The organism is Acinetobacter nosocomialis NIPH 2119, assembly GCF_000368085.1.
In the GTDB taxonomy this organism is placed as follows: Bacteria; Pseudomonadota; Gammaproteobacteria; order Pseudomonadales; family Moraxellaceae; genus Acinetobacter; species Acinetobacter nosocomialis.
The window spans coordinates 942,927-983,697 of the sequence record NZ_KB849239.1 but is presented as its reverse complement, the minus strand read 5'-3'; the positions used below and the strand labels follow the sequence as shown (position 1 = coordinate 983,697).

39 protein-coding genes are annotated in these 40,771 nt (G+C 39.8%); 7 read left to right on the top strand and 32 right to left on the bottom strand.

Going from position 1 to position 40,771, the window contains the following annotated elements; all coding sequences use genetic code 11:
* A partial coding sequence (locus tag F984_RS08690; protein ID WP_004708596.1) for an acetyl-CoA C-acyltransferase occupies positions 1 to 801 on the top strand: 801 nt, incomplete at its 5' end.
* Between the two features lie 10 nt (positions 802 to 811).
* A complete protein-coding gene (gene pcaD / locus F984_RS08685) occupies positions 812 to 1,591 on the top strand; it encodes a 3-oxoadipate enol-lactonase (protein WP_004708593.1) in 780 nt (259 codons plus the stop codon).
* A gap of 55 nt (positions 1,592 to 1,646) precedes the next feature.
* Here the strand turns inward: pcaD (F984_RS08685) and F984_RS08680 are convergent, their stop codons facing one another.
* The 13 genes from F984_RS08680 to F984_RS08620 form a co-directional block, all read right to left on the bottom strand.
* Entirely contained in the window at positions 1,647 to 3,134 is a 1,488-nt protein-coding gene (locus F984_RS08680) for an NAD-dependent phenylacetaldehyde dehydrogenase (RefSeq protein ID WP_004708592.1), read from the bottom strand.
* A 33-nt stretch (positions 3,135 to 3,167) separates the two neighbouring features.
* On the bottom strand, positions 3,168 to 4,385 hold the full coding sequence (locus F984_RS08675; protein WP_080631618.1) for a hypothetical protein: 1,218 nt from the start codon (positions 4,383 to 4,385) through the stop codon (positions 3,168 to 3,170).
* A gap of 144 nt (positions 4,386 to 4,529) precedes the next feature.
* On the bottom strand, positions 4,530 to 6,845 hold the full coding sequence (gene tynA / locus F984_RS08670) for a primary-amine oxidase (RefSeq protein ID WP_080631540.1): 2,316 nt from the start codon (positions 6,843 to 6,845) through the stop codon (positions 4,530 to 4,532).
* A 209-nt stretch (positions 6,846 to 7,054) separates the two neighbouring features.
* Complete coding sequence (gene feaR, locus F984_RS08665) at positions 7,055 to 7,969, bottom strand: transcriptional regulator FeaR (RefSeq protein WP_004708584.1); 915 nt, start codon at positions 7,967 to 7,969, stop codon at positions 7,055 to 7,057.
* A gap of 198 nt (positions 7,970 to 8,167) precedes the next feature.
* On the bottom strand, positions 8,168 to 9,124 hold the full coding sequence (locus F984_RS08660) for a p-hydroxyphenylacetate 3-hydroxylase reductase component (RefSeq protein WP_080631539.1): 957 nt from the start codon (positions 9,122 to 9,124) through the stop codon (positions 8,168 to 8,170).
* A gap of 45 nt (positions 9,125 to 9,169) precedes the next feature.
* Positions 9,170 to 10,123, bottom strand: coding sequence for a PDR/VanB family oxidoreductase (locus F984_RS08655; protein WP_000210282.1), 954 nt, complete (start codon positions 10,121 to 10,123; stop codon positions 9,170 to 9,172).
* A 34-nt stretch (positions 10,124 to 10,157) separates the two neighbouring features.
* The gene (locus tag F984_RS08650; protein ID WP_004708581.1) at positions 10,158 to 10,895 is read right to left on the bottom strand and encodes an SDR family NAD(P)-dependent oxidoreductase; all 738 of its coding nucleotides are present in this window, start codon (positions 10,893 to 10,895) and stop codon (positions 10,158 to 10,160) included.
* Between the two features lie 10 nt (positions 10,896 to 10,905).
* A complete protein-coding gene (locus tag F984_RS08645) occupies positions 10,906 to 11,391 on the bottom strand; it encodes an aromatic-ring-hydroxylating dioxygenase subunit beta (protein ID WP_001056937.1) in 486 nt (161 codons plus the stop codon).
* A 10-nt stretch (positions 11,392 to 11,401) separates the two neighbouring features.
* Entirely contained in the window at positions 11,402 to 12,679 is a 1,278-nt protein-coding gene (locus F984_RS08640; protein WP_001084470.1) for an aromatic ring-hydroxylating oxygenase subunit alpha, read from the bottom strand.
* 29 nt (positions 12,680 to 12,708) lie between these two features.
* Positions 12,709 to 13,236 (bottom strand): nuclear transport factor 2 family protein, encoded by a 528-nt coding sequence (locus tag F984_RS08635; RefSeq protein ID WP_004708578.1) that lies wholly within the window; start codon positions 13,234 to 13,236, stop codon positions 12,709 to 12,711.
* A gap of 10 nt (positions 13,237 to 13,246) precedes the next feature.
* Positions 13,247 to 13,606 (bottom strand): hypothetical protein, encoded by a 360-nt coding sequence (locus tag F984_RS08630; RefSeq protein WP_000387550.1) that lies wholly within the window; start codon positions 13,604 to 13,606, stop codon positions 13,247 to 13,249.
* Positions 13,607 to 13,634: 28 nt separating this feature from the next.
* Complete coding sequence (locus F984_RS08625) at positions 13,635 to 14,783, bottom strand: acyl-CoA dehydrogenase family protein (protein ID WP_080631617.1); 1,149 nt, start codon at positions 14,781 to 14,783, stop codon at positions 13,635 to 13,637.
* A 10-nt stretch (positions 14,784 to 14,793) separates the two neighbouring features.
* Positions 14,794 to 15,924, bottom strand: coding sequence for an amidase (locus F984_RS08620; RefSeq protein WP_004708573.1), 1,131 nt, complete (start codon positions 15,922 to 15,924; stop codon positions 14,794 to 14,796).
* A 149-nt stretch (positions 15,925 to 16,073) separates the two neighbouring features.
* On the opposite strand from F984_RS08620, the gene F984_RS08615 reads away from it, so the two are divergent.
* The 3 genes from F984_RS08615 (at position 16,074) to F984_RS08605 (ending at position 19,672) form a co-directional block, all read left to right on the top strand.
* Positions 16,074 to 16,541, top strand: a complete 468-nt coding sequence (locus F984_RS08615) for a MarR family winged helix-turn-helix transcriptional regulator (protein ID WP_022574408.1) — start codon at positions 16,074 to 16,076, stop codon at positions 16,539 to 16,541.
* Positions 16,542 to 16,952: 411 nt separating this feature from the next.
* Positions 16,953 to 18,302, top strand: coding sequence for a spinster family MFS transporter (locus tag F984_RS08610; RefSeq protein WP_004708568.1), 1,350 nt, complete (start codon positions 16,953 to 16,955; stop codon positions 18,300 to 18,302).
* Between the two features lie 113 nt (positions 18,303 to 18,415).
* The gene (locus F984_RS08605) at positions 18,416 to 19,672 is read left to right on the top strand and encodes an OprD family outer membrane porin (RefSeq protein WP_004708566.1); all 1,257 of its coding nucleotides are present in this window, start codon (positions 18,416 to 18,418) and stop codon (positions 19,670 to 19,672) included.
* A gap of 34 nt (positions 19,673 to 19,706) precedes the next feature.
* Here the strand turns inward: F984_RS08605 and F984_RS08600 are convergent, their stop codons facing one another.
* From F984_RS08600 to F984_RS08585, 4 genes are read right to left on the bottom strand one after another with little or no spacing between them, the layout of a single operon-like run.
* On the bottom strand, positions 19,707 to 20,453 hold the full coding sequence (locus F984_RS08600) for an SDR family oxidoreductase (RefSeq protein WP_004708563.1): 747 nt from the start codon (positions 20,451 to 20,453) through the stop codon (positions 19,707 to 19,709).
* Positions 20,454 to 20,468: 15 nt separating this feature from the next.
* Positions 20,469 to 21,167, bottom strand: coding sequence for a histidine phosphatase family protein (locus F984_RS08595; protein WP_004708561.1), 699 nt, complete (start codon positions 21,165 to 21,167; stop codon positions 20,469 to 20,471).
* Positions 21,164 to 22,285: a phosphotransferase family protein gene (locus F984_RS08590; RefSeq protein ID WP_004708559.1), complete on the bottom strand. Its 1,122-nt coding sequence runs from the start codon at positions 22,283 to 22,285 to the stop codon at positions 21,164 to 21,166. Before F984_RS08590 ends, F984_RS08595 begins: the two co-directional genes overlap by 4 nt.
* Before the next feature lie 17 nt (positions 22,286 to 22,302).
* Positions 22,303 to 23,544: an acyl-CoA dehydrogenase family protein gene (locus tag F984_RS08585; protein WP_004708558.1), complete on the bottom strand. Its 1,242-nt coding sequence runs from the start codon at positions 23,542 to 23,544 to the stop codon at positions 22,303 to 22,305.
* A gap of 88 nt (positions 23,545 to 23,632) precedes the next feature.
* On the opposite strand from F984_RS08585, the gene F984_RS08580 reads away from it, so the two are divergent.
* Positions 23,633 to 24,553 (top strand): LysR family transcriptional regulator, encoded by a 921-nt coding sequence (locus F984_RS08580; RefSeq protein ID WP_004708556.1) that lies wholly within the window; start codon positions 23,633 to 23,635, stop codon positions 24,551 to 24,553.
* Positions 24,554 to 24,595: 42 nt separating this feature from the next.
* Entirely contained in the window at positions 24,596 to 25,408 is an 813-nt protein-coding gene (pcaU, locus tag F984_RS08575) for an IclR family transcriptional regulator PcaU (RefSeq protein WP_000030961.1), read from the top strand.
* A gap of 90 nt (positions 25,409 to 25,498) precedes the next feature.
* Here pcaU and F984_RS08570 read toward each other — a convergent pair whose 3' ends face one another.
* From F984_RS08570 to F984_RS08500, 15 genes are all read right to left on the bottom strand, one after another.
* The gene (locus F984_RS08570) at positions 25,499 to 26,365 is read right to left on the bottom strand and encodes an MBL fold metallo-hydrolase (protein WP_004708553.1); all 867 of its coding nucleotides are present in this window, start codon (positions 26,363 to 26,365) and stop codon (positions 25,499 to 25,501) included.
* A 4-nt stretch (positions 26,366 to 26,369) separates the two neighbouring features.
* A complete protein-coding gene (locus tag F984_RS08565) occupies positions 26,370 to 26,783 on the bottom strand; it encodes a DUF6691 family protein (RefSeq protein ID WP_002048828.1) in 414 nt (137 codons plus the stop codon).
* 4 nt (positions 26,784 to 26,787) lie between these two features.
* Positions 26,788 to 27,201, bottom strand: coding sequence for a YeeE/YedE family protein (locus F984_RS08560; RefSeq protein ID WP_004708549.1), 414 nt, complete (start codon positions 27,199 to 27,201; stop codon positions 26,788 to 26,790).
* A 135-nt stretch (positions 27,202 to 27,336) separates the two neighbouring features.
* Positions 27,337 to 27,804, bottom strand: coding sequence for a DUF6438 domain-containing protein (locus F984_RS08555; RefSeq protein WP_002048825.1), 468 nt, complete (start codon positions 27,802 to 27,804; stop codon positions 27,337 to 27,339).
* A gap of 631 nt (positions 27,805 to 28,435) precedes the next feature.
* Positions 28,436 to 30,865 (bottom strand): glucose/quinate/shikimate family membrane-bound PQQ-dependent dehydrogenase, encoded by a 2,430-nt coding sequence (locus F984_RS08550; RefSeq protein ID WP_002048874.1) that lies wholly within the window; start codon positions 30,863 to 30,865, stop codon positions 28,436 to 28,438.
* An 82-nt stretch (positions 30,866 to 30,947) separates the two neighbouring features.
* Complete coding sequence (locus F984_RS08545; RefSeq protein WP_004708545.1) at positions 30,948 to 32,267, bottom strand: carbohydrate porin; 1,320 nt, start codon at positions 32,265 to 32,267, stop codon at positions 30,948 to 30,950.
* Between the two features lie 60 nt (positions 32,268 to 32,327).
* Positions 32,328 to 33,779 carry a NosD domain-containing protein gene (locus F984_RS08540; protein ID WP_004708543.1) on the bottom strand — a complete coding sequence of 484 codons (1,452 nt, stop codon included), beginning with the start codon at positions 33,777 to 33,779 and terminating at the stop codon, positions 32,328 to 32,330.
* Positions 33,780 to 33,798: 19 nt separating this feature from the next.
* Entirely contained in the window at positions 33,799 to 34,626 is an 828-nt protein-coding gene (gene aroD / locus F984_RS08535; protein WP_080631616.1) for a type I 3-dehydroquinate dehydratase, read from the bottom strand.
* Between the two features lie 69 nt (positions 34,627 to 34,695).
* The gene (pcaG, locus tag F984_RS08530; protein ID WP_004708539.1) at positions 34,696 to 35,325 is read right to left on the bottom strand and encodes a protocatechuate 3,4-dioxygenase subunit alpha; all 630 of its coding nucleotides are present in this window, start codon (positions 35,323 to 35,325) and stop codon (positions 34,696 to 34,698) included.
* Between the two features lie 14 nt (positions 35,326 to 35,339).
* Positions 35,340 to 36,065: a protocatechuate 3,4-dioxygenase subunit beta gene (gene pcaH, locus F984_RS08525; RefSeq protein WP_000077913.1), complete on the bottom strand. Its 726-nt coding sequence runs from the start codon at positions 36,063 to 36,065 to the stop codon at positions 35,340 to 35,342.
* A 10-nt stretch (positions 36,066 to 36,075) separates the two neighbouring features.
* On the bottom strand, positions 36,076 to 36,489 hold the full coding sequence (gene pcaC / locus F984_RS08520) for a 4-carboxymuconolactone decarboxylase (protein WP_000997505.1): 414 nt from the start codon (positions 36,487 to 36,489) through the stop codon (positions 36,076 to 36,078).
* A gap of 15 nt (positions 36,490 to 36,504) precedes the next feature.
* A complete protein-coding gene (locus F984_RS08515; protein ID WP_004708536.1) occupies positions 36,505 to 37,860 on the bottom strand; it encodes a 4-hydroxybenzoate transporter PcaK in 1,356 nt (451 codons plus the stop codon).
* Positions 37,861 to 37,902: 42 nt separating this feature from the next.
* Positions 37,903 to 38,688: a 3-oxoadipate enol-lactonase gene (gene pcaD, locus F984_RS08510; protein WP_004708533.1), complete on the bottom strand. Its 786-nt coding sequence runs from the start codon at positions 38,686 to 38,688 to the stop codon at positions 37,903 to 37,905.
* The gene (locus F984_RS08505; protein WP_004708531.1) at positions 38,685 to 40,040 is read right to left on the bottom strand and encodes a 3-carboxy-cis,cis-muconate cycloisomerase; all 1,356 of its coding nucleotides are present in this window, start codon (positions 40,038 to 40,040) and stop codon (positions 38,685 to 38,687) included. The genes pcaD (F984_RS08510) and F984_RS08505 overlap by 4 nt, the downstream gene beginning before the upstream one ends.
* A 2-nt stretch (positions 40,041 to 40,042) precedes the next feature.
* The coding region (locus F984_RS08500; protein WP_004708529.1) for an acetyl-CoA C-acyltransferase at positions 40,043 to 40,771 on the bottom strand (729 nt) is incomplete at its 5' end.

Genomic DNA, 40,771 nt, shown 5'->3' with positions numbered 1-40,771 from the left:
AAGATTGAAGACACCACTATGGGTTGGCGCTTCATTAACCCGAAACTTAAAGAATTGTATGGTGTAGACACCATGCCCCAGACTGCCGAAAACGTGGCTGAACAGTTCAACGTTAATCGTGCAGATCAGGACCAGTTTGCCTTGGTGAGCCAACAACGCACCGCAAGCGCGCAAGCCAAAGGCTTTTTTTCTAAAGAAATCGTGCCAGTTGAAATCCCTCAGCGTAAGGGTGAGGCTGTTGTGATTGATACCGATGAACATCCACGTGCATCCACCACACTTGAAGGTTTAAGCAAACTTAAACCAGTTGTAAAAGCAGAGGGTACAGTTACTGCGGGCAATGCTTCAGGCATCAACGATGGCGCAGCAGCTCTACTGATTGCTTCTGATGAAGCAGTTCAGGCTTACAACCTCAAACCACGTGCCAAGATCATTGCTTCAACAGCGGTGGGTGTAGAACCACGCATTATGGGTTTTGCTCCGGCACCAGCGATTAAAAAATTACTTAAACAAGCCAACCTGACTTTAGAGCAGATGGATGTAATTGAGCTAAATGAAGCCTTTGCTGCACAAGCTTTGGCAGTAACCCGTGATTTAGGTTTGCCAGATGATTCTGACAAGGTAAATCCAAACGGTGGTGCCATTGCTTTAGGTCATCCACTTGGTGCTTCAGGTGCACGCTTAGTCACTACCGCCTTAAACCAGCTTGAACGAACAGGTGATCGTTATGCCTTGTGTTCGATGTGTATTGGTGTGGGACAAGGGATTGCACTCATTATTGAACGTGTTGAAGCACTTTAAGGAGAAACAAATGCCATCTTTTCAATCTGCCGATGCACAAATCAACTATCAAACCTTTGGCGAACCGTCTTCCCCTGCTCTGGTGTTTTCCAATTCTTTAGGCACCAATTATGGTATGTGGCAAAAACAGTTCAATGAGTTAAAAGATCAATTTTTTGTGATCTGTTATGACACACGTGGCCACGGTTCATCATCTACGCCTGACGGCCCATATACTGTAGAGCAATTAGGTGAAGATGTTGTCCATTTACTCGATCATCTGAATATTAGCAAAGCTGCTTTTTGTGGTATTTCTATGGGGGGGTTAACCGGTCAATGGCTTGCGATTCACTACCCTAACCGTTTTAGTCATGTCATTGTTGCAAATACTGCCGCTAAAATCGGACAAGAACAAGCATGGCTTGACCGTGCAAAATTAGTACGTGAGCAAGGTTTACAGCCAATCGCAGCTACAGCAGCTTCGCGATGGTTTACAGATCCCTTTATCCAAAGTCATGCTTCAATTGTCAACAACCTGTGTAACGACTTAAGTGCTGGCAGCGCAATGGGTTATGCTAATTGTTGTGAGGCTTTGGCTAAAGCGGATGTCCGTGAGCAGTTAAAAGACATTAAAATTCCTATATTGGTGATTGCTGGAACTCAAGACCCTGTAACGACTGTTGCAGATGGTGAGTTTATGCAGCAACGCATTCCACAATCACAACTTGCAGAGATAGACGCTTCTCATATTTCCAATGTAGAACAGCCCGAAGCTTTTAATAAAATTTTAAAAGATTTTTTATTAGGTTAATTTTAATGATTCAAAAAATGGCCTATAGAGGCCATTTTTTATATCTCGTAGAAACTTAGTACCGAATCATGACCGATTTTAATTCGGTGTAATCTTCAATAAATGCATCTGAAAACTCTCTGCCAATTCCTGAAGCTTTAACGCCACCAAATGGAACTGATGGATCTAAGAACGTATGCATATTGACCCATAAGGTGCCTGCTTCAATTTTAGGAATTAAACGCAAAGCTTTTGATAAGTCATTTGTCCAGATACTTGCAGTTAAACCAAAGCGCGACTGATTCATAAGTTGAATAAGTTCTTCATCAGTATCGAATGGCATTACCCCGACCACTGGACCAAATGTTTCCTCTGAAAATAAAGGATCATCGGTATTTTTAAAGGAAATTAAAGTCGGCTGTACAAAATATCCTGATCGATCTAGAGCCTCACCACCAGCAATAATCTGGTTGTTGGCTTTAGCCATATCTAAATAATGTTTTACTTTATTAAAATGTGGCTGATTAGAGAGTGGACCAAACATACTTCCTTCATCCATAGCCGATCCAATTTTTAAACTAGAAAGTGCTTTAGAGAGTTTCTCAACAAGTTCATCATATTTTGTACGGTGTACAAAAAAACGTTCTGGGGATGCACAAACTTGACCTTGATGTACAAAAGTTGCTTGCAACAAAGTTGGTAAAATCTCATCAATATTTGCATCGGCTAAAACAGCAATCGCATTTTTACCGCCCAGCTCCAGACTTACACGGGTTAAATCACTACTCATCGCAAGTTTACCGATGGCAATACCTGTTGGTACCGAACCTGTAAATGAAACTTTCTTAACGAGTGGCGACTCAATTAAATATTGCCCTGTATCGCCCTTACCTGTAACCACATTAATCACACCTGCCGGAATACCTGCCTCAATGGCAAGTTCAGCTAAACGTAATAAAGATAAGCTGGCAAACTCACTTGGTTTAAGCACAATGGTACAACCAGTTGTCAAAGCTGAACCTATTTTCCAAACTCCAATCATCAGTGAGAAATTCCAAGGCACAATACCTGCAACCACACCCACTGGTTGTCTTAAAGTAAAGGCCGTATATTTTTCACCTTGCATAGAAGGAATAGAAGGTTGCATGGTTTGACCATTAATTTTGGTTGCCCAACCAGCAAAATATCTTAAGAAAATAACAGATTGTGCGACTTCAAGATGACGGGAAATATTGATAAGCTTTCCGGTGGATAACGTCTCAAGCTGAGCAAGTTCTTCACCATGTTGCTCAATTAAATCTGCCAACTTATTTAATTTAACGCCACGTTCATACGGTGTAGTTTCGGCCCAAGCATTTTGAAAAGCATGTTCAGCACTTTTGACGGCGCTTGCGACATCTTGTTGACTACCAATACTAATTTGAGCAACCACTTGTTCAGTCGATGGATTTACAATATCCACTTTATCTAAATGCTCGGCAGCAACTAATTTTCCATCAATAAAATGTCCATGTTGACGTGCCATAAATTGCTGCACGCTTTGTAAAATCTGAACTTCACTCATTTTTATTTCTCTCAATTCATTTAAAAGGATTTATTAATAGATGTATTGCAAAATTAACTGCGCATAGACATTGGTTTTGTCATCGTAGTTTTGTGTACCACTACTATGAATATCGTGTTTCGGCTTATAGAGTCCCACTAAAGGAATAACGTTGAATTTTTTATTGACCGACCAAACCGAGAATACATCCAGCTCATGTCCATCCACATTGGTTAAAGACTTATTTACTGTTTTGAACTTATAAGCCAAAGCACCCAACATAAAATTTTCTTTCAAATTCATCATGTAAGAAACTTGATGAATATCTGCATTTTTATTGAATGGACCAGCATAGTTTCCGGCAACCTCCCCCTGAAACCACGTACCGAACCCGACCGTATTTCCATAAAACATAGGGTCATATTGGTCTGAAAAATGACTAAAACGGTAACCTAATGAAGGCGTATATTTTGAAGATAAAAAGTTATAGTTCAGTGCTAAATAGCCACCATTTTCTTGGCTATCTTTTTTGTCTTGAACCACAAACTCAGTTTTAACTTGTAGCTCTGGTAAAGGCTGATAATTCAAACGTAAAGCATAATTTTTAAGATCTTCGCGCCCTGAAACGTGTTCAGCATCTTTAAGGTCTAATACGTTTAAGTAAGTGAACCCAACGCCCTTATCTTTAAGTTGATACATCAAATCAGTTACAAACAGTTCTGGGGAAAATTGTGCTTTGTTGTTTGATTTTAAATAAGCCAACTTTAGCGTTGTATTCTCTTGCAGTTTGTATTGAAGCAAACTGGTAAAATCAAAGCTTCGACGAGCTGCTAGATAATATGCACCGCCCCGATCAAGGGTGCCATCCGCGGGTGCTTTACCGAGGTTTAACGCATCACCCGCAATAAAAAACCCATCACCAATCATGATATTTTGCCGACCGATACTTAAATCATAGGTCGTTAACTCATCTTTGTTGGTACCGTCTTTAAAACCAATGATCCATTCATTCACATCTGTTTTACGTTCTTTGCCATTACTATTTTGGCCTGCGTCGCCATCACCAAATGTTGCCGAGCTAATGCCACTTAAGCTTGCATAGAGCTGATTGTTTTTAAAGGTGTATTGTCCTTTAGCACCATATTTAAGATGACCTTCTTGCCAATTGATTCTTTCATCCTCTAGGTTTTCGCCGTTATAGCTTTTACCGCTACTAAAGGCCCCAAAAGTTGCTTCAAAAGTCGGTTTAATTTCAAGCTCACCAGCATGCACAGTTGAAAAAAATGAGACAAAGAGAGTCCCTCTCACAACCTGAGAAAATAAATTTTTCATTGAGAAATTCCTTTTTTGCGAACGGCCTAACCGTGCTCAGGTGTGGGTAACCGATTCGTTACCCACCCTAGATCATGCACCTGTTTAATGATGGTCGTGCTGCGTGCTTTGCTCGTCTTCACCCAAGTTTAAAGTCGGGGTGTTGTCAAAGAAGTTCCAAGGTTTGATTAGGGTATAAACCCATTCTGTCGGCATAATTGGCCATTCTTCAGCACGTGCCACATGGGTTGTGCCTGTTGTCATCCAGACCACAAGGTCTTTATTTTCGATATTTTCGTTGTTACCAATGAACTGTCCTAAGCCTGTATCATGAGTTGAACGGTTTGAATATTTCCCTTCAGGATAACGTTCATCCGGATTGTACTGAGTCACCCAAATTTGCTTATCCATAAAGTTCAAACGTTTAAATAACCATTCATCTTTAGAAAAATTGGCACCCTTCGCAACAGGATGTGTTCCACCTGCAAAAGGAATGAGTTGGTAAGAAACCGGATTGCCTAATTTATTTTCCTTGTTGAAATTCGTGAGTAAGCGAATAGTGGATGGATCAAATTTTTCAGCGGCATTTTGCTCATTGGTAATGACTTTACTGTCAATTTGCATTGAGCTTGTACGAACACCACCTTTGTTATTGGCTTTCACCACAGGGTCCATATGCATAAAGCTGTTATTTTCACCATCGACATCCATGTCTAAACGGAAGTTATAGATGTGCTGATGCGTTGTACCCACAATATTATGGTCAATTAAAGTTCCATATTTGGTATCTTCTTTGGCAGTACTGTCATGCATGGTGCGTGATTTAACGCCTTTAACCGCCTCAATACCCGTTGCACCCGCATTAATTCCAATTACACCATTTTGGGAAAATACCCAGTCAAACATGTAATCGTAGTTTCCAACCGTACTAATCCAGCGCACGACAAGTTCACGGCGTGCTTCACTGGCATCTTGATTGCCAAAAATTTCGTGATGTTTATATTCAGGTCCGGCATAACGTTCAAACACAGCAATGGCATTTGGAATTACTTGAGGCTGGCCTTTGTAGTCTGCAATCACGGCATCAAGTAAAACAGCGTTGTCGGGTGCATCTGTTCCAGGAAGAATAGATGATGTGAGTGTTCCCATACCATATTCGCCAGAGTCCAAATAAGATTTGAAGTACCAGCCAATATCAGGGTCACCATATGGAACCACCATTCCACCCAAGTTACCTTCATACATGACTTTACGCTTCACACCTTTATCTTTGTAGGTCACGGTTGAAAGCTGTAAGCCAACACGAGAATCTAACGCCACATGCAAACACCAGTTCCCCCAATGTATGGTTTGACCAGTAATGCTAAAGTTTTTACCCTCAGGTTCAGTAATATTGAGTGGTTTTAGCTTACTTGCTACGGGCTTATTCGACATATATGGTCGATTTGCCATTGGCACAGGAATGATCGCACCTTCTTCAATCTTAATAATTTTTTCTTTATCTAAATCGACTACAGCAACTAAATTTTCAATAGGATGTGCCCAGTAGTTACCATCTCCTACATCGAGGTAAGCGACGACTTTTAATATATTGAGTTGTTTATCCAGACCATCTTTACCGCCAAAATATCCAATAGTTAGCGGAGTAGCAATCACTTTCTTCACATCAGTAATGCCACGTTTGCGTAACGCATCTTGATATTCTTTACTTGTCTCAATTACACGCTGCACGGCTTCAAAATTATCTAGCAGCACCATACCATGAGTATCTTTAAGTACATTCCATTTTGTGACTTGTTGAGTATTAAGATTAACTTCACCTTCAATCGCTTGATTGCCCTTTAATAAAATAAATGAAGCAATACGATCTTCTTTAAATTCTTTGTGATTAATGAAGTAATCCCATACTTTGGCTTTTTCAGGTTCTTTAAGCTTTAACTCGGCAAAACGCATATTTTTATAGGCGTATTTCGAGCGGTTAATCACATCAAAGGTCTTTTTGATTTCGTCAGAATTTAAGCTATTGAGCGGGTGAAACGTATTTTCAATTTTGAAAGTTTGATCTAACCCCGACTGGAAGACTTCATTAAAAAAATCTTTTCCAATAACAGGTTTACCATCTTTAATTAATAAAGGCACACTGAGTTTGAAAGGTTTGCCATTCACCAAAACCTGATCCGAATTGGGTTTGGCCCGAACTACCATAGAACCTTTGGTGATTGTATAGGTATTGGTAAAGTCATCTTTAACAACTTTAGCGCCTTGCTCACTCATGTTTTGATAAAGTGAGACCATTTCGGCATGTCCACCATGAGCAAACGCTTGAGTATTGAGTCCCCAAAAGCTTGCAGCGATTGATAAGTTAAGTGCCAGTATTTTTTGTATGTCATTCAATAATCGTTGTTTACGCATTGGTTTCATCCTTTTCATCTATCCCTGAACTATCTGAATCAGACAGTTAAAATGCACTTTCCTGTGAGTGAAATTCATTAGACCAACTTAATAGTTTTATGGTTATTAAGCTTATCTAACCTGCTCTAATGAATTTAATTTCAACACAGTTACATAGGGCTAGCTTGTTCAAGAATGACGTCGGATTTGTCTAAAAATGACATTGAGAGATGAAAGAATTAAACCGACATACCCTCTCTAAATTCTTTAGGAGAGATACCATAAGTCTTTTTAAAGATTTTTGAAAAATGAGCACCGTCCCAAAAACCCCATTTCAAGGCAACTTGGGTAATTGAGCTTTGTTTATTTCTTTTATCAAGCAAATCTGCTTTGACTTTTTCTAAGCGTTTGAGCTGTATATATTTGTTAATCGATAAATTTTCTTGAAGGAATAAACGGTAAAGATGACGCAGCGATACCCCAATATGCTCTGCAATTAATTTAGGTGTTAAATCTGGTTTTGCTAAGTTTTCTATAATATAGCGTTCGGCTTTTTCCATCAGGTTATTGGAGCTATTAATATTTTTATAATTGATTGTGGGTTTGATTAAAGCAATTAACGCATCTTCAAAAGCATTACCGTCTTCGGTTGCGTACCAAAGTTTGATGTTTTCAGCAGACATATTTTTCAAAATATTTTTAAGTAAAAAACCACTCATATTTTGAGTAATCAGTTTTCCAAAATATTCGGTACTAATATTTTCTTTCAGTAATTTTTCACGCGACAGATGGACTGAAATCTGGCTGACTAAGCCTTGCGGATACATCGAAATAGTTTCGACTGGGTCGACCAAAACAATATCGCCTTCATTCAGACTTAGAGTCTCATTTTTATACTCGAGCAGCATTTTTCCCGAATACTGCAAAATCAAAAAACAAAAACGATTATTCACCCGATCGATTTCATCGGCTTTTCGGACAATTTTATTGGCATTGTTTTTAATAAAAGCAATTTCGGTATCGCCTAGTAAAAAGCATTGGACCTCACCGATGAATAAATTACGGGTTCCGTCAAAATCGGTTTCAAAATTGCCGCACACACTTTTAATATGGTGCGTCCATGTGAGTAATGCATCGCTTACATACTGGTTCATCCCTTACCTCTCTATACATGTGTCACCGGACAAGCTTTTGCTTCTGTGGTGGTGCACTGTCTTGGCTTATTTGCAATCTTGTTTTATTGATAAACAAATTGTGTGCCAAAAATTCCTTATCCTTGGAATTGTTTTGATGATAGTCAGCTAGATGTAAACAAGCTGATAAATCAATTCAATTTATCAGCTTAATGGGGCTTATGCTACTCCCGCAAAGTCTCGCAGCATGGTAATAAAAATATCCTTTTGCTCATCAGAATATTTTTTAAACACTTCATTTTGGTGGCTGTCGGCAATATCAAACAAATACTGCGCCGTTTGTTTACCTTTCTCGGTTAGTGCATACAAATTATCGTGATCGACCAGTAACCCTTCAAATTTTAAAATTTCAGCCGATCTTTCCACTTCTTGCATTGGCATAGCAATATCTCGTGGTAAATCTTCTTTACTAGAAGCAGTACCACTGGCCAAAACAAGCAAGAGACGTGATTCACTGGTACGGAACCCTGAAGCCATTTGCTTAGGTATATAGTCGGTTTGATAAGCTTTAAAAGCACGGCTCATTAAATAACATACATTATTATATAAATGCCCATAATGTGTTTGGTCTACACCGCTCTTTTCTGTTTGTTTAACTTGAAGGCTTGGATGCGGCATTACACAAGAATATGCACCTTGATGGTAAACCAGCGGGCTTCGGCCTTGATCATGGAAACGAACCACTTTACCAATAATAATCCAGTGGTCACCACCTTCAATCACTTGATAACGTTCGCACTCAAACACTGCAGAACAATTTTCTAAAATGGGTGCGCATCCTGCGCCAAGTTGAAAGTTTGTGTTGGCAAATTTATCAATATTGCGTCTCGAAAACTTATTAGACAGCTCAATTTGCGTGCCTGATAAAATATTGACTGCAAAATGTGTTGCTTCTTCAAATACTGAAAAACTTGACGATTTTTTATCAATACTCCACAAAATAAGTGGTGGATCGAGTGACACCGAGTTAAAACTATTTGCAGTTACACCAACTTTCTCACCTTGTGCATTTTGTGCAGTAACAATGGTAACGCCTGTCGCAAAATTTCCTAATGCCCGTCGGAACTGTAGTGGATCGACCGTAAACTCATCTATTTGTTGTAATACATTCATCATCTTTCTCCTAAACCTTCTCTTACATCCATATAAATCGCGAGAGCATTAGATATCTAAAACTAATCTCGGTGTTTTAGAGCGTGAACAGCAAACCAATATTTGTTCATTGCTGGCCTTTTCTTCGTCAGTAAAGTAAACATCTCGATGATCGGGTTCGCCTTCAATCACATCGCACATGCAGGTTCCACATACACCTTGCTCGCAAGACATTTCGATCTCGATGCCTTCTTTAGCCAAAGCTTGCAAAATGGTTTCGCCAGCTTCGACCATAATGATTTTTCCGCTACGTTCAGCCACCACCTCAAATGAATCTCCTGACGTGTCAGTTTCGACTTGGAAATACTCTTTGTGAATTTGCTGCTCAGGAAAATCGTGAGTTGTGGCGAGATTAATCACCCAGTCCATAAAACCGACTGGACCACAGGTATAAATATGACTTTCAGGGTCAATATCTTTAATGGCAGATTCAAAAAATGCTCTGTGGCTTGCCCCTTCAGATTTAAAATGGAACGTTGTGTATTTTGCTAACTCACCATTTTTAATTTCATCAACAAAAGCACATTTTTCAGGGCTAGCACCACAGTAGTGAAGCTCAAATGATGCACCTTCATGTGCAAGTTGATATGCCATCGTAATTAACGGCGTAATCCCGATTCCACCGCCAATTAACACACTGTGCTTGGCTTTTAAAAGTGGGAATAAATTTTTCGGCTCACTGACCTGAATTTGCATGCCATCTTTAATTTCATCAAATGCAGAAATCGAGCCGCCACGTGATTCAGGGTCACGTAAGATCCCAAGGCGGAACTTTCCTTCGTCATTTGGATTTTGGCAAAGCGAATATTGGCGCACCATACCATTCGGTAAGTGCACATCAATATGTGCACCGGGTTCAACCTTTGGTAATGCAGCAGAAGTTGCAGATTCAAACTCCATAACTGCAATATTTCCACCTTCCACATGGCGATTTTTAACGACAACATCATAAAGTGTAGTCATGATTCAACTCCCTTTTCATGCCTAAGCTTGTGGCTTAACGCATGAATAAACCACCGTTAATATCCCATGTTGCACCAGTCACAAAACTTGCATTTGGACTCGCAAGCAACCCACAAGTTTCAGCAATAAAGTGCATACTTCCTAAGGCTTTAACCGGAATATTCTGGATGAACTGTTCCATTTTTTCGTCTGGCACCACACTATGAACGATTGGTGACTCCATTGGTCCCGGTGCAATCGCATTGACCGTAACGCCTTTTGCCGCAAACTCTTTGGCAAAAATTTTGGTTAATGTCACAATGGCCCCTTTGGTTGCCGCGTAGTGTGCACCCGTTGCAGTACCACCGTTTTGTCCCGCTAAAGACGCCATATTAATGATGCGTCCATAAGCTTTTTTGGCCATATATTGGCCAATAATTTGACAAGCTTGAAAGGTGCCGCGTTGGTTAACTTGGGTCACCCAATCAAAATCGGCTGCGGTAATTTCTAATACGGGTGTTGCTTTAGTGACGGTAGCATTGTTAATTAACACATCAAGTTTAGAAAATTTCTCTTCAATCCATTGCACCGCTGCATGAAAATCTGCCTCGACCGAAATATCCAGCTTTAAAGGAAACATATTTTGGGCATATTGACTTTGTGCCTTGGCATTTTCGGCTTTTTCAAGCGTGCTTGCTGACAAAATCACTTGATGGCCTTGGCTCGCAAAATATTCAGCAATCACATTACCGAGTCCAGAAGCAGCACCTGTCACTAAAACAACCTGTTTCATGTTACCGCTCCTAAAGAATGTAGCTAATACCAGCTAAGGTATCGGTTGAGTTAACCAAGTTAATGATTTTACGGTTAATCTTAAAACCAGTATCGGCATCACGGGTTAGATGGTACGTAATATCGGCCGTGTAATGCTTGAGGTTTTCTTTACGGAATTCACGTAAATTTTGAGCACAGCGTAAAACGATTTCATCATCTTGATCTTGAATCACTCGTACTCGCGAAATGCTGCGTACCGTATTCGCTTTCGGTGCCGTAGAAATTGCCTCACCATTTTCGAGTCGTTCTACACGTAACTTACGCATATGATTATCGTCATAGGCATAATTTAAGTTGTTTTCGTAGTCTGTGAGGTTTGGGTCAATCGGAATGATATAAACACCCTTTTCATTCCATAAATTGAGCCATTCACGGTACTCGCTATGGTCTAACATATCTGCTTCGGCCCAGATGAAAGCAGTGACTTCATTTAATAATTGCAGATTCATATTCATTGCTCTCTCCTTAAGCTGTCATCATCTTTTTCCACTGCTGATATGCTGCACGCATACCTGTTTCAGCACTGACATCACTTTTTAAGCCATCTTCAGTTTTGACTTCGCCCGGTAAACCGCGGTTGAGCATGATCCATAAATCATTACCGGCGTTGGCACCATGTTGTACGCGTTCCCAAGCCTCAGAGTCATCTGGCGTACCAAAACCAAATGGGCCTTGGAAATGTTCATGCAAACGTAAGCGATATTGATTGGCAATTTGTGGACCGCCATCCATCGTAATCACCGAGTGATGAATCTCTGTTTCAGCGACTGAAATTGGCTGTAACACACGGAAGAACGCCATTGAGCATGCAATATTTGGGAATAAATTTAAGTTAAAGCCAGAACCACCAACTGCTCGAACAATACGGCGTACTTCTAACTCTTCATGGCCTTCGTCACGCAAAGCTTGAGCCAAGTCTTCGAAACGCTCTTGAATTGGTCGCTCCATTAAGTCTTCTTCTAAATCGACCAGTTCAGGAATCATCACCATGACACTGTGACCATTACCTAAGTCTTCAACAAAGCCCGGCTGGTTTTCGAAGTTAAAGAGTTCTTCGGTTTTTTCATCTACAGAACTTAAGAATGATTTGTGTACCAACGGGAAGTGATAAGCATCGGTGGTATTTTCAAGCTGGATTTTCCAGTTACCCGGAAAACGGAAGCGGTGTTCACCCAACACTTTAATTGGATAACCCGCACCTTGTTTCATAAACAGGTCAATCCATTTTTTCGCAGGCCCAAGGAACTCTTCAAGCGGTTGAATGTCTTCTTTAAATGAAGCGAAGATCATGCCGTTATATTCTTCTACCCGTAGACTCACCAGCGGTAATTCTGACTTATCTAAACAATCGCCGTAACTTTCCGGAGATGGCACACCACGTAAACTGCCATCAAGTGCATAACTCCAACCGTGATATGGGCATACAAAACTGTTGGTTTTTCCTTTTTTATGTTCGCATACGGTTGCTGCACGGTGACGGCAACGGTTTAAAAGTACATGGACTTTCTTTTTACGGTCACGCACCACAACCACAGGCTGTTTACCAATGTTAATGGTTTTATAGCTTCCGCCTTCCGGAATTTCGCTGGCATGCGCAACCCACACCCAAGTGCTATAAAAGATTTTTTCCATCTCTTCATCAAAAATGCGTTCATCTTTATAAAGAGAAGTATGGGCACGGTCACTTTTAACTAAAGCATCGTAATCAATGCCAATGTTATGCGTTGGGATAATACTGTTCATATCAATAGTCCTTTTAAATATGTTCTGGGTCATTCCTGGGAAGGTACCGGCAACTCGGCTTCACTGTGCCAATGCGATACCGGACGACTGAAAATATTCTGTGTTTGGAAATGTTTAATTTTCCATGTTCCATCTGCTTGCTTTTTAAACTTCACCTTGAGCTTTGCCGCATTTAGATGACTACGGCCATCTTGAAAAGTTGAAGTTTGCAACATCAGCCATGAAGCATTTGCATTATTTTGATTTACATAAATTTGTTCTGAATTTACAAAATGTGCATTCATGACAAAGTGAGATTCTTTTTGTGTATAGCGTTTGAACATGTCATAAATCGACTGCCAAGAATCATAGCGACCAAAGGATTTGGCATATTTGTCACCAATACCTTCCCAAATACAGTCTTGATCAAAAAGATTCATCAACTCATAAAGATCTGTATTTGCATTGAGCTCGTCGCAGATTTCCATATAACGGTTTATGCAGTTACGAATGGCATTATGTGCTTCCAACTGTTCTAGCCGTTCTATAATTTCTGCAATATTCACTTTGTCAGTCATTGCGCTCGCCTTAACGTTGAATAATCAATTCACGCCCAACACGAGCTTCAACTTTGCAATATTTCCAAAGTTTGTATGGCCCTTCACCCACCACAGTCGTTCTAAACAAGTTACAAGCTGCATGTACTGTCTCAATATCCGGAACATCTGCAAGCAAATAAGTGGTCCAAGGCCAGCCCGTACTTGCACCCACCATGCTTTGGTCATCATCAAGATTTCCAAAAACATGCACGCCAGGTAAGTCATGAATGCCATTCCACATTTCACCAAATGCTGCCCAAACCGCTTTTGCTTCAGCAGGTTCTGCATCAAAAAAGTTCTGGTTAATACCCATGCAAAACAACACGCGTAATGGTTTTTTAGCTTCCATCTCAATATTCCTTTTTAAAAATTTAAACTTATAGATAACCTGGGGTTGGCTTTAACCCGAAACTGACCAAACCTGCATTTTGTAAAGTTGCATCTCCCATAAAGGCATGCTGGGTCACCACGTTGGTGTCATTTACAAAACGGCTAAATGGATTGTTGGTATAAATCGCTGTCATACCCGCGAGCATTTGCATTTTTCGGGTCACTTTGGCGCAAACGCGAGCTGCATGCGTACATGCCAGACGCATATCGCTAATCTGTTCAGCAGTTGCTTCACGACCAGCAATAATTTCATTCCAGACAATATCCATGGTTTGATAAAACCAAGACTTTGCCGCCTGAAACTCTGCATCAGCTTGAGCAAACTCATATTGAGTCACTGGGCGGTTGGCAATTTCTGAACCACCCGTAATAGATGCTTTACCCGGTGCTAATTTTTCAAATTCTTCTAATGCAGCAGCTGCAACCCCGATACCCACCACGGTTAAGACTTGAGTGGCTAAAGACAATGATGGATATTTAAAAAATGGCTCGCTGAGTTTTGAAGGTTCACCACGTACAAAGGTCCATTTCTTTTCGACCAATACATCTTCAACCACTAAATCATGGCTTCCGGTACCTTTTAGGCCAACAGTGTCCCATGTCATTTCGATTTTGGCTTTGTTGGCAGGCATCACGGCCATACGTGGTAAACCTTGCATTTCATTGTTTTTAAGAGGTGAAATCCCCACACCAACAATGTCAGCGCCCATACAGCCGCTGGAAAATTTCCAACGTCCACGTACCACTACACCTTCATCGGTAATTTCGGCAGGCTGAGGTGGGAAAATACCTCCGGCAAACACGACATCCGGCCCATTTTGGTACAACTCTTTCAGCGTTTCTTCCGGCAAACTTCCTAAATACGCAGGGCTCATACCGAAACTTGCCACCCAACCCACTGAACCATCAGCTTTAGATAAAGTTTCGATCAACTCACAAAACTGCCGCGGTGACCATTCTTCACCACCAAAACGTTTAGGCACTAAGGCACGGTAAACACCAATTTTTTTAAGTTTTTCGATAATGTCTTGGCTCACATAGGCCTGATTATCAAATTCACCTGCACAGGCACGCTCACGAATTTCTTGGCACAAAGCATCTAAGTCAACTGCTTGGCCTTGAGAAGCAAACTCCATTTTAGACAACTTATTCATCATCTAACTCCTTGTAATTTATTGCATTAACACAAAATTTGGCTATTGCGCATAATTGCTCATCTTTTTGATGCTTTGATACGATCTGTAAGCCCACAGGCAAACCTTCACTGGTTTCAAGTGGCACTGAAATAGCTGGATGTCCTGATAAATTAAATGGTCGAACTAAACCGGTTAGGTTCAAAAAAGCGACCGTATTTTCAGCTTCAGAAACTTTTGGTGGAATTTGTGGAAGTGTCGGCAGAACCAATGCATCATATTTATCTAATAAAGCATCGAGTTCCTCTGTCAGCTGCGCTTTTACAACTTCTGCTTGCTTTACTTGCTCTAAAGTGGTGTGGGCTGCTTTTAATAAACGACTATTTACATCAGAACCAATTAAACCTGTTTGGGTTAACTCACCAAAAGCTTGCCAGTTTTCATAGTTAATAATCTGCATACCTGCATCATAAGCTGCTTCAAAATGTTCAACTTTTTCTAAAACGCTCTCTAAATTTGCTTTTTGAAGTGCTTGATATATACAGTTCCAAACAATCTCATCTGCTTTGACATCGAGCAGCGCAAGTTTTGGTGTATGCGTATATTCAGCTGGCTTAAAAGTTGGATCAATAATTTGCATGGCTTTTTCAATCATCTCGACTGAATTTGCAAAAGGACCAACGCAATCTAAAGAATTTGACGGCGGGTATACGCCTTTGCGACTTACCCGACCGAAAGTCGGTTTTAAACCATAAACTCCACAACACGCAGCGGGCATACGAATTGAGCCGCCTGTGTCTGTCCCTAAAGTAAAGTCAGCTTGTTTTGCTGCAACTGCCGCGGCTGAACCACTCGAAGATCCACCCGGAATAAGTTCAGGATATTTAGGATTGATAGGTGTACCAAAAGCGTGGTTAATACCTGTAATGCCAAAAGCCAATTCGTGCAAATTTGTCTTGCCAATAATTTCGCAATCAGCTTTTAAGATGTTTTTAACCACCTCTGCATCATCGTGCGCAGGTTCAACTTCTAATAAAGCTTTACTACCAGCAATGGTTTTTAGACCTTGAATATCTATAGTGTCTTTCACCATTACCTTAAGTTTGCCGCTTCCTTTTTGCACACTTTGGCTAATAATATTCATTCACTTTTCCATGTATTTTTATCCATTAATTAAAATATCAGAAAATTTAATGGAATTGTCAAGTAATTTTTCTAATGTGTGTTCAGGGAAATATGCAAAATTTTGTTTATAATAGGATTACCCTTTTTTTACTAAGTTATTGCTTAGCTATGCTTGATCATTTAGAACAATTTCTTCCCAATAAAGAACCGTCGAGTATTCAAAACTTCCCCTTTTTCTGGGTTTCCCAAGTTAATGGTAAATATTCACAACTTATTGAAAAATCTATAAAGAAACTTGGCATTGATAATACTCGCCGTAAAATTATTTTAAGTACCAATGCACTTGGGGAAGCCAGTATCACTGACATTGCCAATCTTTCTACTTTAAAACTCACAACAGCCACAAAGGCTGTATATCGATTGGTAGAAGATGGAATTGTGGAAGTCTACTCCTCTACCACTGATGAACGCATCTCGATGGTGAAATTAACAGCCAAAGGAGTTGAGCTGGTTGAACAGATTAATCAAATTAGTGTGGTTACCTTAGCTGGGATCCTCAATGCTTTTTCAGAAGACGAGCTACACAATTTAAATTCTCAGTTAAAAAAATTATTTGATCTCATGCCATCAAGTTAATTATTTCCATCGACACTAAATTAACTTGGCTCTAGAGCAGTTAAAGCTAGTCATTCTTTAGCTGCTTACTATAAAAAGTCTAATACCAAAAATAAAAAACAGTAAAATCATATTGTTATTTAATTAAATTCTTCCAATAGCCCACTTAACATACTTTTTAGGTATCTAAACATACTCAATAAGTAATGGAATTTTACATATAAAAAGAAAATAATTATTCAACAATCTACCCAATCTTACTATTTCCGTTTGTGTTAAGTCACCGTCTTCAAGGTCCCTTACCAAACCAAATTCAATCATTTCTAGCCGTTCCATTATTCATTTCAAATGGGGACGTATCAAAAATTTTGAGGATGAATAGAAGCTAGAGATCAATTTCTTTAAAGCGTTTTATACATAAGGATTAAGTGTATGAACCAAAGTAATATCGCTGTTGAAAGGACACAAAAGAAAACCAATGCATATGCATGGTATGTGGTCATACTTTGTATGTTGGCCTATATATTTTCATTTATTGACCGTCAAATTCTGGCGTTGATGATTGAACCCATCAAAGCAGACCTTCAACTTTCAGATACTCAATTTAGCTTGTTACATGGCCTTGCCTTTTCACTATTCTATGCTGTGATGGGCTTACCATTAGCCTATATTGCCGACCGTTTTTCCCGACCAAAACTGATTTCAATCGGAATTATTGTCTGGAGCTTGGCAACAGCAACTTGCGGTTTAAGTAAAAACTTTATTCAACTATTCCTAAGTCGTATGGCTGTGGGCGTTGGTGAAGCAGCTTTATCTCCAGCGGCCTATTCAATGTTTAGTGACATGTTTAGTAAAGACAAACTAGGCCGCGCGGTCGGGATCTATTCAATTGGTGCTTTCTTAGGTGGAGGTATCGCCTTTTTAGTTGGCGGTTATGTGATTAACCTGCTTAAAGGCGTGACACTCATTGAAGTTCCTTTATTAGGTGCACTTAAAGCATGGCAAATTGCCTTTTTAGTGGTGGGGTTACCCGGCATTATTATTGGTTTGTTATTTATTTTGACAGTTAAAGACCCTGCACGTAAAGGCCAGCAACTCAACCAAAGCGGACAAGTTGACCAAGTTAAATTCACACAGTGCCTTCAGTTTATTAAAAAACATGCAAAAACTTTTGCTTGTCATTATTTAGGTTTTACCTTTTATGCAATGGCACTCTACAGTCTGACTAGTTGGACACCAGCATTTTACATTCGTAAGTTTCAACTCGCACCGACTGAAACAGGCTATATGCTCGGCACTATATTGTTGGTTGCAAATACTTTAGGCGTGTTTTGTGCAGGATGGCTAAACGACTGGTTTATTAAAAAAGGACGCCAAGATGCACCGATGTTCACGGGGGTGATTGGTATTGTTGGCCTGATTATTCCAATTGCATTTTTCACCCAAACAGATCGACTCTGGCTTTCAGTAACTTTGCTCATTCCTGCAATGTTCTTTGCCTCCTTCCCGCTTGTGATTTCTGCAACAGCATTGCAAATGTTAGCACCCAACCAATTTAGAGCACGCCTTTCTGCCCTATTCCTTTTGGTGAGTAACTTAATTGGACTAGGTGTTGGTACAACATTAGTGGCAATTATTACAGATAAGGTTTTTGGCAATCCATTAATGGTGGGTTCTTCTTTATCTATTGTGGGTGGTTTGTCCTGTGTACTGGCTTTGGCTCTACTTTTTAAAGGCTGCAAATCCTTTAGTGAAAGCATGAAGCTTGAAAAATTACATTAATTGAAGCAACAGCCCCTAAAAACAGGAGTTCCCTTTAAACAATTTAGGGAACACCACACCAATATTTCACAATACGTAATGCCGAGGACTGGCATATATCTTGGAAATGGATTATGGAATTATTTCACCGCTTTCAACCACATACTTTAGCTGTTGCCACTTTAATACTTATGTATAGCAGCTCATGGGCTGCAAATCCAAATCAGCAACCTGAAGATGAATGGAAATTCACTTTAAAAAATGCCTATATCAACCGCGATTTTGATAATGACGCCCTTAAAGATACCGGTAGTTGGTCTCAGGCAGCATCTTTATTTTATAAATCGAAAATGCATGACACTCCGCTAGTCATAGCAGATAAACCGATTACGATTGGGGCCGATGCTTCCGTTCAATACGCCGTGCGTTTAAGTTCTGACAAACATGTCGCAGATACTGTTTTGCCTTTTAATAAAGAAACGCAATCTCAAGCATCTGACTATCTAAAATACGGTGCGACCTTAAAACTAGGTTATGACAAAACACTTTTGAGTGTTGGTGAACTCTGGCTAGATTTACCTGTAACAGCAGTCGATGCTAGCCGTCAGTTACTCACTTCGTATTGGGGAACCAATCTTAAGTCACAACTTTCAGAACAACTTTATGCCGAAATTGGTCGAGTTGAAAAAGTCTCGCCACGAAATGAAGAAGGCTTTAAAAAGTTTTCTTTCACATCCAATGGAATTACTAAAGAATCTGATGGCTTAAATTATATTGACTTGCGCTATCAATTCACGCCGTCTTTAAAAGGTGAATATTACTTTGGTAATTTAGAAGATCTGTATAACAAACACTATGTAGGGCTTGAACATACATGGAAACAGCCTAACTTTGCCCTCACTTCTAAGTTTAAATACTTCAATGCGAAAGATGACGGCAATACTTTTAATATTGATGCCCAGAATATAGGCTTACTTGAAACTGTTAAAGTAAAAAATCATACTTTTGGTTTGGGTTACCAACAAATTATTGGAGAGTCGGCTTACCCGCTACCAGATGGTTTCTTACCAGAAACCTATTTCATTAACTGGAATGCCACAGGCTTTTTCAAAGAAGATGAAAAGTCTTACCATGTCATGTACGGCTATGACTTTAAAGATTATGTACCCGGCTTAAACGCGATGGTGAAATATGTTTACGGTCATGATTTTAAAGCAGCCAATGGTGAGAAAAACCATGAAATCGAATCAAACATCATTTTGAACTATGCATTTCAACAGCCTTTCTTAAAAGGCTTTGCCCTGCAATATATTCGTATTGACTACAACGTTAAACACGGCAATGACTTTGGCGAAGACCGTTTATTTGTCAATTACACCAAAAAATTCTAAATAAAAATTACCCCCTAAATTTTGGGGGTATTTTTTATCCTAATTTATTAACCAACTTTAACGGCAAAACTTTCATGGCAATACTCATTGGTAGCCATGGCCATTGTGGTACATACGCTTTGACAGGTTGTTTTTCAATCGCTTTGACTAAAGCTTTACACCCTGTTTTGGCATCGACTTCAAAAGGTAAATGTTTTGCACCTTCGTTCAATTCAGTACGAATGTAACCCGGAAAAATGGTTGAGACTTTAATTGGAGTATCCAGTAACTCAGCGCGAATACCTTCGGCCAAGTGAGCAACTGCAGCTTTGCTTGCTGCATAAGTCGATAAGTGTTTTGGTAACCCACGCATCGCACTCATGGATGATATCACCACCAAATGACCTGCATTTTGCGCTCTAAAAATTTCAATCGCTGCCTCACACTGCGCTAAAGCAGAGATAAAGTTTGTTTCAGCCGTGGCTCTGTTAATTTCAAAATTACCTTTACCAATACGGCGGCCATTTCCGACTCCGGCATTTACAATAATTCGGTCTAAATAGCCAAACTCTTGTTTAAAGGCACGAAAAACTTCAAAAACCTGATCATAATTGGTAACGTCCAGACTTTTCGCAATTACCTTAATACCGTACTCATTTTCAAGTTCGGTTTTTAAGGACTCTAGTCGGTCTAAACGGCGTGCACAAATCGCCAAGTTATAACCACCTTTGGCTGCAAATTCATGCGCCATACCTGCACCTAAACCAGAACTTGCACCTGTAATTAAAATTGTCTTTGCCATGCTTTATCCTTATTTTTAAATCCATGTCAGTAAATCTGGACGCTCAGCTTTTATAAAATGATGTTCATTTAAACTTAAAACCTGAGCTTCGTTGCCAACTAAACGTAAAGTGGTGAGGCTTGTATTGGTAATTGCCCAATTCAAAGCAAAAGTTCGATTGGCGCTCAGTTCAAGCAGCTTGCCAATTGCTACGGAAATCACCCCACCAGAGGTAAAAACGACTGCATAACGAGGTTTGGTTTTTGCCAACTCATCACAAAGTTGCTGTAGCGCTGTTTCAACTCTGCTTTTAAAATGCGGCCAAGACTCATCATATTCATGATGAAAATCACCGTCGGTCCATCGTTCAATCGCACCTTCAAATATTTTTGCAAGATACGCGCGAGGGTTATGCTCTTTTGCGATATCGGCTTTTAACAGTTCAGGCTGTTCAAAACGTGGCTCATAACGGGCAAAAACCTGTTGATGGTTAAACTCATTCCATAAATTATTATGATGGATTACCGCATCTGGAAAACATTCTTTTAGTGCGAGCTGTGCAGTTTGTTCATGGCGCTGCATAGTTCCTGCAACTATATAAGGTTGTTCTTTCAATATTTTCTTAAAATATTGGCCTAATAAAGTCGCTTGAGCTTCACCATTTTTAGACAACTCATCATAGTTACTTTTACCAAATGATGCCTGTCCATGTCTTACCAGATAAATTGTGGTCATCTTCTTAAAATACCCTGTATTTTTTGTAGAGATTGCTGAGCAAATTCCGATTCTTGCAATTTTTGCTGCGCGATAAGTTTTAAAGCTCTGATATGTAGTGCATGAATCACGATCCAGAAATCTTTAAATGCAGGGTTTCGGGTCTGTTTATGGTAATAACGGTAATAGATTTGCTGAGCGATCACTGCTAAACGGAATACACCGAAGACTTCATAAAAAGTCCAGTTTTGAGGTTCCAGACCAGTTTTTTGCAAATAATAGTCAACGACTTCTTTGCGAGAGAACATTCCCTTTAAATGGGTAGGCTGACGGCGTGTTGACCTGAAGATCATATTATCCGTAGGCTCAACCCAATAAGCTAAAGCACTACCTAAATCCATTAATGGATCACCCAAAGTTGCCATTTCCCAATCCAGCACCCCAATCACTTCTGTTGGATGTTCCGGATTTAAAATTACATTATCAAAACGCCAATCATTGTGAATAATGCAAGTTGTAGAGTCTTGAGGAATATTATCGTTTAGCCATTTTCGGACATATTTAAATGATGGTACGTTGATTGTGCGGACTTTTTCATAACGTTTATCCCAACCCTCAACTTGTCTACGGCAATATCCTGTACCTTTGCCAAGTTCAGCTAAAGGTGTGTTCTCATAAGGAACTTGATGTAGCTCAATGAGTTTATCAATAACGTTTACACAAAGCTCATGAACATCTTCTTCAGTAAAGCCAAGCTCAGGCGGTAATTTTGCACGAGGAATAATTCCTTCAATGCGTTCCATGACATAAAAATCACAGCCAATAACGGTTTCATTCTGACAAAGCGCTACCATTTTAGGAAGAACTGGATAATAAGGGGCAAGGTTTTTCTGCACCATATATTCACGGGCCATATCGTGGGCTGACTTGGCTTTTGTTCCTTTTGGTGGACGTCGTAAAATTAAATCCGTATTTTCATACTTTAAACGATAAGTCCAATTCGACGCGCCGCCCGTATATTGAGTAACGACTGCGGGACCAACTAACTCAACACCCTGGTTCTTTAACCAGTTTTCAACTGCCCCAATATCAAGTTCTTCACCTTCACGTACTTCACCGCCTACATCAATTACCGACATATTCTCTTCCTTTAAACTTATACTTTCTTATGACGACCATAACCACGTTTGGCCAACTCTAATTTGGCAATCATGCCTTTATGCACTTCATCCGGGCCATCAGCTAAACGTAAACTGCGTGCTTGAGCAAAGAAACCTGTTAAAGGTGTATCTCGTGAAACGCCTGCACCGCCATGTAGCTGAATTGCCATGTCGACTACTTTTTCTAATACGCTCGGAGCCACAACTTTAATTGCAGATATTTCTGTTAAAGCGGCCATGTTTCCTAAAGTATCCATTTTATAAGCAGCATACAAGGTTAAAAGTCTGGCTTGATCTATGGCTACTCGCGCATCGGCTACACGTTCGAGGTTTCCGCCGAGTTTTAAAATTTCTTTGCCAAACGCCGTTCTAGACATACCTCTATCAATCATAAGTTCTAGTGCTTTTTCAGCAGCTCCGATACAGCGCATGCAATGGTGAATACGTCCTGGGCCTAAGCGACCTTGTGCAATTTCAAAACCTTGGCCTGCACCACCAATAAAGTTTTCAAGAGGTACTCGAACATTGTTAAAGTGAACCTCACCATGTCCATGTGGTGCATCATAGTCACCAAACACAGGTAACATACGCTGAATTTCAACACCCGCCGTATCAATCGGTACTAAAACCATAGAATGTTGGTGATGGCGATCTTTGGTTTCATCTGGGGTATGCGCCATAAAAATAATGACTTTGGCATTTGGATCACCTAAACCAGACGACCACCATTTTTTGCCATTTAAAACAATTTCATTTCCTTCGATGAGTGCAGTCGCTTGCATATTGGTTGCATCACTTGACGCAACATCTGGTTCAGTCATACAAAAAACAGAGCGAATTTTTCCGTCCAATAAAGGCTGTAACCATTGTTGTTTTTGCTGTTCACTGCCATAGCGCCATAACACCTCCATATTTCCCGTATCTGGTGCATTACAGTTAAAAACGGTTGGTGCCAATAAACTGCGGCCAGTCAATTCAGCAATATGTGCATATTCTTGAACAGTTAACCCAGCACCTAGCTTTTCATCGGGTAAAAACATATTCCAAAGACCAGCTTGTTTGGCTTTAGATTTTAGAGTTTCTAAAAGCTCGGGCCACTGCCATTTTTTCCAGTTTCCATCTGGATTTAACTCATGAACTTCTTCCCAAAATTTTGCTTCGACAGGTTCTATTTCTTCTTGCATAAATTTTTTAGTTCGCTCAGCAAAATCCTGAGCTTTTTTTGAGAGTTCAAACATTCTTTTTCCTTTACATCATTATCTGGTCTTTACATCAACATAACTTGAAACTTAATATGAATGAAATGATTTTATTAAATAATGTCTCATGAATAATATTCATAACCTACATGGTCTAGACTTAAGTTTTTTTCACCGAATTGATATCAATTTATATCCGCTTTTTATCGCGATTTATGAGCAAAAAAGTATTTCAAATGCGGCCAGTAGTCTCAATATTACACAATCGGCAGCAAGTCATGCTTTGCAGCGTTTACGCCAGCAACTTGAAGATGATGTATTTATACGTGTAGGTAATAAAATGTCTGCAACGCCTTTTGCAGAACAAATTTATCCAACTGTGAAGCAAGCACTTTTAACGATTCAAAATATTAGCCAGCAAAAACATGTCTTTGATCCAACAAGCTTAAAAAACTTAAAAATCGCCGTGCATGACGAAATTGAGCCAATTATTCTTCCAAGATTGGCTCAACATTTTCAAAATCTTAATTTAGATTTGCAGTTTGTCAGTATGAAACTAGATCGAAAACATATTATGGCGGACTTGGCTACACAACAGCTCGATTTCGTGATTGACCTAGAACAATACTTGTCTCCAAAAATTACCTTTGATCTTCTGGTCACAGATGAATTCATCATTTGTAGTCAACTTAAAGAAGTCGATTTATCTAGCTACATTAGTGGTAGACACATTGGTGTTTCATCACGCCGTACAGGTGCTTTACTTGAAGATATTTATTTAAACCAATACCAAAAAATCTCTAGAAATGTATTTATGCGCTGTCAAAATTATTCAACGGCGTTACAAGTTCTAGGAACTCAAGCCGACGCAATACTCACTATGCCTCGTATGATTTTGCAGCATTTATCTTATAGCCCTGATATTCACCTACATTCTCTGCCTTTTGAGATGACCAATATTAAAATGGGTATGTTTTGGCATGAAGATTTGAGGGATAATTTAAGGCATCAATTTTTGCGACATGAAATTATTAAACTTTTTCAGTAAAGCAAATTGATCTACTAAGCTTCTATCGTACAAGGACCAGTAATGAGTAAAGATGAACGGATAATCCAGAATCAGGACAACAAAAAAACGATTCGTCATGAAGATTACATTGCTGGCATTGGTAAAGGCATGGCGATTTTAGATAGCTTTAGTAGTAATCAACATCGTTTAAATATTTCTATGGCGGCTGAAAAAACCGGACTCACCCGAGCAGCAGCAAGACGTCACTTATTAACTTTAGAATATTTAGGGTATCTTGAGTCAGATGGCCACTATTACTATTTAACTCCAAAAGTACTTAAATTTTCAGGAGCTTATTTAGGTGCAGCTCAGCTTCCAAAAGTATCTCAACCTTTATTAAATCTTCTAACTAACCAAACCTCTCTCATTTATTCGGTGATGGTACTTGATGGTTATGAAGCCATTACTATTGCCCGTAGTGCTGCTCACCAACAAACTGACCGTGTAAATCCATATGGTTTGCACTTGGGTAACCGCTTACCTGCTCATGCAACCTCGGCGGGTAAAATTTTACTGGCACATTTAAGCCAAGAAGAACAATTGGACTGGCTCCAAAAATATCCACTTCAGCGTTTAACTAAATATACGCATGTCGAAAATGATAAATTTTTAGAGTTACTAAAAGAAATCCGAGAACAAGATTGGTGTTATTCACGTGAAGAACACGAATTAGGTGTTCATGCGCTCGCCGTACCGATTTATGGACAAGACTTTAAAGTGGTGGCTGCTTTAAATATTGTCTCTCCAACCATGAGAACAACTGAAGAATATTTAATTCAACATATTCTGCCGCTATTGCAAGAGACTGCGCGGGATTTAAGACAAGTCCTTTAAATCTTACTTAGGCTATTTTCATAAAATTAATCTTATTTGCTTAGGCTATTTGTAAACTTAAAATGATCGGAATGAATGCTTAGGCTATTTCTAAAAGTAATTAAATGGGATTTTTAAATAGCGGATACCATTTGCTTCAGGTTCCGGAAAATTTCCACCGTTCATATTAATTTGAATTGAAGGCAGAATTAATTTTGGCATTGCCAAAGTCGCATCTCTTTCCTGACGCATTTTTATGAATGAATCTTTGGAAACTCGTCGATTTAAATGGATATTGCTTTGTTTTTGAGTTTTTATATCAGTTTGACAGACATATTCATCACGACCTTCGGGCTTATAGTCATGACATAAAAACATACGCATATCGTCGGGAAGTGTGTAAAGTTTTTGTACCGAATCATAAAGTGCAGCAGCACTTCCTTTAGGAAAGTCGCATCTGGCCGAACCATAATCAGGCATGAATAAAGTATCACCTACAAAAACAGCATCACTGATCACATAGCTTAAGCAAGCGGGTGTATGCCCTGGTGTAGGAATGTTATAGGCTTCTATCTCCCCTATTTTGAAATGTTCATAATCTTCAAATAAATAGTCAAAGGGCTGATTTTCATTAAATTTCTTAAAATCAAAATTATAAATAGCCGAAAATGTTTCTTGTACAACTGAGATTTTTTGACTAATCGCAACTGTACCACCCAATTTAGATTTTAAATATTGAGCCGCAGTCATATGGTCGGCATGTACATGGGTTTCTAAAATCCATTGTACTTTGAAGTTTTGCGCCAAGACATAATCAATAATTAAATCAGCATTAGTCGTTTTTGTAGTGGCCGACGCGGGATCATAGTCAAGCACACTATCAATAATGGCGCATTGACGAGTCGCTAAATCCGCAACAACATAGCTAAAAGTATTGGTATTTTCATCAAAAAAATCTTTTACTAGAGGTTGTTGCATATCTTTAATTTCCTTTATTTAAAATTCGGAAAATAAACATTCCTACTAACATCGCGACAATAAAATAAAGTGCTTCAAAATGTCCTAATCCAACAAGAGTTAAGGCAGGCGCTGGACATATACCTGCTATTCCCCAGCCTATACCGAAAATAAAAGCGCCTACAATTAACCTTTGGTCAATCTGTGTATTCGTTGGTAATTGAATTTGTTCATTAAAAATCGTTTTTGGTTTTTTAATAGCCCTTTGAAACGGAATAAATGCCACAGCAATTGCACCTAGCATCACAAACATTAAGCTAATATCCCATTGCCCAAAAATATCTAGAAACCCTAAAACCTTTGCAGGGTTAGACATACCAGAAATCATTAACCCCAATGAAAACAAACCACCAAATATAAAAGCAAAGACATTTTTCATAAGATTACCCCAACACATGGCGAATGATATAAACGGTTAACATGCCAGCAAACATAAAAACTGCTGTCGCTATTATTGAGCGTTTTGAGAGCCGACTCATACCACAAATACCATGACCACTTGTACATCCAGAGCCTAGCCGTGTTCCAAAACCAACAAGTAACCCTGCCAGAATAAGTGCAAATGAATTGGCTTTAATTTCAATGTCGGGCTGATAAAAATAACTGTATATGAAAGGCGTAATTACGAGTCCTGCAATAAACCAGAATGCAGAACTTTTAAAAGTATCTTTAGTTGGTCTAATAAGTTGTGCCATCAAACCACTAATTCCGGCTATACGACCATTTATATATAAATATCCAACTGTTGCGATGCCGAGTAATAAACCACCAAAAAAAGCATAGACAATATTTGACATATAGCTACTCTTAACAATATATGTTTTTGTAATCTGTATTATACGCTGATTCTTTTAGAAATACTTAATATAAAACTTTTAAGTCTATAATTCTTCTTAACAAGAAAAAGCCCCAAGATTTTGGGGCTTTTATCATTAAATTAGATCTTTAATGCCTAATTGTTCAGGTAACTTTTCCATAACTTTATTTAATCTATTATTTGCTGGAGAGATACAACCTGTGTAATGGCTTAATTTTGTTTCTGTACCATTTGGTTGAATCCAAGTAATGTAATAGCTAGACATGTCAGTTGCAGTTTGCTGGCAACCCGCAGTTTTAGATTGAGTTCCTGTTTGTGGACGATAAGTTTTTAATTCATCAGCAAGTTTTTGATAATCTTTTACGCTACCTTGGATTTCTTTAACACCAAGTGTTTTTGTATATTGTTTACCTTCAAAACGAATTAAGCCTGTAGGCGCCACTTCTACTGAATAAATTGGACATGCACCGAAACATGGACTAGAAGCATAACGAATGGTTTCTTGTGTATTAGGTGCTTGCTGAACAGAAGCACAACCCATTAAAGCCAAACCGGATAAAGTTGCAAGAACTAAAAATCTCATTACATCACCTATTATTATCAAGTGGCTTTAATCTAACAAATCAGATCCAAATTGTCATTAAAGACTCATTTTTCATATCTTTATTTAATAAGACTTAGGCTATTTTTAATTTTATAAAGAAATTGTAATACAAAGCACATAAAAAAAGGCCCATCTTTCGATGAGCCTTAAGCCAATTAAAGCTTAAATTCCTGAAATACAAATTATTACTGGGTAGTAATAACCTGCGCCAACCATTCTATAGTAATGCAATACATTATTTAAATATAATATAAGTATATATTTACGCTTGTTTTTCCAACAAAAAAAACATGTTTTTCAAGCCTAAAAAGCTAATAATGTTTATTTTTAATTAAAATTCACAATCTTAAGTTAAACAAAACTTAATAAACTTATTAATCTTATTTATAGGTAAAACATTATAAAAAATGCTTAATAGTTCGGCTATCTCTAGCGTTCAGAATAAAACATTTATAGGTATATTTTAAGTTTAGCAATAACTTCAAGCACTTTTTTACTATTTGGTAAAGCTATCTCACTAAAATTATAGAATTTCCGCAAACACTCTAATAGAAAAAAGATATTAAAAAAAATAAGGGCAAAAGAAAATTTATCCTTTTGCCCTCTTTAATTACTTCTCTAAACTATATGCGATCACATAATCACCATGGTCTGGAGACTGACGTGCACCACCCGCGGTAACCACTACATACTGTTTACCTGTTTTAGGTGAGACATAGCTGATTGGTGTACCTTGGCTACCTACTGGCATACGTGACTTCCACAGCTCTTTACCTGTAGATGAATCAAAAGCACGCAAGTAGTAATCTTGAGTTGCAGCAAAGAAGACTAAACCACCTTGAGTTGCCATCGGTCCACCAATAGTCGGCATACCGATCGGTGCTTTTAAGCCCATCTTAATACCTAAAGGTCCAGTGTCTTCAACTGTGCCAAGTGGTACTTGCCATGCAACCTGACGAGTTTTCATATCAATTGCAGTCATGGTACCAAATGGTGGTTTTTGACATGGAATACTTAAAGCAGACATAAAGCGGTTTTTATTTACTTTATATGGTGTACCTTTCATTGGTACAGCCCCCATACCTGTATTTACTTTTTCACCGCCACTCGCCTGAATCTTAATATCTTCAGGGGTTTGTTTAATGAGTTGAACCCATAAACCAAGACGCATGTCGTTTACGAACATGTAACGATGAGTCGGGTCAAAAGCAATACTTCCCCAGTTCATGCCACCTAAAGAACCAGGAAAACTTAATGAAACATCAGTACCCGGTGCAGTAAATAAACCTTCGTAACGCATTGACTTAAAGTTAATACGGCACATGAGCTGATCAAACGGTGTAGCACCCCACATATCTGACTCAGTTAAAGTCTGATTACCAATTTGAGGCATTTCAACTGAACGTGGTTGAGTTAAACTATATTGCTCACCCGGAATATTCGCAGCTTTCACTGGCTGTTCAATCACTTTAGTAAGTGGTTTACCAGTTACACGGTCAAGAACAAAGAATTGGCCTGATTTAGTTCCAATCACAACAGCTGGCTTAGTCGTACCATCTTTTAATGGAAAGTCGACTAGACTTGGTTGCATTGGTAAATCAAAGTCCCATAAGTCATTATGAACAGTTTGATATACCCACTTTTCTTTACCCGTTGTCGCATCGAGTGCCAACACAGAAGTATTGTATTTGTGATCTAAAGGGTTACGGTTACCACCCCAAATATCAACAGATGAACTCCCCATAGGTAAGAACACTGTATTCATTTGTGGGTCATACGACATAGCGGCCCAAGAGTTTGCCGAACTACGTTTATACGTTTCACCTGGTTTTAGAACATGGTTAGGATCAGGGTTACGTGGGTCAAATGCCCAGCGGAGTTTACCTGTAATCACATCATAACCACGGATTACGCCACCCGGCATATCTGCTGCCACGTTATCTGCGATACGGCTGCCGACTACAATAGTAGTACCTGCTATCGTTGGTGCAGAAGTCACTTCAAAACGTGGAGCTTTTGTTCCATCCCCTAAGCCTTCGAGCAGGTTAACTGTTCCATTCACACCAAAGTCAGCACAACGTTCACCAGTATCTGCATTGACTGCAATTAAACGAGCATCGGGAGTATTGGTATATACACGGCGTGGACATGCTGTGTTGGCCGCAACAGTAGTGACCGGAGTTGCACCAGCTAAAGTTGGTTGTACAAGCGTTTTTGTTGAATCAAAGTATGCAACACCACGGCAACGCTCCCAAGCATCGGCTTTAGAGTTCACCTCAGCTTTCCAAAGCTGTTTACCCGAATCAGCATCTATTGCAAAAATATTGTTATGCGGCGTACATAAAAAGACTTTATTTCCAACTTGTAGTGGGGTCATTTGGTCTTCAGCACCATTACCGCTACCCGTTGTAAAATCACCTGTTCTAAAGCGCCATGCTTCTTTTAACTTATGAACGTTATCTCGATTAATTTGATCGAGAGCAACGAAACGACTACCGCCAGAATCATTACCATAATTTTCCCAATTCACCTGTTTTTTAGCAGGGTCAACTGGCACTAAAGGTAGCTTTTGACCTGAGCTTGCTACTGTCGGGTGCGGTTGAAACATTTGGTAAAGCGCAATCAACATACCAACAACAACTAGTCCACCAACAGCATATGCTGAAGATGCTGAACCATTTTGAAATTGGTAACGTCGAATTGAAGGTAAGGTAAATAACAACGCAGCAAAAAGACCAGCAGGAAACATTAAGCGCGAGAATAACGGCCAAAATTCCCATCCAGCGTCAATCAGTGACCAAATTACCGTACCGATAAAAACAACTGCAAAAATCCAGACACCAAGTGCTTTTTTACGGAAGATACTAATTGCCGAAATGGTTATAAACAGTCCTGAGATAAGGAAATACCAAGAACCGCCGAGTGATACTAGTTTTCCACCACCTACAATGTAAAAAACACCGGTAGCCAATAAAACTAGACCTAAAATAAAACACCATATTTTGAATAAGATATGAAACTTAGAATCTGACTCAGACATAGATCCTACTCCACATATACTGAACACAAATAGTTCAAGCATTTGGGCCAGTTAAACTATGTCTAACCAGCCATCAATATTGTTAAAAATTAACTTTTACACTCAGGCCCGCCACCCAAGCATCATCAACTTCTTTTACACCAGCAGGTTGATGGATATATTGAATATTTGGTCGCAGCATGACGGCCGGAGACCATTGATAGGTATAGTTCAATTCAACGTTTAGTTCGTCGTCCTGAATTGGAATATAGTTAGATGCGATCGGATCATAGCTATAATATCCACGGCTTTCATTTGTCGCGATCTGCTTATCTTTAGCACGGTCATTAACGACATAATTGGCAATACCAAAACCAATTGAATCATTTGGTCGGCTGTCAAATGGGCCCTTATACCAAAGTGCAAGTTGTTGTGTACTTTGTACAAAGGTCGTTGCTTTATCATTTACAACGCCATTAAAACTTACATATAAACCGCGTTTCGGATCTTGGCCGGCATGGCTAAGTTGTTGCTGCGCATTAATCCAGAAGCTTTGTTTTCCGTCATGAACTTTACCTGCAGTTTTAATATCATTTGCTTCTGCGGTTGAGTAAAGTGCACCTACTTTATATTCACCCGGTAAACCATTGAAAGCAGCAAGTTTTGGTTTCCATGCAAGTTCAACCGGTATAGTAGCGCCCTTGACGTTATTCATATCCAGATTAAAACCATCACTGTTTGATTCGGTTTTAATATTGTCTGGATTGACCTCATACACGCCAACACCTAAAGTCCACTCAGGTGCAAACTGATATTTAACATTTGCAGCCCAAACACCAACTGGTGAGTTATACCAAATTGAACCAATTGATTTTCCTAACTGCCCACCACAAAGCAATAAGTTCTGAAACTCACATTGAGAACTATTAAAGTCCTCTGACATTCCCATACGACCAACTTTGACTTGTACGGTATTATCAGCAAAGCCTTTTTTTATCCATGCTTGAGATAAACGCCAGATTTTGCCACGACCATAAATCTCTTGTGCGTTACCAAGTTGGCTAGAGCGTGGGTCTTTAATACGCTCTAAAGTAAGCGCATTACCGTCACGTTTAGTCACAACTAAGCTTGCGGTTGTATCTTTCCATCCAGCAATTTTGTCTAAATCGAAAGTTGCACCCAAAGAAAGCTGCGCAGCATTCTCAAAAGTATTGCTGTCGTTATACCCACCATCTAAATTTGTGGCAGCTTGGCTCATGATAGAAGCTGTAAATTTATAACCCTGTTGCTCTAATTGTTGACGCTCACCATTCCAGTCACCCAATAACCATTGGCGGTCTTGTGACCACGGCTCATTCGCAAGTGCAAATTGGCTACCTAATACAGCAATTGTTAATACACTCAGTTTCATTACGTTTGGCATTTCAAGTCCCTTTTATCTTTTCTAAAATGCGCCCCCTGTTTTGAGGCGCTTTATTTTTTGTTATTTAACTTGCACAAACCCAAGCTCAGAAGTTGCACCAAAGTGATCCGTTACATTTGCTGTAATTGAGGCAACTTTGACTGTTGGCTTCCAATTGGCTTTTGCGTTGCCTTGTGCGTCTGTCGCAACTGTTATAGTCCCTAAATACTGCTCAGCTTCTTTTGATGTCGCACTCTGGTTGCCAAAAAACTCAACTTGGTAACGTTGGTTTGGTAAACCATTTACCTCTATATTAACTGAACCTTTATTTGCTGTTAACTTAGGTGCTTTAATACCCTGATTCGGCTGAGCATTACAACCTTGTTCATTTGGCTGAGTACATGTTTTTTGTAGTTTAGATGGCTCAATCACCACACCACCACCACGAGAACCAACAAATCCTTCATGCTCAAGCGCAGGAACTCCAAATACAATTGCACCTAAACGCTGATTTGGTACACATGAACCACCTGCTTCGCAGCGTTTAATATCTTTACCGTTGTCCCAAATTAGGTTTTTAGTCAGTGTAATTCTTGCATTTGCATCTTTTTCTGAGCGAATGGCAACACCAATACGATTGCCATGCACTTTATTGCTATCAAGAATATTGCCATCACCCGTCATGTTAAAACCAATCGAGTTATTGGTCATTTCGTTGTAGGCAATATAGTTACGCTTACCCCAGTTAATCTGTAAGCCATCCGAATAATTTTCAAACTTGTTTCCAACTACAGCATTGTCATTGCCCCACAAGATTTCAATACCTTGTGATGGCTCTGGATTTACTTTGGTAGAAACAAAATGGTTATTTGCAATCAGGTTAAATGCTGCACCACGTGTTAGTTCTAAACCATCACCATTGTCTTGGAAAATGTTATCTAAAACTTTGTTGTTATTAGTCGTGGTTGCAGTTGGATTGCCTTTACCATCATCGCCCGTGATCATGACCCCAGCTCCACCATAGTTATTACTAATACGGTTGTGTTGAATGAGGTTATTGCTTGAACGGTTAACCAATACGCCAATGCAGAACCGGTGGATATCTAGACCTTTTAAAGTCACGTTATTGACATCACGTAGTACAAAACCCGGTAAAGTCATAGTACGTACATTGGTGCCATACTGCTCAGGATTTGCTCCCGGGCAAGCTTTTGCACCTTCACCTTTAATATAATTTGAACCATCAATTGCAATGTATTCACCAGTTTTATCCCACTGGGTTCCAATAATTTTGATAGGTGCTTTAATTTCAGGAAGCGGGCTGTTTAATTTAATTGCATAAGGTGCTTTGCCTACTGCTTGAATCAAGATATCGCTAGCTTCGCTTGGGTTCGTATTGGCTTGTTCAATTGCCCAGCGTAAAGAGCCTTTATTGCTATCGTCTTGATAACGGTCAACCACATAAGTTTGAGCCGTAACTATGCCTGAAACCATCAAACCTAATGCAAGAGTAGTTAAACGTAATGTAGTCATTTCATCATATCCTTATGATTTATGGGTTTGTTGGTTGAACGGTTTGTAAAATCTGTTTGAGCTTAGTCACATCAATTTGACCCGGTGCAGAAGCTTGACCAATCATGCCAAAGCTATAACTTCCGCCCATATTGGCAGTTGCAACACGAGAAATCGTACCTAATTGGCCCATCGACATCGTCAATAATGGTTTAGTGGTTTGCTGACTTACTTTTAAAGTTGCATTCATTAAAGTGAAAACGTCTTGTTTAGATTTAGGCATTACAGCAATTTTGAGAATATCTGCACCCATTTGATCTTGTTTTAACAAGCGTTTTTCAATTTCATCTTCGCTTGGCGTTTTTTGAAAGTCGTGATTAGACATCACAACGAGCACTTTCTTTTGATGTGCTTTTTGAACTATTTCTGAAACTACTTTTTGATCACGGAACATTTCAACATCTAACCAGTCCATGAACGGATTTTTTAAGTAAGCTTGATAGGTCTTACCATAATCCGCATCACTAATTTCAAGCTGACCTCCTTCGTTTTTCGTACGAATGGTGGCAATCAATGGCTTGTTGCCTAAAATCTTTTTCAACTCATGACCTAAGGCAATGACTTGTTTTGTATCGCTTGCAAAGCTTAATAAATCGATACGGAACTCTGCCAAATCAGCATCTGCTGTATTTGCAATCACTTGAGCCTGTGCCAGAGCTTGTTCTTTGGTTTTTGCAGTAATCGGAACAATCGTTTTAACAGCTGTAGATGCAGGTTGTGTTTGAGCAGCCAAAACGACAGGTTCAGCATTTGCCTGTGCTGTAAAAAACGGGACTGCAAGCAAACTTAGGCTTAATAATGTTTTCATGTTCATAGAGTTCATCCTTAAAAAGGCTACACACATCCTTGAATAATCAGGTGTAGCCTTAGGTGTTTCTTAAATATCAAAAAATACAGTTTCGTCATCGCCTTGAATGCGAATATCGAAGCGGTAAACAACCTCACCATTTTCTTCAAAACGTTTCGCAATAAGTGTTTGGCGACGTGGTGCCCATTCAATACTATTTAGAATTGGGTCGTTAGCATTTGCCTCAGCTTCATCGTCAAAATAAACACGTGTATGAAGACCTAAGTTAATACCGCGAGCGAAAATGACTAATGCAATATGTGGTGCCTGAGTTGAGCCTTTACGGCCTGCTGTCGCGCCCGGTTTAATCGTATTGAAACTCCAAACGCCTGTTTCAAAGTCTGCACCTGTACGACCCCAGCCGTGAAATGCAGGATCAGCTTTTTGCTCCCGTGTATCGGCATGACTTGGGTAGATACCATTTGCATCGGCCTGCCAAATCTCGATAAGCACATCACGTAAAGGTAGACCTAACCCGTCAAACACTTGACCTTCAAGACGAATACGTTCACCTTGAGTCTGGTCTTGTACTAATTGGTTATTAAAGTTGTTTTCAAACACTTCGATATTTGCTTGTTGTGGCAATAATCCAATATGAACGTAAGGACCACCTGTTTGAGATGGAGTTTCTTTTAATTCCTGAAAATTCCAGTTATTCATGCTCGTGCTCCCGATTAAGTCAATTCATTTTCGAAGTAAGTCGCTCGACGACCACGCAAAGTGATGTCGAAACGGTAACAACGGCTATCGGCTTCGATAAAGTTGTTTTTATCTTCTAGTGCAATCAATGCACGACGTTGATCTTCAGAAGGAATTGTTTTTAAGATCGGGCAAGTGTCGATGAGCGTGTCGCCTTCAAAATAAAATTGCGAAATCAAACGCTGCGCCCAACCATCAGCAATTAATGAGAAATGAATATGGGCAGGACGCCATTCATTAATACGGTTACGCCATGGGTACGGACCCGGTTTAATGGTACGGAAAATATAAAAACCGTTTTCATCTGTTAAGGTACGACCACAACCACCAAAGTTAGGGTCCATTGCACCAATAAACTTGTCATTTGGATGACGATAACGACCAGAAGCATTGGCTTGCCATACTTCTAGAAGTGCATTTTTTACAGGACGACCAAACTGATCACGAACATAGCCATGAACAATGACACGCTCACCAATTGGCAAACCATCTTTGGCATAGTTCAAAATCAAATCGTTATCTTTTGGACCAAACAGATTTGAAGAAAAATGCGGTGCAGTAACTTCAGTTAAAGTCTCGTTAATAGAGATCAATGCATTTTTTGGCGAACGCAATACACTTGTTTTATAACCTGGCGTATATGCTGGTGGATGATCATCTGTATTACGTTGGGCGTAGGCACCCCAGCTATGTTGTGACATCTTTATCTCCTTAATCCTGTTCTTTCGCTGCAATTGGGTTTACTTCTATTCCCAACTCTTTAAAGACTTCTTCAGCCATGTGCATTGCAGCGTTTGCAGCAGGTAAACCTGCATAGAGTGAACTGTGTAAGATCAGCTCTTTTAAATCTTCTTTGGTTACACCATTGTTAAAACAAGCACGTAAATGCATGCGTAGTTCATCTTCACGGCCCAGTGCCAATAAAATTGCGATAGTCACTAAACTACGTGTATGACGTGGCAAGCCCGGACGCGACCACACCTCACCCCATGCGTAACGGCTAATAAAATTTTGAAAATCTTGGTTAAAGTCATTTAGGTTTTGCAAAGACCGACCAACATGCTTTTCACCTAAAACTTCAGTCCGCACTTCAATGCCTTGTTTATAGCGTTGTTCATCATTCATTGTGATAGACCTCTATTAAGTTGCATCGGTATGCGCAACAAGTGATTTAACAAATACAGCAACAGCCGCAGCAGTCGCTGGAATTAGTAATAAACTGAGAATAGCGGTGAATGACCAATCATTACCGAGTAGCACCGCACCAATCCATGCACCAAATACCGCACCAAAACGTCCAATACCAGTCATCCAAGAAACACCCGTTGCACGGCACTGAGTTGGATAGAAGCGTGCACTTAACGCAGGCATCGAAGATTGCGCACCATTAATGGCGATACCCGCACAAAGCACTAATACTGCAAGTAAGGTTGAGTTGCCTAAGCTTTGACCGACCGCAATTGCAAATAGACCTGCGGCAAAGTAGAAAATGGCGATGACTCGGTTTGGGTTGAATTTGTCCATTGCCCAGCCAATGAACAATGCGCTTACCACACCGCCGAACTGGAACAAACCTCCAATAAATGCAGCACGCTCCATCGAAGCACCTGTTTCACGCATAAGTGTTGGTAACCAGCTTGTCAGCAAGTACACAACCACGAGTCCCATGAAGTAAGTTACCCAAAGTAAAATTGTTCCTTTGGCATATGGCTTAGAAAACATAATTCCAAAGACATTTTTCTTTTGAGCTGTTTCAGTTTTTTCTTCAGGAACGTGAAATGCAGTCGCATTCTGAATTTGTGTTGGCGCGATATGATTTAAAATTTTGCGAACTTTTTCTGGATTCTTACCTTTCACGATTAAGAAGCGGTAAGACTCAGGTAGCACTAAAATCACTAAAATCATTAAAATTAAAGGTGACCAGCCGCCGAGCAAAAATAAACTATGCCAACCGTAGGTAGGGATAAGCCAACTGCTAATAAAACCGCCAGTAGCCATACCCAAGTTGTAGCCACAGAACATACATGTCACGAGTAATGAGCGAATGCGGGTTGGACAGTACTCAGAAAATAAAGTGGTGGCATTTGGCATTGCTGCACCAAGGCCAATACCGGTTAAAAAACGTAAAACGACAAGGCTATCCAAGTTGGTTGCATAAGCAGATGCCAAAGTAAAACCACCGAACACAAGCATTGCCACAGCTAAAACAACTTTTCGACCGAAACGGTCCGCTGTCGGACCAGAAACTAAAGCGCCAATAATCATTCCACCAAGTGCTGCACTCATCACCGGTCCTAACTGAGAACGATCAATTCCCCAGTCTTGTGCCAATGCTGGTGCAATAAAGCCCATCGCAGCTGTATCAATACCATCAGTAAAAATAATTAAGAAACAGATGATTGCGATCATCCATTGATATTTACTAAGTGGAACATCATTAATCAGTGCTTGAGCATCGATGCTTTTGTTTGGTGTAGCGTAATCCTGAGACGCCATATTTGCCTCCTTAAGGCCAATTCCTTTTAAATTACTAAGCGATTAGATTTGCTGAATAAACCTAGTCAATTCCTGAGTAAATCTCTGTGGTTGCTCAATATTAGAAAGATGTGATGCTTCGAGTTTTGCTAACTGACTGTTCTTAATTGCCTTCTGCATAAATTCGGCATCTGCTACTGTAGTTACCGGATCTTCTGTTCCTGCAATCAGCAGTACTGGAATTTGAATTTGTGCAATTTCATCTCTTAAATCGGCATACGCTAAAGCACGACATGCATTGGCATAACCTTGTGCTGGTGTGTTTGCCAGACTTTGAATCGTCGTCTGTGCAACAATATTATGTTGATAGTCGAATTTTTCACTGAACCAGCGGGTATGTGTGGTTTTAACCAGCTCAGCTAAACCATTTTGTTCTACCGATTCAGCACGACTTAACCAAGCTTCAGTCTGACCAATTTTGGCTGCCGAGTTTGCAACCGTAATACTATTAAAACGATTTGGATGATGAATACCTAACCACAGTCCTGTAATACCACCCATTGAAATGCCACAAAAATGAGCTTTTTCAATATTCAAGGCATCTAAAATATCAACAACATCTTCAGCTAAGTTTTGCAATGTAGTGTCACTAATTACATCACTTTCACCATGACCACGTGTGTCGTATGTAATGACATTAAAATGACTTTTTAATTCATTCAGCTGAGGTTGCCACATACCGTGGTCTGTTCCTAATGAATTAGAAAACACAAGCACAGGCGCATCTTTTAGACCATCTATATAAACTGCTAACTGTTTTCCTTGACGATTACGAATAGTCTGTTTCACTTTGACTCTCCTTGTGCTTCTTGCAAAACCGCATCAATCTGTTGCTGAATATTGCCTAAATAATTTTCTGGTTTGAAAATATCTCGTATTTCTTGCTGGTTAAACTGTCCTTTTACTTCATCTAGTTGGCTAACAACATCAAACAAATGCTGGTTTTGTGCTATCGCTGTTTTACATGCAGCTTCAACTAAATGATGAGCATTTAAACGGCCAATCTTGGGAGCAAGTGCCATCATCACAGCTTCTGCCATAATTAATCCGTTGGTACACTCAAGGTTCTGTTGCATATGTTCAGCATTAACTTCAAAACCTTGTAGAACTTCACTAGTACGGCTTAATGCTCCAGCACAAAGCTGAAAGATTTCTGGAACTGCTAACCATTCTGCATGCCATGCACCTAAACTCCGTTCATGTTCCTGTACCATGCTTTGATAAATGCTAGACATCAGCGCTGGTACACGGTTCGCCGCGGCTAATACGGATGCTGCCGCAACTGGATTACGCTTATGCGGCATGGTCGATGAACCACCACGACCCTTCGCAGTTGGCTCAAACAACTCTGCAATTTCAGTTTGCATCATGAGTGACCAGTCGCGTGCCATCTTGCCCGTATTCCCGACAATCATGCCAAGCACACTTGCAATTTCTACAATACGGTCACGCTCACCATGCCATGTACTTGTTGGTACAGTCAGATTAAGTTGTTTCGCAAATGCGCTGACCACAAGCGAACCTTGGTCTTGCAAAGAAGCTAATGAACCCACAGCACCGCCTAACTGAGCAGTGAGCACACGTGATTTCATTGCTTGTATACGGTCTAAATCACGTTTAAATGCAGAAGCCCAACGAGTAAGCTTATGCCCTAAAGTAATAGGTAAAGCTTGCTGTAACCATGTACGCCCAATCATGACTTGATGGCGATATTGTTTAGCTTGTTGTAATGCTGTGGTGTAGCACTGTTGAAGGTGTGCTTCCACAACACTCAACGCATCACGGCATTGCAAAATACAAGCTGTGTCTAAAATATCCTGACTGGTTGCACCCCAATGTACATAGCGGGAAGCATCTTCATCAATATCTTTAACAATTGCCGTAAGCTGCTTTACAAACGGAATTGCGATATTTCCAGCTAAGCCAGTTGCGACAGCCAAAGCCGAAAAATCAAACTTTTCTAGCGCCTGCTCACCTACTTGAGCAATAGTATTTGCTGCATTTTGAGGAATCACGCCAACTTGTGCCTGAGCTTGGGCTAACGCAACTTCAACCTGAATCATGTATGCGATTAAAGATGAATCACTAAAGATGTCTGTGACGTCTTTTTGGTAAAACAAGCTGGCATATAACTGGCTCATGATTAGACTCTCTCAATAATCAAAGCAATGCCTTGTCCCACACCAATACACATCGAACACAAGGCATAACGGCCGCCTGTTTGCTCAAGCTGGTTTAAGGCAGTGGTTACGAGGCGTGCACCTGATGCACCAAGCGGATGACCCAAAGCAATGGCGCCACCGTTTGGATTTACCTTGTCAGAGTTGTCTGGTAAATCTAAATCACGAGTCACTGCCAAAGCCTGTGCAGCAAAGGCTTCATTCAGCTCAATTACATCCATTTGCTCTAAAGTCAGGTTGGTTTGTTTAAGTAATTTTTTAATGGCTGGTGCTGGAGCAAAACCCATAATGCGTGGTTCTACACCCACCGCTGTTGAAGCAATGATCTTGGCACGTGGTTTGAGGTTATAAGCTTGAACTGCCTCATCAGAAGCAATCAGCAATGCTGCTGCGCCATCATTAATACCTGAAGCATTGCCCGCAGTAACTGTACCCTCTGCTTTTACAACTGGTTTAAGTTTGCTTAAACCTTCAAGTGTGGTGGATGCACGTGGATGTTCATCGGTATCAATCACAACAGCATCTCCCTTACGCTGAGGGATTTCAACTGCCACGATTTCTTTAGAAAAAAAGCCTTTGGCTTGCGCGCTTGCGGTGCGTTGTTGGCTCACCAAGGCAAACTGGTCCTGATCTGCACGATTAACGTTGAACTGTTCAGCCACGTTTTCGGCAGTCTGGGGCATGGTGTCTAC

Bases quoted from the DNA above. Each gene is read 5' to 3' on its own strand.
- F984_RS08615 (WP_022574408.1), top strand. From the start codon at position 16,074: ATGCTTGATCATTTAGAACAATTTCTTCCCAATAAAGAACCGTCGAGT.
- F984_RS08590 (WP_004708559.1), bottom strand. From the start codon at position 22,285: ATGTCGGTAATTGATGTAGGCGGTGAAGTACGTGAAGGTGAAGAACTT.
- F984_RS08625 (WP_080631617.1), bottom strand. From the start codon at position 14,783: ATGGAGTTTGCTTCTCAAGGCCAAGCAGTTGACTTAGATGCTTTGTGC.
- pcaG (WP_004708539.1), bottom strand. From the start codon at position 35,325: ATGAATAACTGGAATTTTCAGGAATTAAAAGAAACTCCATCTCAAACA.
- aroD (WP_080631616.1), bottom strand. From the start codon at position 34,626: ATGAAAACATTATTAAGCCTAAGTTTGCTTGCAGTCCCGTTTTTTACA.
- F984_RS08640 (WP_001084470.1), bottom strand. From the start codon at position 12,679: ATGAACAGTATTATCCCAACGCATAACATTGGCATTGATTACGATGCT.
- F984_RS08645 (WP_001056937.1), bottom strand. From the start codon at position 11,391: ATGAATATGAATCTGCAATTATTAAATGAAGTCACTGCTTTCATCTGG.
- F984_RS08680 (WP_004708592.1), bottom strand. From the start codon at position 3,134: ATGAGTGAAGTTCAGATTTTACAAAGCGTGCAGCAATTTATGGCACGT.
- F984_RS08595 (WP_004708561.1), bottom strand. From the start codon at position 21,167: ATGACCACAATTTATCTGGTAAGACATGGACAGGCATCATTTGGTAAA.
- F984_RS08610 (WP_004708568.1), top strand. From the start codon at position 16,953: ATGAACCAAAGTAATATCGCTGTTGAAAGGACACAAAAGAAAACCAAT.
- F984_RS08550 (WP_002048874.1), bottom strand. From the start codon at position 30,865: ATGTCTGAGTCAGATTCTAAGTTTCATATCTTATTCAAAATATGGTGT.
- pcaD (WP_004708593.1), top strand. From the start codon at position 812: ATGCCATCTTTTCAATCTGCCGATGCACAAATCAACTATCAAACCTTT.
- feaR (WP_004708584.1), bottom strand. From the start codon at position 7,969: ATGAACCAGTATGTAAGCGATGCATTACTCACATGGACGCACCATATT.
- pcaH (WP_000077913.1), bottom strand. From the start codon at position 36,065: ATGTCACAACATAGCTGGGGTGCCTACGCCCAACGTAATACAGATGAT.
- F984_RS08555 (WP_002048825.1), bottom strand. From the start codon at position 27,804: ATGAGATTTTTAGTTCTTGCAACTTTATCCGGTTTGGCTTTAATGGGT.
- F984_RS08655 (WP_000210282.1), bottom strand. From the start codon at position 10,123: ATGACTACACTTTATGATGTTGTCGTTAAAAATCGCCATGTGGAAGGT.
- F984_RS08620 (WP_004708573.1), bottom strand. From the start codon at position 15,924: ATGAATATTATTAGCCAAAGTGTGCAAAAAGGAAGCGGCAAACTTAAG.
- F984_RS08565 (WP_002048828.1), bottom strand. From the start codon at position 26,783: ATGAAAAATGTCTTTGCTTTTATATTTGGTGGTTTGTTTTCATTGGGG.
- tynA (WP_080631540.1), bottom strand. From the start codon at position 6,845: ATGAAACCAATGCGTAAACAACGATTATTGAATGACATACAAAAAATA.
- F984_RS08580 (WP_004708556.1), top strand. From the start codon at position 23,633: ATGAATAATATTCATAACCTACATGGTCTAGACTTAAGTTTTTTTCAC.
- pcaC (WP_000997505.1), bottom strand. From the start codon at position 36,489: ATGAATGATGAACAACGCTATAAACAAGGCATTGAAGTGCGGACTGAA.
- F984_RS08570 (WP_004708553.1), bottom strand. From the start codon at position 26,365: ATGCAACAACCTCTAGTAAAAGATTTTTTTGATGAAAATACCAATACT.
- F984_RS08540 (WP_004708543.1), bottom strand. From the start codon at position 33,779: ATGACTACATTACGTTTAACTACTCTTGCATTAGGTTTGATGGTTTCA.
- F984_RS08515 (WP_004708536.1), bottom strand. From the start codon at position 37,860: ATGGCGTCTCAGGATTACGCTACACCAAACAAAAGCATCGATGCTCAA.
- F984_RS08630 (WP_000387550.1), bottom strand. From the start codon at position 13,606: ATGGAAGCTAAAAAACCATTACGCGTGTTGTTTTGCATGGGTATTAAC.
- F984_RS08600 (WP_004708563.1), bottom strand. From the start codon at position 20,453: ATGGCAAAGACAATTTTAATTACAGGTGCAAGTTCTGGTTTAGGTGCA.
- F984_RS08585 (WP_004708558.1), bottom strand. From the start codon at position 23,544: ATGTTTGAACTCTCAAAAAAAGCTCAGGATTTTGCTGAGCGAACTAAA.
- F984_RS08505 (WP_004708531.1), bottom strand. From the start codon at position 40,040: ATGAGCCAGTTATATGCCAGCTTGTTTTACCAAAAAGACGTCACAGAC.
- pcaU (WP_000030961.1), top strand. From the start codon at position 24,596: ATGAGTAAAGATGAACGGATAATCCAGAATCAGGACAACAAAAAAACG.
- F984_RS08560 (WP_004708549.1), bottom strand. From the start codon at position 27,201: ATGTCAAATATTGTCTATGCTTTTTTTGGTGGTTTATTACTCGGCATC.
- F984_RS08650 (WP_004708581.1), bottom strand. From the start codon at position 10,895: ATGAAACAGGTTGTTTTAGTGACAGGTGCTGCTTCTGGACTCGGTAAT.
- F984_RS08660 (WP_080631539.1), bottom strand. From the start codon at position 9,124: ATGATGAATGTATTACAACAAATAGATGAGTTTACGGTCGATCCACTA.
- F984_RS08605 (WP_004708566.1), top strand. From the start codon at position 18,416: ATGGAATTATTTCACCGCTTTCAACCACATACTTTAGCTGTTGCCACT.
- F984_RS08545 (WP_004708545.1), bottom strand. From the start codon at position 32,267: ATGCCAAACGTAATGAAACTGAGTGTATTAACAATTGCTGTATTAGGT.
- F984_RS08635 (WP_004708578.1), bottom strand. From the start codon at position 13,236: ATGACTGACAAAGTGAATATTGCAGAAATTATAGAACGGCTAGAACAG.